The organism is Janthinobacterium sp. UMAB-56 (genome assembly GCF_900095265.1).
Lineage (GTDB): Bacteria > Pseudomonadota > Gammaproteobacteria > Burkholderiales > Burkholderiaceae_D > Janthinobacterium.
Genome location: NZ_LT607674.1, coordinates 1 through 57671, shown reverse-complemented (window position 1 = coordinate 57671; position 57671 = coordinate 1). Strand labels below are relative to the sequence as shown.

At 61.7% G+C, this 57671-nt stretch carries 38 protein-coding genes, 1 tRNA gene, 1 pseudogene and 1 riboswitch (1 of these 41 running past the window's edge); of the genes and pseudogenes, 18 read left to right on the top strand and 22 right to left on the bottom strand.

Going from position 1 to position 57671, the window contains the following annotated elements:
- Together rpsG and rpsL are read right to left on the bottom strand one after the other, a co-directional pair.
- Positions 1-171 carry the beginning of a 30S ribosomal protein S7 gene (rpsG, locus tag K0F85_RS26925; RefSeq protein ID WP_010394377.1) on the bottom strand. Its footprint begins 300 nt before the window's first position, so 171 of the gene's 471 nt are visible here — the first part of the coding sequence; the start codon lies at positions 169-171; the stop codon falls past the left edge of the window.
- 152 nt (positions 172-323) lie between these two features.
- Positions 324-707 (bottom strand): 30S ribosomal protein S12, encoded by a 384-nt coding sequence (gene rpsL / locus K0F85_RS26920; protein WP_010394376.1) that lies wholly within the window; start codon positions 705-707, stop codon positions 324-326.
- Positions 708-1132: 425 nt separating this feature from the next.
- On the opposite strand from rpsL, the gene K0F85_RS26915 reads away from it, so the two are divergent.
- Positions 1133-3058 (top strand): phosphoethanolamine transferase, encoded by a 1926-nt coding sequence (locus tag K0F85_RS26915; protein ID WP_219118900.1) that lies wholly within the window; start codon positions 1133-1135, stop codon positions 3056-3058.
- Between the two features lie 9 nt (positions 3059-3067).
- Here K0F85_RS26915 and K0F85_RS26910 read toward each other — a convergent pair whose 3' ends face one another.
- Complete coding sequence (locus tag K0F85_RS26910) at positions 3068-4654, bottom strand: DNA mismatch repair protein MutS (RefSeq protein ID WP_257638189.1); 1587 nt, start codon at positions 4652-4654, stop codon at positions 3068-3070.
- Positions 4655-4898: 244 nt separating this feature from the next.
- On the opposite strand from K0F85_RS26910, the gene K0F85_RS26905 reads away from it, so the two are divergent.
- The 8 genes from K0F85_RS26905 (at position 4899) to K0F85_RS26870 (ending at position 13840) form a co-directional block, all read left to right on the top strand.
- Entirely contained in the window at positions 4899-6164 is a 1266-nt protein-coding gene (locus tag K0F85_RS26905; protein WP_219118899.1) for an efflux RND transporter periplasmic adaptor subunit, read from the top strand.
- A gap of 44 nt (positions 6165-6208) precedes the next feature.
- Positions 6209-6925, top strand: coding sequence for an ABC transporter ATP-binding protein (locus K0F85_RS26900; RefSeq protein ID WP_219118898.1), 717 nt, complete (start codon positions 6209-6211; stop codon positions 6923-6925).
- Positions 6926-6934: 9 nt separating this feature from the next.
- Complete coding sequence (locus tag K0F85_RS26895) at positions 6935-8257, top strand: ABC transporter permease (RefSeq protein WP_219118897.1); 1323 nt, start codon at positions 6935-6937, stop codon at positions 8255-8257.
- Positions 8258-8285: 28 nt separating this feature from the next.
- On the top strand, positions 8286-9524 hold the full coding sequence (locus tag K0F85_RS26890; protein ID WP_219118896.1) for an ABC transporter permease: 1239 nt from the start codon (positions 8286-8288) through the stop codon (positions 9522-9524).
- Between the two features lie 28 nt (positions 9525-9552).
- Positions 9553-10905 (top strand): sigma-54 dependent transcriptional regulator, encoded by a 1353-nt coding sequence (locus tag K0F85_RS26885; RefSeq protein ID WP_219118895.1) that lies wholly within the window; start codon positions 9553-9555, stop codon positions 10903-10905.
- Positions 10906-10919: 14 nt separating this feature from the next.
- Positions 10920-12236 (top strand): PAS domain-containing sensor histidine kinase, encoded by a 1317-nt coding sequence (locus K0F85_RS26880; RefSeq protein ID WP_257638188.1) that lies wholly within the window; start codon positions 10920-10922, stop codon positions 12234-12236.
- Positions 12237-12476: 240 nt separating this feature from the next.
- Positions 12477-13001 carry an FxDxF family PEP-CTERM protein gene (locus K0F85_RS26875; protein WP_219118893.1) on the top strand — a complete coding sequence of 175 codons (525 nt, stop codon included), beginning with the start codon at positions 12477-12479 and terminating at the stop codon, positions 12999-13001.
- A 59-nt stretch (positions 13002-13060) separates the two neighbouring features.
- Positions 13061-13840: a spermidine synthase gene (locus tag K0F85_RS26870; RefSeq protein WP_219118892.1), complete on the top strand. Its 780-nt coding sequence runs from the start codon at positions 13061-13063 to the stop codon at positions 13838-13840.
- A 15-nt stretch (positions 13841-13855) separates the two neighbouring features.
- Here the strand turns inward: K0F85_RS26870 and K0F85_RS26865 are convergent, their stop codons facing one another.
- Positions 13856-15328 (bottom strand): PLP-dependent aminotransferase family protein, encoded by a 1473-nt coding sequence (locus K0F85_RS26865; protein WP_219118891.1) that lies wholly within the window; start codon positions 15326-15328, stop codon positions 13856-13858.
- Between the two features lie 105 nt (positions 15329-15433).
- On the opposite strand from K0F85_RS26865, the gene K0F85_RS26860 reads away from it, so the two are divergent.
- Both K0F85_RS26860 and K0F85_RS26855 read left to right on the top strand, forming a co-directional pair.
- A complete protein-coding gene (locus K0F85_RS26860; RefSeq protein ID WP_219118890.1) occupies positions 15434-16093 on the top strand; it encodes a pyridoxamine 5'-phosphate oxidase family protein in 660 nt (219 codons plus the stop codon).
- An 85-nt stretch (positions 16094-16178) separates the two neighbouring features.
- Positions 16179-17009 carry a class I SAM-dependent methyltransferase gene (locus K0F85_RS26855; RefSeq protein ID WP_257638191.1) on the top strand — a complete coding sequence of 277 codons (831 nt, stop codon included), beginning with the start codon at positions 16179-16181 and terminating at the stop codon, positions 17007-17009.
- A gap of 53 nt (positions 17010-17062) precedes the next feature.
- On the opposite strand, the gene K0F85_RS26850 is transcribed toward K0F85_RS26855, so the two are convergent.
- The 3 genes from K0F85_RS26850 to K0F85_RS26840 form a co-directional block, all read right to left on the bottom strand.
- Complete coding sequence (locus K0F85_RS26850) at positions 17063-18700, bottom strand: serine hydrolase (RefSeq protein WP_219118889.1); 1638 nt, start codon at positions 18698-18700, stop codon at positions 17063-17065.
- A gap of 22 nt (positions 18701-18722) precedes the next feature.
- Positions 18723-20582 (bottom strand): M1 family metallopeptidase, encoded by a 1860-nt coding sequence (locus K0F85_RS26845; RefSeq protein ID WP_219118888.1) that lies wholly within the window; start codon positions 20580-20582, stop codon positions 18723-18725.
- Between the two features lie 116 nt (positions 20583-20698).
- Positions 20699-23107: a M1 family aminopeptidase gene (locus K0F85_RS26840; protein WP_219118887.1), complete on the bottom strand. Its 2409-nt coding sequence runs from the start codon at positions 23105-23107 to the stop codon at positions 20699-20701.
- A gap of 145 nt (positions 23108-23252) precedes the next feature.
- A riboswitch (yybP-ykoY riboswitch) is annotated at positions 23253-23434 on the top strand.
- A gap of 9 nt (positions 23435-23443) precedes the next feature.
- Here K0F85_RS26840 and K0F85_RS26835 point away from each other — a divergent pair.
- Both K0F85_RS26835 and K0F85_RS26830 read left to right on the top strand, forming a co-directional pair.
- Positions 23444-24019, top strand: coding sequence for a TMEM165/GDT1 family protein (locus K0F85_RS26835; RefSeq protein WP_219118886.1), 576 nt, complete (start codon positions 23444-23446; stop codon positions 24017-24019).
- 126 nt (positions 24020-24145) lie between these two features.
- Positions 24146-24367 (top strand): hypothetical protein, encoded by a 222-nt coding sequence (locus K0F85_RS26830; RefSeq protein WP_219118885.1) that lies wholly within the window; start codon positions 24146-24148, stop codon positions 24365-24367.
- On the opposite strand, the gene K0F85_RS26825 is transcribed toward K0F85_RS26830, so the two are convergent.
- On the bottom strand, positions 24364-32991 hold the full coding sequence (locus K0F85_RS26825; protein ID WP_219118902.1) for a GH36-type glycosyl hydrolase domain-containing protein: 8628 nt from the start codon (positions 32989-32991) through the stop codon (positions 24364-24366). The two genes, K0F85_RS26830 and K0F85_RS26825, sit on opposite strands and share 4 nt — an antisense overlap.
- A 407-nt stretch (positions 32992-33398) precedes the next feature.
- Positions 33399-35426 carry an aminotransferase class V-fold PLP-dependent enzyme gene (locus K0F85_RS26820; RefSeq protein WP_219118884.1) on the bottom strand — a complete coding sequence of 676 codons (2028 nt, stop codon included), beginning with the start codon at positions 35424-35426 and terminating at the stop codon, positions 33399-33401.
- A 153-nt stretch (positions 35427-35579) separates the two neighbouring features.
- On the opposite strand from K0F85_RS26820, the gene K0F85_RS26815 reads away from it, so the two are divergent.
- Both K0F85_RS26815 and K0F85_RS26810 read left to right on the top strand, forming a co-directional pair.
- Positions 35580-36077, top strand: coding sequence for an Lrp/AsnC family transcriptional regulator (locus tag K0F85_RS26815; RefSeq protein ID WP_219118883.1), 498 nt, complete (start codon positions 35580-35582; stop codon positions 36075-36077).
- A gap of 157 nt (positions 36078-36234) precedes the next feature.
- A complete protein-coding gene (locus tag K0F85_RS26810) occupies positions 36235-38142 on the top strand; it encodes a methyl-accepting chemotaxis protein (RefSeq protein ID WP_219118882.1) in 1908 nt (635 codons plus the stop codon).
- On the opposite strand, the gene K0F85_RS26805 is transcribed toward K0F85_RS26810, so the two are convergent.
- Entirely contained in the window at positions 38105-38617 is a 513-nt protein-coding gene (locus tag K0F85_RS26805) for a co-chaperone YbbN (protein ID WP_219118881.1), read from the bottom strand. The two genes, K0F85_RS26810 and K0F85_RS26805, sit on opposite strands and share 38 nt — an antisense overlap.
- A 214-nt stretch (positions 38618-38831) precedes the next feature.
- Here K0F85_RS26805 and K0F85_RS26800 point away from each other — a divergent pair, with 214 nt between their 5' ends.
- From K0F85_RS26800 to K0F85_RS26790, 3 genes are all read left to right on the top strand, one after another.
- Positions 38832-39998: an HPP family protein gene (locus K0F85_RS26800; RefSeq protein WP_219118880.1), complete on the top strand. Its 1167-nt coding sequence runs from the start codon at positions 38832-38834 to the stop codon at positions 39996-39998.
- Positions 39995-41092, top strand: coding sequence for a M48 family metallopeptidase (locus tag K0F85_RS26795; RefSeq protein WP_219118879.1), 1098 nt, complete (start codon positions 39995-39997; stop codon positions 41090-41092). Before K0F85_RS26800 ends, K0F85_RS26795 begins: the two co-directional genes overlap by 4 nt.
- Before the next feature lie 136 nt (positions 41093-41228).
- Positions 41229-43040: a DUF885 family protein gene (locus tag K0F85_RS26790; RefSeq protein ID WP_219118878.1), complete on the top strand. Its 1812-nt coding sequence runs from the start codon at positions 41229-41231 to the stop codon at positions 43038-43040.
- Between the two features lie 70 nt (positions 43041-43110).
- Here the strand turns inward: K0F85_RS26790 and K0F85_RS26785 are convergent, their stop codons facing one another.
- From K0F85_RS26785 to K0F85_RS26730, 12 genes and pseudogenes are all read right to left on the bottom strand, one after another.
- Positions 43111-43953: an HDOD domain-containing protein gene (locus K0F85_RS26785; protein ID WP_219118877.1), complete on the bottom strand. Its 843-nt coding sequence runs from the start codon at positions 43951-43953 to the stop codon at positions 43111-43113.
- 76 nt (positions 43954-44029) lie between these two features.
- The gene (locus tag K0F85_RS26780; protein ID WP_219118876.1) at positions 44030-44659 is read right to left on the bottom strand and encodes a helix-turn-helix domain-containing protein; all 630 of its coding nucleotides are present in this window, start codon (positions 44657-44659) and stop codon (positions 44030-44032) included.
- A gap of 481 nt (positions 44660-45140) precedes the next feature.
- Positions 45141-49382 carry a DNA-directed RNA polymerase subunit beta' gene (gene rpoC, locus K0F85_RS26775; protein ID WP_101483555.1) on the bottom strand — a complete coding sequence of 1414 codons (4242 nt, stop codon included), beginning with the start codon at positions 49380-49382 and terminating at the stop codon, positions 45141-45143.
- A 122-nt stretch (positions 49383-49504) separates the two neighbouring features.
- Positions 49505-53611, bottom strand: coding sequence for a DNA-directed RNA polymerase subunit beta (gene rpoB, locus K0F85_RS26770; RefSeq protein WP_219118875.1), 4107 nt, complete (start codon positions 53609-53611; stop codon positions 49505-49507).
- A 244-nt stretch (positions 53612-53855) separates the two neighbouring features.
- Positions 53856-54227, bottom strand: coding sequence for a 50S ribosomal protein L7/L12 (rplL, locus tag K0F85_RS26765; protein ID WP_034753136.1), 372 nt, complete (start codon positions 54225-54227; stop codon positions 53856-53858).
- A gap of 67 nt (positions 54228-54294) precedes the next feature.
- On the bottom strand, positions 54295-54834 hold the full coding sequence (gene rplJ / locus K0F85_RS26760) for a 50S ribosomal protein L10 (RefSeq protein WP_034753621.1): 540 nt from the start codon (positions 54832-54834) through the stop codon (positions 54295-54297).
- A gap of 319 nt (positions 54835-55153) precedes the next feature.
- Complete coding sequence (rplA, locus tag K0F85_RS26755; RefSeq protein WP_034753134.1) at positions 55154-55849, bottom strand: 50S ribosomal protein L1; 696 nt, start codon at positions 55847-55849, stop codon at positions 55154-55156.
- Positions 55849-56283, bottom strand: a complete 435-nt coding sequence (gene rplK / locus K0F85_RS26750; RefSeq protein WP_034753131.1) for a 50S ribosomal protein L11 — start codon at positions 56281-56283, stop codon at positions 55849-55851. Before rplK ends, rplA begins: the two co-directional genes overlap by 1 nt.
- 114 nt (positions 56284-56397) lie before the next feature.
- Entirely contained in the window at positions 56398-57024 is a 627-nt protein-coding gene (nusG, locus tag K0F85_RS26745) for a transcription termination/antitermination protein NusG (protein ID WP_034753130.1), read from the bottom strand.
- Positions 57024-57407, bottom strand: coding sequence for a preprotein translocase subunit SecE (gene secE / locus K0F85_RS26740; RefSeq protein ID WP_010394308.1), 384 nt, complete (start codon positions 57405-57407; stop codon positions 57024-57026). Before secE ends, nusG begins: the two co-directional genes overlap by 1 nt.
- Before the next feature lie 32 nt (positions 57408-57439).
- A tRNA-Trp gene (locus K0F85_RS26735) sits at positions 57440-57515 on the bottom strand.
- A 66-nt stretch (positions 57516-57581) separates the two neighbouring features.
- Positions 57582-57671 (bottom strand): annotated as a pseudogene (locus tag K0F85_RS26730) (elongation factor Tu); the annotation flags it as partial.

Sequence of the window (57671 nt, the reverse complement as noted above, 5' to 3'; positions counted from 1 at the left end):
ATCTTTGCCCGATTTTGCTGCGATGTGCTCGAAAGCACCGTAGATGATGTTTTCTGCAACCGATTTCTTACCGGACAGCATCAGCACGTTTACAAATTTAGCGACATCAGTGTTGCCGAATTTTGGATCTGGCAAAATTTCGCGCTTGGGTACTTCACGACGACGTGGCATATCAATTCCTTTCAATCTTCAGTTGAGCGCGCGTTCTTCGCACACTCGCGGACGACCATCATAGTCTTCCACTTACTCGACCAGATGCGGTCGACTACATTCACTTAGCTAGTTGCCACTGAGCGAAACTTGGGTTTGCTGCGTACAACTTATTACTTCTTGCCTGCTTTAGCGCGCTTGGTACCGTACTTCGAACGCGATTGCTTACGGTCTTTAACGCCTTGGGTATCCAGGGCACCGCGAACCATGTGGTAACGCACACCCGGCAAATCCTTAACGCGACCGCCGCGCAGCAGCACAACACTATGCTCTTGCAGGTTATGGCCTTCACCGCCAATGTACGAAATGACTTCGAAACCATTGGTCAGACGAACTTTAGCGACTTTACGCAGAGCCGAGTTAGGCTTCTTTGGAGTCGTGGTGTAAACACGTGTGCAGACGCCACGTTTTTGCGGGCTGTTTTCCAGCGCCGGCGATTTGCTCTTCACGGTCAAAGCGACGCGTGGATTGCGAATCAATTGATTGATGGTTGGCATCGTTATAAATCCAACAAAAAACTACGATTAATAACCCGGGCAAGATGCCCGGCGACTAAAACCTCGTCCCGCTTTCATCTACTGCGCACCGGAGGCGCCCGCAGCCACTCGATAAGGAGCGGCCAAGAAATGCCAAGCAATACGTAAACGATGAGCAGAATAAAATCGAGAACTCGCTAGTTTAGACCTTGTGTTACAGGGGGTCAATCAGTTTACCGCTTTTTGCTATAAAAAAAGGCAAAAAAACGGCACTTTTGTGGCATTTTGACTAATCTTTGGCCGCAGCGCGCAGACGCCACCACCTCGCGACACTTGATGATCTGGCATTCTTTCTCTGCGGCCAAGCATCGGCCGCGCGCAGTCTTGTATGACCGTAACGTCACAAAAGGATTGATAATAGCGGACATTTTTTGCTGCCTCCCCTTATGCGCTCCTTGCTTCGCCCCGCCAATTTGTTCCTGCTCCTGACGTATGCCCTGCTGACGGCCGTGCCCTTCGTCCCCGCGCTGCTGGGGCGTGCGCTCGAGCATCCCTGGCAGATGCTCACCTTCGAGCTGCTGGCCTGGCTGGCCGTCTGGAGCGTGTTCCAGCGCCCCGCGTACTTCCACTGGCTGCTGGTGCCCGCCTTCCTGGCCCTGCCGACGGAAATCTACCTGTTCATCTTCTACGGCCAGGGTATTTCCACGCACCACCTGGGCATCATCTTCGAAACCAGCCCCAAGGAAGCGCTGGAATTCCTCGGGCAAAAAGTGTGGCTGATGGGCGCCGTCATGCTCGGCGTGATCGCCTGGTGCGCGCTCGGCTGGTTTGCGGCCACGCGCACGCGCGACCTGGACTGGCGCGGCAAGACGCGACCGGCCGCCTTCGTGCTGCTGATCCTGCTGGGCGGCTTCTGGTGGTATGGCTACGAATTCGGGTTTGAAGCCAAGGTTCTGCACAGCGCCACCGCATCGGCCAAGGCCACCCAAGCGGCGGCCAGCGGCAAGGCGGGCGCCTCCGGCTTTGGCGATGCCAGTTCGGCCGACGACGAAACGGCAGAGGAAGACGAGGAAAGCAGCAAGCCGGAGAACGCCAGCATCGCCGGTGCCGATGAAACGGGCCTGGGGTGGCCCAGCCTGCCCCACTGGGCGCGCCTGCCCTACGCCTTCGACACCGTCAGCAATTCCTGGCCCTTCGGCCTGGCCGCGCGCGGCTACGATTTCTACAAAGAGCGTAAATACCTGGCCGAACTGGGGCAGAAGAGCAGCCGCTTCCGTTTCGGCGCGCACCAGCAACATCCCGATCCCCATCCGGAAGTGGTGGTCATGGTGATCGGCGAATCGTCGCGCTACGACCGCTGGAGCCTGAACGGCTACGAACGCGACACCAATCCCCTGCTGAAACAGGAAAGCAATCTGCTGCCGCTGGCCGACGTCATCACGGCCGTTTCCGCCACGCGCCTGTCCGTGCCCGTCATCATCTCGCGCAAGCCGGCCACGCAAAGCCTCAAGGATGGGTTCTCGGAAAAATCCTTCCTCACCGCTTACAAGGAAGCGGGTTTCAAGACCTACTGGCTGTCGAACCAGATCTCGTTCGGCCAGTTCGATACGCCCGTGTCCGTGTTTGCCAAGGAAGCGGACGTGGTGCAATTCCTGAACCTGGGCGGCTTTACCAACAGTTCGAACTTCGACCAGATCCTGTTCGATCCGTTCAAGAATGCGCTGGCCGACCCGGCGCCGAAAAAGCTCATCGTGCTGCACACCCTGGGCAGCCACTGGAATTACAGCCAGCGCTATCCGAAGTCCTTCGACAAATGGCAGCCTTCGCTGTTTGGCGTCGACAAGCCCGTCTACACGGACACGGCCATCAAGCCGCAGCTGAACAACAGCTACGACAGCTCCATCCTGTACACGGACTGGTTCCTGTCAAACGTGATCGGCATACTGAAGGACGATGGCCAGCGCACCGCCCTGCGCAGCTCCCTCGTCTACGTGGCCGATCACGGCCAGACCCTGTACGACGGCACCTGCCGCCTGGCCTTCCATGGCCACAACACGCAGTTCGAATTCCACGTGCCCGCCTTCGTCTGGTACTCGCCGCAATTCCAGCAGCACTATCCTGACAAGGTGACGCAGTTGCAGCGCCATCAGAAGGCGCGCCTGTCGACGGAAAACATGTTCCACACCCTGCTCGACCTGGGCGATATCCGCTTCCCCGGCGAACAGCCCGAATGGAGCATCGCCAGCCCCCGCTTCAAGCAGCACAAGCGCTACGTCGACAGCTATGGCTGGACCAATTACGACAACGCCATCATCCGTGGCGATTGCCGCGAAGTGATCGACAAGAGCACGCCGGAAAAGCAGGACAAATAAGCGCGGCCATCAGGCCCGTTCGAGCACGCCGCCGCAATCGGCCGGTTGCGCCATGTGCGTGCTGAGCCAGTCGAAGACGCGACCGGCCTTGTCGGCGATGCCGGCGTCAAAACCACGCTGCGCCAGCAGGGCGATGCCATTCGTAGCCTGCAGCACGCCGGGCGCCAGCCGCAGCTCGCCGGCCTCATCGCGGCGCACGCACCACGGTGCCAGACAGTCGTCCAGCAGCGGCCCCAGCACCAGGTTGTGCGACGAGACGATCACCAGGTGGCGCGCGGCCAGCGTATGCAGCACGGCGGCGGCGGCCGCCACCGATTCGAGGTGGTTCGTGCCACGGAAGATTTCATCGATCAAAAACAGCGCCGGCTCCCCCTCCTCGGCCAGCGCCAGCAATTCACGCGCGCGCCGCAATTCGGCGATATACAGACTTTCGCCGCCATCGAGCGAGTCTTCATTCTGCATGCTTGAATACAGCGGCAGCATGGGCACGTGAGCGGCCTGCGCATAGCAAAAACCGAAGGCGCGCGCGCTGATCAGATTGAGTCCCACGCCGCGCAGCAAGGTACTTTTTCCGATCGCATTCTGCCCCGAAATGAAGGCGCCGCGACCATCGAGGCGCAGCGACAGGGGCATGGCACCGCCCAGCAGCGGATGCACCATGGCATTGAACGACAACTGCCGCGCATCGGCTTCCTGCGCCCAGCAAAATTGCGGGCGGCCGCGCAGGTGGCGCGCCAGGGCCAGGTCCGCCTCCAGGTCGGCCAGCAGCAGGAAACTCTGGCGCAAGAAGGCGCGTTCGCGCTGCACCACGCGCAGACTGTGAAAGTAGCGCCGGATATTGCCCAGCATGAGCCAATCGTCATACTCGCTCAGCAGGGGAATCATCTTGATCCAGCGTACTGGCGTGATCTGGCGGTTGATCACGCCGGCAGCCCGTCCACCTTTTCGCAGGTCCGCCGTGAACGGTGTATCGAGCGCACCCAGGCGGCCATGTACCAGCAATATCTGTTGCAAGGTAAAGACGCTGCGCGCCCACGGTTTGCAGCGATCGTAAAAGCACATCTGCAACGCCATCAGGAAGAGCCAGACGGGCACCACGATGGCCCACGCCAACGGCGCGACCAGCCACGCGGCCAGCAGCGCTGCCAGCAGCACCAGGGTCGGCAGCAGCAGCCAGCGGCTCCACCAAGGCGGCGCTGACGGAGGCGCGCCGCACAGCAGCGCCGCCACTTCCATGTCGGCCGTGCGCAGCGGCCGCATGGCTCGCTCGATCGCCGCCTGCTGTGCCGGCGCGGCCAGCAAGGCTGCGATACGCGCGCGCGACGCGGCGCTTGCCATGCCGCCTGCCAGGCGCTGATGCAATCGCTGCTGGCCAAGAATGCTGGTCTGATCGGCGAGCTGCATATGGTAGTCATCGAGCAGCATTTCGTCCCAGGTCTGTTTATCGAGCTGGACCGGGCCAGCTTCGACCTGCTGCAGCATGGCAATGTCGCTGCGGGCAAAGGGGTAATCGAATTGCGCCGGTTCGGGCAGACTGGCAAACTGGCGCAGCCAGGGACCCAGGCGGGCAAAAAGAGAGGGCGAAGGCGACATCATGCTCCAAAGTAGGGGGCCAGCATGGCGCCGCGCGCCAACACTGCCTGAGCAGCAGGTCAGGACGATTGCCAGAATATCAAGATCCATGCGCAAACGCCACGACGCTGCCGCGCGCGCGGACACCCCGTGGACAGCACGGACACGGCGGACAGCCGGACGCCCGTATTTTTTCCCATTAAAATCAATGACTTAAAAACTGGCACGGATCGTGCAATGAAAAACTCATCCTCCACGAGACATCACCATGATCCGCGACACTTCCTCCCAAGACGCCGTACTGTCCGCCCCGCCGGGCCAGCGCCACAAGCAACGCGCCCTGCTGCTGGCCGGCGCCGTCATCGTCATCGGTGCCGCCATCGCTGCCATTGCAGGCTGGCGCAACAGCGAGCATTCCGTCAACAGCAACCGCCTGCGCATCGCCGACGTCACGCGCGGCACTCTGATCCGCGACGCCGCCGTGAATGGCCGCGTGGTCGCCTCGATCAGCCCCACCCTGTATTCGACCACGGTGGCCACCGTCACGCTGAAGGCGAAGGCGGGCGACACCGTCAAGAAGGGTGACATCCTGGCGGTGCTGGAGTCGCCTGACCTGTCCGACGCCCTCAAGCGCGAACAATCGAGCGTGCAGCAGCTCGAAGCGGAAGTGGCGCGCCAGCAGATCCTGGCCAAGAAGCAGAAACTGCTGGCGCGGCGTGAAGCCGATACGGCCGAGATCGAGCGCCTCTCCGCGCAGCGCACGCTGGAACGCTATGAAAGCGTGGCGCAGGTCGGCATCATCGCCAAGATCGATTACCAGAAGGCCAGGGATGCCTTGAATTCGGCCGATATCCGCAGCAAGCACGCCTCCCAGGCGGCAGGCCTGGAAAGCGAGGACGTGACCCTGGCGTTGAAAACCAAGGTCAACGAACTGGAACGCCAGCGCCTGAGCCGCGACAACGCGCAACGCCGCGTCGACGAACTGACCGTGCGCGCCCCCGTCAACGGCTTCATCGGCACGCTGTCGGTGGCCAACCGCAGCGTGGTGCAAGCCAATACGGCCCTGATGACCCTGGTCGACCTGTCGCAGCTGGAAGTGGAGCTGGAAGTGCCGGAAACGTATGTGGCCGATATCGGCTTGGGCATGCGCGCGGAAATCGAAACGGGCGCCATCAAGGCAACAGGAAAACTGTCGGCGCTGTCGCCGGAAGTAGTGAAAAACCAGGTGCTGGCGCGCGTGCGTTTCGATGGCGAGCAGCCGGCCGGGCTGCGCCAGAACCAGCGCGTGGCGGCGCGCCTCCTGATCGATGAAAAACCGAATGTGCTGATGCTGGCGCGCGGCTCTTTCGTCGAAGCCGAAGGTGGCCGTTTCGCCTACGTCGTGCGCGACGGCGTGGCGACGCGCATGCCGATCAAACTGGGGGCGACCAGCGTGTCGGCAGTGGAAATCCTCGACGGCCTGAAGCTGGGCGACAAGGTGGTGGTCGCCGGCACGGAAAACTTCGCGAACGCCGAACGCGTGTCGCTCAACTAAATTCAACTAAATCTCACTCATTTCACTCTACAAGAGGCCTCTCCATGCTGCGCATGCAAAACCTGAGCAAAGTCTATCGCACCCACATGATCGAAACCCACGCGCTGCGCGGCTTCGACATCCATGTGCGGCAAGGTGAATTCGTTACCGTCACCGGGCCGTCCGGCTCGGGCAAGACGAGCTTTTTGAACATCGCCGGCCTGCTAGAGGAATTCACCGACGGCGAATACATACTCGACGGTGTTAACGTGAAGGGCATGAACGACAATGCCCGCTCGCGCCTGCGCAATGAAAAACTCGGCTTCATCTTCCAGGGCTTCAACCTGATTCCCGACCTGTCGCTGTTCGACAATGTCGACGTGCCCTTGCGCTACCGGGGCTTCAACAGTGCCGAGCGGCGCGAACGCATCGAGGACGCGCTGTCCAAGGTCGGCCTGGCCTCGCGCATGAAACACTACCCGGCAGAACTGTCGGGTGGCCAGCAGCAGCGCGTGGCGATCGCGCGCGCGCTGGCCGGCACGCCCAAGCTGCTGCTGGCCGATGAACCGACCGGCAACCTGGACACGCAGATGGCGCGTGGCGTGATGGAACTGCTGGAAGACATCAACGCACAGGGCACCACTATCCTGATGGTCACGCACGATCCGGAACTGGCGCTGCGCAGCCAGCGCAATGTGCACATCATCGACGGCCAGGTATCGGACCTGGTGCAACACGGCGCCACGTTGTCGGCCAGGCCGCAGCACCCCGTGACCGCGTAAGGAGAAAACATGTTCCGTTACTATTTCACGCTGGGCCTGCGCAGCCTGCGCCGCAACCGCGCCCTGACCGCATTGATGATACTGACACTGGCCGTCGGCGTGGCCGCCAGCGTGGCCACCGTCACCATCCTGCACGCCATGTCGGGCGACCCGCTGCCGCACAAGAGCGACCGCCTGTTCGTGCCGATGATCGACGTCGTCCCCTTAAAAAGTTATGTGCCGGGCGCCAAGCCCACCTTCGGCCAGGCGCAGCTGGCCTATACCGACGCGAAGAATTTCATGGCCAGCAACATGGGCGTGCGCCGCACCGTCATGTACGGCGTGGCCGGCCCGGTCGAGCCGGCACGCACGGATGTCGGCGCCTTCCAGGCCCAGGGCCTGGCGCCCACGCGCGATTTTTTCGCCATGTTCGAAGTCCCCTTTCTGTATGGTCAGCCATGGAGCGTAGCCGATGACGCCAGCGGCGCCGACGTCATCGTGCTGAGCCGATCGCTGGCGGAAAAACTGCTGGGTACGGTCAATCCCGTGGGACAGCGCGTGATGGTGCTGGGACAGCCATATCTGGTCAGCGGCGTGCTCGATCACTGGGATCCCGTGCCGCGTATACACCGCATCATCGGCAGCAAGGGCGCCTTCGGCACGGAAGATGAATTCTTCATTCCGTTTGCCAGCGCCATCCGCCATGAGACACGGCATGACGGCGGTATGGCCTGCAGCGGCGTCGAACGCGGCCCCGGCTTCCAGGGCACCCTGGCCTCGGACTGCACCTGGCTGCAGTTCTGGTTCGAGATGGAAAGCGCCGACCAACGTGGCGAACTGCAGGCATATCTCGACAGCTATGCTGCCGAGCAGCGCAAGCTGGGCCGCATGCCGCGCCACGCACCCAACGCGCTGTACAACGTCAAGGAATGGATGGTTTTCCTGAACGTCGTCGACAACGACAACAAGCTGGCGGCCTGGCTGGCCTTCGGCTTCCTGCTGCTATGCCTGGTCAATACCATCGGCCTGCTGCTGGCGAAATTTTCCGTACGCGCCAGTGAAGTGGGGATCCGCCGTGCGCTGGGCGCCACGCGGCGCGACATCTTTCGCCAGTTCCTGATCGAGACGGGCGTCATCGGCCTCGCCGGCGGCGTACTGGGCCTGCTGCTGGCGTATGCCGCGCTGGCCGTCGTGCGTTCGCAATCGAAGGAACTGGGCACCGTGGCGCACATGGATGTACCGATGCTGCTGCTGACGTTTGCCGTCTCCGTGCTGGCCGCCCTGCTGGCGGGTTTGCTGCCCACCTGGCGCGCTTGCCAAGTGACGCCGGCGATACAGCTCAAATCCCAATGACATTCACCGTACCGCAATGAGGTTCAACATGGAAATCCGCCCCATCCTGTCGGCACTGATGCGCAGCAAAACCGGCGCCGTACTCGTCGCCGTGCAGGTCGCCATCAGCCTGGCCATCCTGGCCAATGCCCTGCATATCGTTAACCTGCGCCAGGCGATCGCCGCCCGCCCCACCGGCGTGGCCGCTGAAAACGACATCTTTTATGTCAATATCCAGAGCATGGACAAAGGTAGCCACCAGCGCCAGCTGGCCGACCAGAAACGCCAGGCCGCCTTGCTGCGCGGCCTGCCCGGCGTGCTCTCCGTGGCGCAGACCTCGCAGGCCGTGCTGTCGCGTTCCGGCAGCAGCACCAATGTCTCCATCAAGCGTGGACAGCCCACGGCTAGCGCCACCACGTCGATGTATTTCACGCCTGACTCACTGGTCAAGACATACGGACTGAAGCTGGTGGAAGGCCGTGATTTCCATCCCGACGAGGTGCCGGAAATCGATGAAAACGTCGATGAAATCTTTCCCAAGGTGGTCATCGTGACGCTCGCCGCGGCGCAAAAGATCTGGCCTGGCGAAAGCAGCTTTGTCGGCAAGACCCTGCTCAACGGCACCGGCGACAATGACGACGAGATGCGTGTAATCGGCGTGGTGGAGCGGTTGCAGACACAGGTCGGCCAGGTCAGCGCGCAGGGCGAGCATTCGCTGATCCTGCCGGCGCGCCTGACGGGTTCGCGCGACTCGCTGCTGTACGCCGTGCGCGCCGAGCCGGGCCAGCGCGACCGCCTGATGAAGGAGGCCGAGCAAGCCATCCGCACTTCCACCAGCGAGCGCCTGCTGGTGCGCACCGATACGCTGGAAAAACACCGCACGTCACGCTACCGGGCCGACCGTGGCCTGTCATGGATGCTAATCACCGTCTCGACCCTGCTGCTGCTGGTCACCGCCAGCGGCATCGTCGGCATCGCCAGCCTGTGGGTGACGCAGCGCAGGAAGCAGATCGGCGTGCGGCGCGCATTGGGTGCCCGCCGCATCGACATCCTGCGCTATTTCCTGACCGAGAATTTCATGATCACCAGCGTCGGCGTGGCCTGCGGCGTGCTGCTAGCCCTGGGCTTGAACCAGCTGCTGGTGAGCCAGCTGGAAATGGCGCGCCTGCCACCCGGCTATCTGCTGGCCGGTGCGCTGGTATTCTGGCTGCTGGGCCTGGGCGCTGTCTATGGGCCGGCATGGCGCGCGGCCAGCATTTCTCCGGCCACTGCCACCCGCAGTACCTGAGCCGGCACCTGAGTGATATGCTGCGCGCATGCCTACCGTACTGATTATTGACGACAATGCCGCCGTGGCTATCGCGCTCGACGTGCTGTTCTCCCTGCACGAGATCGACGCCATGCGCGCCGCCTCGCCAGAAGAAGGCCTGCACCTGCTCGAACGCCACGCCATCGACCTGGTGGTGCAGGACATGAACTTCACGGCCGACACCACGTCGGGCGAGGAAGGCTGCGCGCTGTTCCACGCCATCCGCGCGCGCTACCCGGACCTGCCCGTGATCCTGCTGACGGCATGGACCCAGCTCGACGCAGCCGTCGAGCTGATCAAGTCCGGTGCGGCCGACTACCTGGCCAAGCCATGGGACGACCGGCGCCTGATCGCCAGCGTGCAGAACCTGCTGGAACTGGGACAGGCCAACCGCGCGCTGCGCCAGCGCGTGGTGGCCGAGCGGCGCCAGCGCCACGCCCTGGAACACGACTTCGACTTGCGCGGGATGGTGTGGCAAGACCCGGCCACCGAAAGAGTGGTGCACCTGGCGTGCCAGGTGGCACGGGCCGACGTGCCCGTGCTCATTTCGGGGCCGAACGGCAGCGGCAAGGAACGCATCGCCGCCATCGTGCAAGCCAATTCCCAGGTCGCCAGCGGTCCCTTCGTCGTGCTCAATTGCGGCGCGGTGCCGGTGGAGCTGATCGAGGCGGAACTGTTCGGCGCCGAGGCCGGTGCCTACACCGGCATCACGCGCGCGCGCGATGGCAAGTTCGACGCGGCCGACGGCGGCACGCTGTTCCTCGACGAAATCGGCAACCTGCCGCTGGCCGGACAAATGAAACTGCTGCGCGTACTGGAAACGGGACGCTTCGAGCGCCTCGGCTCGAACCGCGAACGGCAAGTGACAGTGCGCGTCATCAGCGCCAGCAACGCCAACCTGCCGGCGATGATCAAGGCCGGCACGTTTCGCGAAGACCTGTTCTATCGCCTGAACGTGATCGAACTGCGCCTGCCACCGCTGGCCCAGCGCCCGCTGGACATCCTGGTGCTGGCACAGCATTTCCTGGGTAGCGAAAAAATCCTCGACGCCCAGGCGCAGGCTACCCTGCTGGCCCACGGCTGGCCGGGCAATGTGCGCGAACTGAAAAATGTGATGCAGCGCGCCTGCCTGCTGACGCCTGGTCCGGTAATACGCGCGCAGGAAACGGGCTTGCCGCTGGCGGGCGTGGCATCACCGCGCGCGCCACAGGATGGTGCCTCGACGGAACCGGACCGCGACAGTGTCACAGCGGCGCTCGCGCGCGCACACGGCGTGGTGGCGCAGGCGGCGCAGGAACTGGGGCTGTCGCGCCAGGCGCTGTACCGGCGCATGGAGCGCCTGGGCATCGCGCGCGGCTGATGGCACACGGCCCCATGCGCCTCTCCCTGCTCACGCGCTGGACGGCGCTGATCGTCACCCTGCTGGTGCTGGGCATCGTCATCGCCCTGCTGCTGGTGCATTTTTTACCCGGCCAGCCGCTGCTGGTGCTGGCCGGCACCCTGCTGTGCGTGCTGCCGGTGGCCATCATTACCATCCGCGCGCAGCTGCAAGCGATGCTATCGCTGTTTCGCGCCTTGAGCGGCACGGTCGCCAGCTACCAGGACGGCGACTTCGGCTTCAGCCTGCGCTGGCCGCAGAACGATGAACTGGCCGACCTGGTGGCGGCCCACAATGCGCTGGGCGACGTGCTGCGCAAGCAGCGCCTGGACCTGGTGCAGCGCGAACTGCTGCTCGACACCATGGTACAAAACACGCCGGTGGCCATGCTGCTGGTGGCCGAGGGCAGCGCCATCGTCTACGCCAACCTGGCCGCGCGCCAGTTGCTGCACCAGGGACACCGGCTCGAAGGGCATACCCTGGCCGACATCGTGCAGCAGGCGGCGCCGGCCCTGGCCGAAGCGCTGGCGCGCCGCAACGACGGACTGTTTACCAGCGGCGAAGGGGAACAGGAAGAGGTGTATCACCTGGCGCGGCGCAGCTTCAGCCTGAACGGGCGCAAGCACGAACTGCTGCTGTTGCGCCAGCTGACCCTGGAACTGCGGCGCCAGGAAGTGCAGACCTGGAAAAAAGTCATCCGCGTCATCAGCCATGAGCTCAACAACTCGCTGGCGCCATTGGCCTCGCTGGCCCATTCCGGCGCCGAGCTGGTGCGCCGCGGCCAGACCGAACGATTGCCGCAAATCCTTGCCACCATCGAGGAGCGCACGCGCCACCTGGAAACCTTCATCCTCGGCTATGCGCGCTTTGCCAAGCTGCCCGCGCCGCGCCTGGCGCCGTGCGAATGGCCGCCCTTTCTCGACAGCCTGGCTTCGCAAGCGGCCTTCACGCTCGACGGCCCGCCACCCGCGCAGGCGGCCATGTTTGATGCGGCGCAAATGCAGCAAGCGCTGCTGAACCTGCTCAAGAATGCGCTGGAATCTGGCACACGGGCTGAGCATATCGGCTTGCACGTCAGCCAGGCGCATGGGCAGTTGCGCATCGAAGTGCGCGACCGGGGGCCAGGCATGAGCGGCGCCGTGCTGGAAAACGCGCTGGTGCCGTTTTATTCCACCAAGCGCAGCGGCACGGGACTGGGCCTGGCGCTGGCGCGCGAAATCGCCGAAGCCCATGGCGGCCGCATCACCTTGGCCAACCGCGAAGGCGGCGGCCTGGCGGTGACCCTGATTCTTCCTTTGCCCGACAGAAATTAGTTCCTCGTGTAACGATTTTTAAATCACACCATTTGCAATTATTTTTTCAGTGCGATATTAATAATTATGGTTTTTAATATTGCAACTTTATGAACGCCATGCCCGTGTGTTAGAAATAAGCTATTTAAGTTTGCATAATGATATAAAAATAGCTCATTGACAATGAATTGTCTTGGCGATAATTTATCTGAGCGGTACGGTTTTTTTGAAACATTAATCGTTTTTTCGCGGGGATAAATAATGAAACTGAAATCACTCATCGCAGCGGCGGTACTCAGTGCTGCCTCAATCGGTAGCGCCAGCGCCACCGCCTACACCGTCGACCTCGTCAACACCACGGGCAATCTGTGGACCAGCGGTTTTAACGCCGTACCCAGCCCCCTCGGCGACTTTGTCGATACCTTCACATTTACTCCCGACGCCACTTTCGGCTCGACCGCACAAGCCTTCCTGGCCAACCTGTCGGTGACTGGCGCGGACAGCTCCTCCATCCACTTCACCGGCGCCGACCTGAACGGCGTAGCACTGACTGGCTTTGGCGGCCCCACCGTCTTTGGCTATGCCCAGGGAGAAATACTGGCACCTACGAGCATCCTGTTCAACGGCTCGCTGGTCCTGACGGTGATGGGCAATACCCAGGGCGGCAGCTATGGCGGCGTCTTCAACCTGAACCTGGCTCCCGTTCCTGAACCGGAAACCTACGGCATGCTGCTGGCCGGCCTGGGCATACTCGGCTTCCTGGCACGACGCCGCAAGCAAACTTGAACTCTCCTCACAAAAGACGCTGCGGCGTCTTTTTTTCATCCGGCTGCTAAACTGCCGCCATGACGACCGACTTTACCTCCACCAGCCATACCGCTTTCAGCCATCCTGGCCATCCGCCGGCCACCACCACCGAACACCGCGGCATCCGCTATCTGCACCTGGGAACCAAATGGGTGCAGGGCGCCATGCGCCTGGACAAACCCGACGCCATCGAGCTCGAATACGTGCAGATGATGATGATGTGGATGCTGTTCAAGACGCAGCCCAAACGCATCGTGCAACTGGGCCTGGGCAGCGCCGCGCTGACCAAATTCAGCTACCGCCGCTTCCCCGACGCCACGGTCACGGCCATCGAACTCAATCCGAACGTGATCGCCATCTGCGGTGCCCAGTTCGCGCTGCCGCCGAACGACGCGCGTCTCGACGTGCGTGAAATGAATGCGCTCGATTTCGTGCTCGATCCGGCCAACCACGGCACGGTCGACGCGCTGCAAGTGGACCTGTACGACGAGGATGCGCGCGGCCCTGTGCTCGACACGCCCGAGTTCTACCAGGCTTGCCACGACTGCCTGACGGACGATGGCATCATGTGCACGAATGTCTTTGGCGACTTCCCCAACTACGACAAGAATTTGCAGGCGATGGAACTGGTCTTCGACGCCGTCGTCTGGGTGCCGGAAATGGAAGATGAAAACATCGTCGTGCTGGCCTTCAAAAAATCGCCGTCGCTCGACTTCAGCGACTTGTACGAGCGCGCCGCCATCATCAAGAAGCAGTTCAACCTGCCCGCCAAGGACTGGGTCAACGGCTTGAAGCAGTGGATGCTGGACCAGCAGTAATGCAGTAGCGCCGCATCACGCCGGCAGGAGCGCTCCCAGGCGGCGCGCCAGGCCATCCATGTTCTCGGCCGGCACCTGCGCATAACCGAGCAGGAAACCGCTCCAGCCGGCCCGCTCGCCGGTACCATGCGCGGAGAGAGGCAGCGCCACGATGCCGTCCTGCGCGGCGCTCCGGCTCAGCGCCATGTCATCCCATGCGCCATCGTGAAAACGCAACGCCAGGTGCATGCCAGCCGTGCCGCCATGGATGGCCGCACCGCCACATGCATGGCGTTGCAAGGCTGCGTTCAAGGCGTCGCGGCGCTGGCGATACAGGCGACGCATGCGCCGCACATGGCGCGCAAACAGGCCGCTGCGCAGGAAGTCGGCCAGCGCCAGCTGTTCCGCCACCCGGCCCCGCACGGCGCCCTGCGCCTGCATCTGCGCAAAGGCAGCGGCCAGCGCGGCCGGCACGACGATAAAGGCCAGGCGCAAGGCGGGGAACATGGTCTTGCTGAAGGTGCCCAGGTACACGACAGGCGCGTCGGCGACCAGTCCCTGCATGGCGGCCAGGGGCGGCCCGCCATGCCGAAATTCGCTGTCGTAATCGTCTTCGATGATCAGGGCGCCCACCGCGCGGGCGCGCTCCAGTAGCGCCATGCGGCGCGCGGGACTGAGCACGCTGCCCGTCGGATACTGGTGCGAAGGCGTGGTGTAGATCAGGCGCGGAGGGGCGTCCTGCCAGTCCATCTCCGTCGGCGCAATGCCATCCAAGTCGACCGGAATGCCCACCACCTGCAAGCCGGCGCCACGCCCCGCCGCCAGTGCGCCGCCGTAGCCCGGATGCTCGATCCACAGGGTTTCGTCCTGGTCTGCAAAGGCGCGCAAGCACACCTCCAGGCTACTTTGCGTACCGTCCGTGATGAACACTTGGCCCGCATCGCACACGACGCCGCGCGCGGCGCGCAAATGCTCGGCGATGGCCATGCGCAGCTGCGGCTCGCCGGCGGGATCGCCGTAATTGAGCTGGCGCGGGGTCAGGCTGCGCCATGCGCGGTCCAGCATGCGCCGCCACTGCGCCAGGGGGAATTCGTCAAGCGCCGGCACGCCAGGCGCAAACGCGCCCATCGCGTCGGCGGGAAACACCAGCGCAGCATTCACATCCTGCCCCGCCATGCCGCGCAAATGCCGGGCACGGCGTGACAAGCCATCCTTGTTGCCACTTGCCGGCACAGCTTCCGGCATGCTGGCGCTGCCAGCGACGACGGTGCCGCGCCGGTCCGGCAAAACAAAGCCTTCGCTGGCCAATTGCTCATAGGCGTACAGCACGGTATTGCGCGCCAGCCCCAGTTCGGCCGCCAGCACGCGCGTGGAGGCCAGCCGGGTGCCGGGCGCCAGATGCCCGCTGCGGATCGCCGCGCGCAGGCATTCATGCAGCAGGCGCTGGCGTGGCCAGCCCCGCTCGCGATGCGTGCGCTCGAATGCATTGAGTAGCAAAGCGAAATCCATGCGCCTCCCTCGTGGCTCTAAATTATTTATCAGCTCTGGATCTTTTTTCAGGGCCAGATGCCGATTATAGTGCGGCCTGCTTCTTCAACCAACCGGACTTCCGCCATGACCGCTATCGCCCTGCCCCCCAGCCCCCGTACCCGCGTGCGCCGCGTCGCCGAACTGGCCAGCTACGAGCAAACCACGCTGTACGCCGTCCTCGACGCCGCCTATCTGTGCCATATTGCATTCCAGGACGAGCACGGAAACCATTGCATTCCGACCGCCTGCTGGCGCATCGGCGGCCACTTGTACATCCATGGCTCGAACGGCAGCCGCATGCTCAAGCAGCTGCTGCGCGATACGGCCGTGTGCGTGACGGTGACCCATCTCGACGGCCTGGTACTGGCGCGCTCCGCCTTCAACCACACGATGAACTACCGCTCGGCGATGGTGTACGGGCAGTTTGAAAAAGTAAGCGATATCGGCCAGCAGCATGCGGCCATGGATGCGTTGATGGAAAAGCTGGCGCCGGGACGCTTGGCGCACGTGCGCGGCGGCAGCGCCAAGGAATACGCCGCCACCAGCGTGCTGCGCATCGCGCTCGACGAATGCGCCGTCAAGCAGCGCAAGGGTGGCCCGCTCGACGACGCGCGCGACATGGCGCATGCCGTCTGGACGGGCGAACTACCGTTTACGCACGGCCGTGGCGCGGCCGTCGCCGATGCGCTCAACACCAGCGCAATACCCGCGTATGCCGCCGCCTGGGCTACGGAATCCGCTTGACCGGCCAGCGTGCTTGCCCGATGATCGGCGTTGATGGCGATCGCCACCAATTGAGCAACCGATCCAATCACGCATGGAGCATATGATGATGAAGCGAGTATCCCTGGCCGCGGCCCTGACGGTCATGCTGGCCTGTGGCGGCAGCGGTGCGGCACTGGCCGCCGATGCGGGCGACGCGGCCCTGAAGGCGGCCATCGCCGGCAGTGCGCGCACGCCGGCCAACGCGCTGCGTGACAGCGCGCGCCACCCGTATGAAACGCTGACGTTCTTCGGCATCAAGCCGGGCATGACCGTGGTCGAACTGGCGCCTGGCGGCGGCTGGTACACGGAGATCCTGGCGCCCTACTTGCGCGAGCACGGCAAGCTGATCGCCGCCGGCAACGATCCGCAGTCAAGCAGCGAAGGCGCGCGCCGCGGCGCAGCGCGCTTCCAGCAAAAACTCGACGCCAATCCCGCGGCTTTCGGCAAGGTGGAGATCGGCGCCTTCGCGCCGCCCACCACCTACCGCATCGCGCCCAAGGGCACGGCCGACATGGTGCTCACCTTCCGCAATATCCACAACTGGATACCCATCGGCGAAGCAGGCATGCAGACCCTGTTCAAGGAAGTGTATGACAGCCTGAAACCGGGCGGCGTATTCGGCGTCGTCGAACACCGCCTGCCGGCAAACAAGGCGCAGGATGCCACGGCCAGCAGCGGCTACATGCACGAAGCGTATGTGATCAAGCTGGCCGAAGGTGCAGGTTTCAAACTGGCTGCCAGGTCGGACATCAACGCCAATCCGAAAGACACGGCAGACTACCTGGGCGGAGTCTGGACGCTGCCGCCGACCTATGCCAACAAGGATGTGGAACGGGCCAAGTACACGGCCATCGGCGAGAGCGACCGCATGACCCTGAAGTTCGTCAAGCCATAAGGTGAAAAAGGCCACCTTGCGGTGGCCTTCTGCTTCCTGCTTTACGTCCTGCTTTACTTCTTGCCTTCTTTCGCTTTCACCGGCACCAGGCTCAGGTCCTGGAAGTCGTAGCTGAAATCCGTCTCGGCCGACACAGGCGCCATCTTCACCCGGTCGATGCTGCCATCGGGATTGAGCGAGAACGTCACATAGGCGTCGGCGTTGAAATTGCGCTCTTTCCAGCGCACGATGAAGGTGTCGTGCTGCCAGTGTTCCAGCTCGCCCGTCAGGTCCGGCGTGCGCGTGAAGCTGAGGATGTGTTTTTTCCCCTCCGGCCTGATCACGACCTTGCCGTACCAGGCATCTTCATATTCGCCGTCATACGCGGCCAGCGGCAGCGATGGCTGCGACTTGGCCGCGCGCGCGCTCGACGCCTTGCCCTGCTTTTTCACTTCTTCGGCATGCCGCTCCTGCTCCACCTTGGCCACCAGCGCCAGCCAGTCGGACGGCGCCGCCTGCAGGTAATGGTCGAGGATGCGCCATTGCAGCGCCGTCATGGAACCGCCATTTTCCGCATTGGTCAGAATGGCCACGCCCAGCTTTGCTTCAGGCACCATCACCACGCGCGAATAAAATCCCTGCAGCGCGCCGCCGTGCATGGCCACTTTCATGCCCTTGTAGTCGCGCAGCTGGAAGCCCAGGCCATAGGCGCTGAAGTTCGGTTTCGTCGCGGCCAGCGTTGGTTTCGGCTCGGCAATCCTGATCGGCGTTTGCGCCGACCACATCTCGCGACCCTGCTTTTCGCTGAACAGGCGCGCGTCCTTGCCATCCTTGTCCTTCACGCCGGCGATCTTGCCGCCGTCAAGCAGCACCATCATCCACTTGGCGATATCTTCCGCATTCGTGTTGATGCCGACGGCACCCACGGCGTTCGGCACGGGCATGGACTTGACGGCGGCGATCTTGCCGTCGATCTTGCTGTGCGCACTGGCGACGTCGGGCTTGCCCGCATTTTCAGCCAGGCTGGTGGTGGTACCCGTCATGCCCAGCGGCGCCAGGATACGCTCATGCATGGCCTCGCCCCAGCTTTTCCCCGCCTTGTCGGCGATGATCTTGCCGGCCACGATATACAGCAGGTTATCGTAGGCATAGCTGTTGCGAAAGCTCGTGGCTGGACGGATGTAGCGCAGCTTCTCGATGATCTCGTCGGTGCTGAACGTGGTGGTGGGCCACCACAGCAAGTCGCCCGCACCCAGGCCCAGGCCACTGCGGTGCGTCAGCAGGTCGCGCACGGTCATGGCGCCCGTCACATAGGAATCGTGCATCTGGAAGCCGGGCAGGTGCTTGGTGACGGGATCGTCCCAGGCCAGCTTGCCATCGTCGACCAGCATGGCCAACGCGGCGGCCGTGAAGCCTTTCGAGTTCGATGCCACTTCGAACAGGGTCTGCGCATCGACGGCCGCCGGCTCGCCCAGCTTGCGTACGCCAAAACCCCTGGCGGTGACAACCTTGCCATCCTTGACGATGGCGATCGCCATGCCGGGCACGTCGAACACTTTCAGGGCGGTGGCGACGTCGCGCTCAAGATCGAAGGCAGGCGCAGGCGCCGGTGCAGCGGCGGCGACAGGGGCGGCGTCAAAGGCCAGCGCCGGCATGGCGATGCTGGAAAACGCCAGCACGATGGCGGCGGCAAGACGGTTCATGGAATGCATGGTCAGGATGTCCAAAGAAGGTTCAATGCGCTTGCGCGGCCATCAATTTATCGACGCTTTCCTGCGTCACCGGGTGGTAGCGTGCACGCGCCTGCGCATACACGTCCTTGGCCCAGGCATGGCCTTGCGGCGTCTTCATCAGCGCACCGTACAGGGGCACGACGAACTTCTGGCGCCCCACGCTCATGAGGAAGGCCTGCAAGGGCTGCCGTACATCGTAGCCGGCGTTCACGGCAGCGAGGTAGAAGCGGTACGCCACCTCATTGTTGCCGCTCTTGCCCACGCCGTAGACCTGGTCCAGTTCACGCAATTGCGCCGCGCTGGCCTTGTTATTGATGTCGTTCAGGAAGTGCATCGATTCGATGGCGACCCAATGATCCATGCCCAGGTCTTTCGTCGCCAGCTCACCCTTGAGCCAGGCATCGCGGTGCTGGTCCAGCAGCGCCAGGCGCGGCGAGACGACGCGCTGCGCGCTGGCCGGTACGCCCGTGCCATACAGCCATTCATCGAGTTCCGCTTCCGGCATCACGTCCGGATGCTGGGCCAGCAAGTTCTTGCGCAGGTAGGCGATGAACTGCTCCGTCGTCACGCTCTGGAAGGCATGCTGGTCGAACCAGCCGCGCAGGAAGGGATCGAAGACAGCACGGCCCGCGCGCTGCTCCATGGTAGCCAGGAACCAGGCGCCTTTCGGATAGATGATGCCGTCGTCCGTATACGTTTCGGCGGGATTGGCATCCGCATCGCGCGTGATCAGCGCCGTTTTCGCCGCCGGCAATGTCCTGATCGAGGCAGCCAGCTCTTCCTGGTCGACCTGCACGCCCATCTGCGCCACTTCGCTGCCATACAATTGCTCGACGATGCGCGTGGTGACGTAGGTGGTGAAGCCTTCGTTCAGCCACATGTGCTTCCAAGAGGCATTGGTGACCAGGTTGCCCGACCACGAGTGCGCCAGTTCATGCGCGATCAGATCGACCAGGCTACGGTCACCCGCGATCATGGTCGGCGTGAGGAAGGTCAGGCGCGGGTTTTCCATGCCACCGTAGGGGAACGATGGCGGCAGCACGATCATGTCGTAGCGTCCCCATGCATACGGGCCATACAGCGCCTCGGCTGCCTGTATCATCTTTTCCGTGTCGGCCAGTTCGTATTCGGCGGCCTTGATGCGTGGCGGTTCGGCATATACGGCGGAGCGGGGACCGAGCTTGCGTACTTCCAGTTCGCCGATGGCAATGGCCAAGAGGTAGGAAGGAATCGGCTGCGGCATCCTGAATTTCCAGCCGCCCTTGCCCGTCGCCTTTTCGTCATTCTCGGCGCTCATCACGACGCGCATGCCGCTCGGCGCCTCGATGCGTGCGCTGTAGGTGAAACGCACGGCCGGTGTATCCTGCGACGGCACCCACGAGCGGGCGTTGATGCTTTGCGACTGGCTGAACATGAAAGGCAGCTTGCCCGACATGGTTTGCTGTGGCGTGAGCCACTGCAGCGCGATGGCGTTGGGAGCCGTGTGATAGTAGACGCGCACTTTGCCCGGCTGGCCCGTGGTGGTGATGCGCAAGGCCTGGCCCTTCTCCGGGTCGGCCTTGTCCAGCTGGTACGGCGCCATCTGCCAGGCGCCGCGCTTGTCCTGTACCTGCACCTTGGCGATCGACAGATCGCGCGTATCGAGCACCAGGGTGCGCGCAGCAGGATCGATCCAGTTCAAGGACAGCTCGGCATAGCCGGAAAGCGTCTTTTGCTTGAAATCGGCTTTCAGGTCCAGCTGCAGGTCGCGCGTGCGCACCTGGTCGTAGCGCGCGTAGCTGAGGGGGTCGGCGTGCGCGGCCAGGGTCACCTGGCAAAGTAGCGCACAGCCCAGCGCGCGCAGGAAGGTCAAAGTTTGCATGGTCGTCTTTTGAATGATTTGCGAAAGCCCCGGTCCGTGTACGCCGGGGCGTCGCGCAGAATAGCACTTCCGGCGCAGGCCGGCAGAAAAAAAGCGCCGGACTGGCCGGCGCTGTTTCACTGTTTCTTCTCTGGCCGGGCTTCGGGCTTGGTCTCGAGCTTGGCCTCGGGCGCCTTCAACGGGACATTAAAATCCTTCATCAGGTTATGCTTGTCGCGGTCGAGTTTGAACAGTTCCAGGCGCGATGGCGTGATTTTTCTCGGCCAGGCGTTGTTGCTGGTGTCGATATCGGCCGTCTCCCAGTACGGGTCCTGCACCAGGGCCACCATCGGCTCGTCGGTGACGATCACCTTGCTGATCTTGTGCGGCGAATAGCGCCACACTTCGGCCGGCACGCGCTCGACGATCTTCCTGCCGCTTTTCAGTTCGATTTCCAGGATCAGCGGCATCACCAGGCCGCCGAGATTCGAAAAGTCGACCAGGTACAGATGCTTGCCCATGCTGTGCTGCTCAAGCAGTTTCCGCTCCCATGGCTCCAGCGTTTCCTGCTCCTCCGCATAGCTGTTGCGGTCCTTGTTGGTGACCGTGAATTCATCGTACCGGTTATAGAAATCCTTCAGCGCGGGGTCGATGTCGACCTTCTTCGGCAGCGCCTTGTTGCGCTGCTCCGAGATCGAGATGGGCTGCGCCGCCTTCTGCGCCTTCTTCCACGCTTTCTCGACGTCCGGATTCTTCGTGCTCACGCCATATTCGCTGATGCCGTCGATACTGATGTCGACCGCGTCGGTGGTATAGAACCAGCCGCGCCAGAACCAGTCCAGGTCCGTGCCGGAAGCGTCTTCCATGGTGCGGAAAAAGTCGGCCGGCGTGGGCCGCTTGAACTTCCAGCGCAAGGCGTACTGCTTGAAGGCGAAGTCGAACAGTTCGCGCCCCAGGATGGTTTCGCGCAGGATATTGAGGGCGGTGGCCGGCTTGTCGTAGGCGTTCGCCGTAAACTGCAGCAAGGATTCGGAATTGGTCATGATGGGCACCTGGTTCTGGCTGCGCATGTAGTCGACGATCTTGCGCGGCTCGCCATTCCAGGAGGGAAAATGCTCTTCCCATGCCTGCTCGGCCAGGTACTGCAGGAAGGAGTTGAGTCCCTCGTCCATCCACGTCCACTGGCGCTCGTCCGAGTTGACGATCATGGGAAAATAATTGTGGCCCACTTCGTGGATGATCACGCCGATCAGGTCATATTTGGTCGTCTTCGAATACGTGCGCTCGCCCGTCTTCTTGTCCTTCACGGGCCGCCCGCCATTGAACGAGATCATCGGATACTCCATGCCGCCCACGGCGCCGTTGACGGAAATCGCGTTCGGATACGGATAGTCGAAACTGTATTTGTTGTACTGCTCGATGGCATGCACGACGGCGCGCGTGCTGTACTGCTGCCACAGCGGATTGCCCTCGTTCGGATAATACGACATGGCCATCACGCGCTTGCCGCCGCTATCCAAACCCTGCGCATCCCAGATGAACTTGCGGCTCGATGCCCACGCCACGTCGCGCACATTGGCCGCCTTGAAGTGCCAGGTTTTCATCCCCGCAGCCCGGCCCTTTTCCGCCGCCAGCGCCTCGGCGGGCGTAATCACCAGCAGCGGCGTATTGCTGTTTTTCGCCCGCGCCAGGCGTTCGCGCTGCGCCGCGCTGAGCACACTGGCAGGATTTTGCAGTTCCCCCGTGGCGGCCACCACATGGTCGCCCGGCACCGTCAGATACAGCTCGTAGTCGCCAAACTCCAGCGTGAATTCACCGGAGCCGAGGAACTGCTTGTGCTGCCAGCCGACGGCGTCGTAATACGCGGCCATGCGCGGAAACCACTGCGCGATCTGGAAAATCGCATTCTTGTCGTCGTCAAAATATTCATAGCCGGAGCGCTCGACCAGCACCTTCTGGTCATTGATCTGATACGACCAGTCGATATTGAACGTGATGCTCTGCCCGGGCGCCAGCGCCACCGGCAAATCGATGCGCAACATGGTCTGGTTGACGACATACGGCAGCGGCTTGCCGCTGGCCGCTTTGACAGCGGTGAGTTTGAAGCCACCGTCAAATTCGCGGCCAGCATGGATGGCGCGCAAGTCCTCGAACTTCAGCGCTTCGTCTTCGCTGCCGCTCAGCCAGGCCTGGCGCGAGGGCGCACTCAATACGCGGCGCTGGTCGGCATCCTGGCGCAAGCCGTTCTGGTCCAGTTGCAGCCACAGATACGCGAGGCTGTCGGGCGAGTGGTTGTGATAGGTGATCTGTTCGCTGGCCGTGATGGCGCGGCGCGCTTCATCCAGGGTGGCGCGGATCACATAATCGGCGCGTTGCTGCCAGTAGGCGTGTCCTGGCGCGCCGGACGCCGTGCGGTAACTATTCGGCGTGGGCAGCAGTTCTTCGAGCTGGCGGAACTTGTCGTCGAAGGGTGCGGCGGCGCACAGGCCGGGCAAGGAGGCAAACAAGGGCAAACACAAAACAAGCAAGCGGACAAGAACCGGCATGGCGCATTCCATCTGGGAGTCGTGGACAGACTGCATTCTAAGTCGAGTCTGTTTGCAAAGCGCTCATTGTTGTCGAAGTTCCACACACAAGGCCGTGCCGCGCGCCGGCGGTACTGGCGCCGGTGCGGGCATTGGCGTATGATCCGCCTCGAACATTGGGGAGTAGTCGTCCAGCGGTCCTGCCGCAGGAACCTGTATCAACATGATTGGCCCGCAGGCCATGGTGCAGGTGGTTGCAAAACTTGACGAGACCATTGATCCAGGGCGGCCGCATGGGCCGGAGTCGCCCGTGGATCATTGGTTAATTCGTCCGGCCCGCGTACCTCTTGCAATCTCATGGAAGCATTCCTCATCTCCACCGGCATCGTCGGTCTCGCTGAAATCGGCGACAAAACCCAACTCCTGGCCTTTCTGCTGGCCGCCAGATTCCGCAAGCCCCTGCCCATCGTGCTGGCGATTTTCGTCGCCACCATCGCCAATCACGCGTTTGCCGCCGCCGTCGGTGCCTGGATCACCAGCATGCTGGGGCCCGAGGTGCTGCGCTGGGTACTGGGCGTCTCCTTTCTGGCGATGGCCGCCTGGACCCTGATTCCCGACAAGCTCGATGAAGACGAGACAAAGCTGGCCAGGTACGGCGTCTTCCTGACCACCCTGATCGCCTTCTTCATGGCGGAAATGGGAGATAAAACGCAGGTGGCCACGCTGGCGCTGGCGGCGCGCTACCACGACATTGTTTCCGTCGTGCTCGGTACCACCTTCGGCATGATGCTGGCCAACGTGCCGGCCGTCTACCTGGGCGACAGGATCGCCAACCGCGTCCCCTTGCGCCTCGTGCACGGCGTCGCGGCGCTGATCTTTGCCGTGCTGGGCGTGGCCACCCTGCTGGGCGCAGGCGCCGCCCTGGGATTCTGACACGTCACACTGATGCAATTACAGATAATTTCTTATTTACAATATTCATGCTCATAATTACAATGTCGACGACATGAATACCGGCGCGCTGATCCCGAACGGCCAGCGCGCCTTCTTGAGGAATGTATGCATTTGAATGAAAAGATGGCGGCACTGTGCCTGGCCGTCTGCGCAGGCCAGTTTCCCGCCGCCATGGCGACACCCTTGAAACACCAACAGACAACCATGCAGTCCGCGCCCGAAGTACGCACGCGCGACCTGCTGTTGCTGGGCGCCGGCCTGATCCTGCTGGCTGGCCGGCGCCGGCCCGAACACGATACGTGGCAAGTACATGGGTGCCAAGACTAGACCCGCAACAGCACTGCATACTCGCGGCCCTCGTCGCGCAGGGCGATGCTGTTGCCACCCTGCACTACGCCATCGAGCGACAGCCCCGCAGCCCGCCCCTGCGCCCGCTCTACCGTGATGGCATAGCTGCTGGCGCCAAAGCGGTAATGCAGCTTGAAGCTGTCCCACTCGGCCGGCATGCTCGGCGCCAGGCGCAGCACATTCGCTTCGCGCGTCAAGCCCAGCAGGGATTCGACGATCAGGCGGTACAGCCAGCCCGACGACCCCGTGTACCAGCTCCAGCCGCCGCGCCCCACGTGCGGCGCCACCGCATACACGTCGGCCGTTACCACATACGGTTCCACCTTGTAGCGCGCCACCGCCGGCGCATCAAGGCCATGGCGCACGGGATTGATCATGCGCAGCAGTTCCCACGCCTTTTCGCCCTCGCCCAGACGGGCAAACGCCATCGCCGTCCAGATGGCCGCATGCGTGTACTGGCCGCCGTTCTCGCGCACGCCCGGCACATAGCCGCGAATGTAGCCGGGATTGAGGTCGGCTTTGTCGAATGGCGGATCGAGCAGCTGGATCACGCCTGAATCGCGGCGCACCAGCCGCGCATCGACCTGGCGCATGGCGCCGGCGACACGCTCCTTGTTGGCCGCGCCCGACAGCACGCCCCAGCTTTGCGAAATCGAATCGATCTGGCATTCCTCGTTCAAGTGCGATCCCAAGGGCGTGCCGTCGTCGAAATATGCGCGCCGGTACCACTCGCCATCCCATGCATGTTCCTCGACGTTGGCCGCCAGTTTCACGGCTTCGTCGCGGCAGAACTGGGCGAACGCCGCGTCGCCGCGCAACATGGCCACTTCGGCGAAGCGCTGCAGCACTTCGTACAGGAAGAAGGCCAGCCAGACGCTCTCGCCCTTGCCATGCTCGCCCACCTTGTCCATGCCGTCGTTCCAGTCGCAGGAACCCATCAGGGGCAAGCCGTGCACGCCCAGGCGCAGGCCATGGCGGATGGCGCGCACGCAGTGTTCGTACAGGTCGGCCGACTCGCCAGAACGCACCGGCAAGTCATAGTAGGAATCTTCTTCCGGCTTGACGGCCCGTCCCTCGATGAAGGGCGCCACTTCCGACAGCGCATTGATGTCGCCCGTGGCGATCACATAGCGGCAGGCGGCCAGCGGCAGCCACAGGTAATCATCGGAGCAATGCGTGCGCACGCCCCGGTCCGATGGCGGATGCCACCAGTGCTGCACGTCGCCTTCGACAAACTGGTGCGCCGCGCACAGCAGCAAGTGCTTGCGCAGCAATTGCGGTGCAGTGTGGATCATCGCCATCGCATCTTGCAGCTGGTCGCGGAAACCGTAGGCGCCACCCGACTGGTAATAGCCGCTGCGCGCCCACAGACGGCAGGCAATGGTCTGGTACATCAGCCAGCCATTGGCGATCACATCGAGCGACGGGTCGGGCGTTTCGATGCGTACGGCGCCCAGGGTGGTTTCCCAGTGCGCGCTGACCGCGTCGAGCGCCATGCGGGCCGCTTCCTTGCCCGCATGGCGCTGCACCATGGTGCTGGCGTCGGCATTGCGGCGCCCGCCCACGCCGAGCAGGAAGACGATTTCGCGCTCCTGTCCCGGTTGCAGCTCGAACGGCACCTGGATGGCGGCACACTGGTCCAGCCCCGTGCCCGCCTTGCCGGACAGGCGCACGCGGCGCAAGGCGGCTGGCTGCGCAAGGCTGCCGTTGCGGCCGATGAATTCATTGCGGTCGCAGGTGATGGAACGGATGCTGGCGTCCGTATTGAAGAAGCCGACCCGACCCGAAAACTCCGTGTTGTAGTTATTGCGCGCAAACAGGGCGCCGCTGATCGTATCGACTTCGGTGGCCACGTGCATGCCGGACTTGGCGCGCAGGTCGGCCAACACCCATTCCACGTAACCGGTGACGGACAGGCGGCGCGGCACGCCGCTGTCGTTGCGCACCTTGATGACGGAGTACTTGACGGCCGCATCGAGCGCCACATAGGTGCACAGTTCCGTGGCGATGCCGCCCTCACTGTGTTCAAAAATGCTGTAACCGTAGCCATGACGCGTCACGTAGTCGCCGCTGCCGCGTGCCGGCAGCGACGAGGGCGACCAGAACTGGCCACTCTGCTCGTCGCGCACGTAAAACGCTTCGCCGGACAGGTCGGACACGGGGTCGTTCTGCCATGGCGTGAGGCGGAATTCATGCGCATTCTCGCTCCACGTATACGCCTGGCCGGCTTCGGACACCACCGTACCGAATTGCGCATTGGCCAGCACGTTCGACCAGGGCGCCGGCGTCTGCTTGCCTTCTGCCGTTGTGATCACATATTCGCGCCCATCGGGCGTGAAACCGCCCAGGCCATTTTCCAGGATCAGCTCGCGCTTCGGCGCCCGGTGCGGCACGCCATCATGGTTGCGGGTGGGGTCTTGCAGCAGCGGCGGCATGCGCAGCACGGGGCTGGGCGGACGCCTGACCTGCTCGGCCAGGGTACCGCGCACGTCGCTGATGATGGCGCGCGCCACCGATTGCAGCAAGATGCGGTCTTCGTTGGCGATCTGCTCGGCCAGGCGCACGAAGATGCCGCCGGGGCGGTCGATAGCCTGCGCATCGATGCCCGAAGCGATCAGGCCCATGATCTGGTCATGCAGCAGCTGGCGGTAGCCCGATTGCTCTTCGTACCAGATCACCAGATCGACCACCAGCCCCTTCAGGCGCCAGTAGGCATGCGCCTGCACCATCTGGCGCGCCAGTTCGATATTGGCCACGTCGCGTATCTGCAGCAGCACGATGGGCAGGTCGCCAGAGATGGCATACGCCCACAGGCCCGACTGGCCACGCTGGTTCTTGATCAGGATACTGGCCTCGGCGCGCAGTGCCGCATTCGGATAGATCACGGCATTGGCCAGGCGCGCATACAGCTGCGCGTCCGCTTCGCTGGCATTCAACTGGCGCAGCACCACCTGGCTGTGCGTCCACGCCAGTTCGAATACGCGGTCGGCCAGGTGGCGGTCCTGGTATTTGTCGATCAGGTGCAGCGCCGCCTCGCGCTGCTCCACCATGCCGGTGACGCTATCGACCGTCACTGCCTGGTCGGGTTCGAGCGTGATCACATAACGGATGGCCACGATGGGGTCGAGCACGGAGCCCTGGCCGCCACTGAGCGGCCCGCTGTCCTGCAGCGCCTGCGGCAGCTGCGCGGTGTTGCCACGGCCGATGAAGCGCGCGCGATCCGTCTCGAACGACACGGCATAGTGCTCGATATCATGCACGGTCATCACATGCAGCAGCAACGGCATCTGCTCGTCTTTCGAACGGGGCCGTCGCGTACATAAAATCGCATTTTCATGCGCCAGGATTTCCGTTTGCACGAACAGCTTGCTGAACGCGGGGTGGGCCGCATCGGCCGCCGCCGGCGCCATCACCACTTCGGCAAAACTGGTGATCTCGATGCGCCGCTGGCGATTCGAATTATTGCTGATGCGCGTACGCCGGATTTCGATGTCGTCCTCTGGCGAGACGACGATTTCCGTGTACAGGTCGAGGCCATGATCGGCACGGCGAAATTCCGCCCGGCCCTCGGAAAAAATCACTTCGTATTTCTGCGGCTCCACCAACGTCGGCTGGTACATGGTGGACCAGACGGCACCGTCATCGAGGTCGCGCAAATAACAGAAATTGCCCCAGTTATCGCGCGTGCTGTCCTCGCGCCAGCGCGTCACGGACAGATCTTTCCAGCGGCTGTAGCTGCCGCCAGCGTTGCTCACCATGACGTGGTAACGACCATTCGACAGCAGCTGCGTTTCGGGAACGGCGCTGTTGGCCTGCGTGAGAATGCGCATCGGCATGGCCTGTTCGGACGCGCCGCTGCGCAGCACCGCCAGTTCGGCCGTGCTTGAGTAAAACGCGCCTGCCTGCGGCGTGCGTTCCTGTAGCACCAGCAAGGCCGACTGCAGCAGCGGATCGGACTCGAAACGGCGCTGCATCGGACGGTCGTGCAGCAGATAGCTGAGGGCCAGGAAACCCATGCCCTGGTGATGCACCATGAAGGAGCGGATGACGGCGCTGCTTTGCCCGCGCGGCAGGCGCGCGGTGGTGAAGTCGACGGCCTCGAAAAAGCCGTAACGGCCCATGTAGCCGGCCGCCTGCATGCGCTGCAGGTTCTGGCACGACGCTTCCGGCAGCACCATCAAGCCCATCATGCTGGCGTAAGGCGCCACCACCAGGTCGTCGGCCAGGCCCCGCTTCAGGCCCAGTCCCGGCACGCCAAAGGCGCGGTACTGGTAATTCAGGCTGGCATCGACCGTGTTGTAGCCGGATTCGGAAATCCCCCACGGCACGTCGCGCTGGCGGCCATAATCGATCTGCGCCTCGATGACAGAGTGGTACGTCTGGTCGAGCAGGGTGTTCGGATAATTCGGCATCACCAGCAGCGGCATCAGGTACTCGAACATCGAGCCGCTCCAAGACAGCAGCACGGGCTGGCCCGCCACCATGCACAGCTGGCGGCCCAGGGCGAACCAGTGCTCCTGCGGCAGCTGGCCCTGGGCGATGGCGATGAAGCTGGCCAGGCGCACTTCAGATGCCAGCAAATCGTAGTAGCTGGGGTCCAGGCGCCGTTCGCTGACGTTGTAGCCGATGGCCAGCAGTTTTGTCGATGGGTTGTACAGGAAACCGTATTCGATCTGCGCGAAGTCGCGCGCCTGGCCCGCCGCGTGGGCGATATCGCGCATGTGGCGACCCGCCTGTTCGCGGCCTTGCGCCAGCAGCGCCGCCAGGTCGGGCGGCGTACCTTCAGTCACGTCCAGGTTCGCCAGCGCGCGCAGGGTCGGCACGCGCAGCCACGCCGCATCGACACCCGTTTGCGCCGCCCATGGCGCCAGTTGCAGCAATTCCGCCAGCGCCGCGCGGCACTGGCGCGCCAGGGCGTCTGTCCACATCGACAGTTCGCCACCTTCGCTTTGCAGGGTCAGCGACTGCAAGGCATCGGCTGCGCCATTCGCCGCGCTCAGGTAGGCATGCCATTCTGCCAGGCTGGCGGGTGCCGCCTGCGCCTGCAGCAGGTTCATGCTCTCGCGCATGGCCTGGCCTTCACCTTCGGCGGCGATGAATTCCTGCAGCACCTGCGCCGTCGTGCGGATGCCCTGCACCACCTGCGGGCCGAGAATGGGAGAGTCATACAGTTCCACCAGGCCAGGCTGCAAGGTCAGCAGATGGCCGGCCAGGTTGCCGCTGTCGACGGTCGAGATGTACATGGGCTGCAGCGCCTTCAGGGTCTGCGTGTCGTACCAGTTATAGAAGTGGCCCTGGAAGCGTTCCAGCTCGCCCATGCTGTGCAAGGTGGCGCGGCTGCGCTCGATCAACTGGCCCATCGTGAGGTAGCCGAAATCGTAGGCCGTCAGGTTGGCCAGCAAGGCCAGGCCGATATTCGTCGGCGAGGTGCGGTGCGCCACCACCAGGGTCGGATGTTCCTGCATGTTATCGGGCGGCAGCCAGTGGTCGTCCGGCCCGACGAAGGTGTCGAAATATGCCCACGTCTTGCGCGCCACGCCATGCAAAAAACGTCCCTGCTCGGCCGACAGGCGCGCCACAGCCCGCTCGATGGGGCGGCTGATCCACCAGGCGATGGCGGGGGCGGCTAGCCACAGCAGCAACACCACGGCGGCCGCCGGCAAGGCTGCGGGACGCCAGGTCAGCAAGGCTGCAAAGGCGGCCAGCGCCAGCGCGGGCGAGCACCACATGGCGCGCCAGCTGTCCGTCTGCGAGCCGGAAGAACTGTGCAGGTTGGAGGCGCGCCAGTCGAGCAAATGCTTGTGCGACACGCCCAGGCGCCACAGGGTGCGCGCGATGGCGTCCAGGCTGATCCACGCTTCGTACGGCAGGAAGACGAGGGTCAGCATGGCGTGCGAAAACTGCACGCCGCAACGCCGCTCGAAGGCAGCCAGATGCTGGCGCCACAGGGTGTCGCGCGGTTTGCGCAGCAAATCGTACAGGGCAGAAAAGATAGGCGGCAGGAAGATGACGGCCAGCACGGCCGCGCTCCAGAAGGCCACGTGTGGCAAAAAGCCCCACACCAGCAGCAGGGATATGGTCGTGGCAGGCGCCACCACGCTGCGGCGCAGGTTGTCGAACAGCTTCCAGCGCGACAGCATCGACAGGGGATTGCGTTCGCGCTTGCCGGCGCGGCCCGGCACGCGGCCCAGCAACCAGCCAACCAGCTGCCAGTCGCCACGTATCCAGCGCTGGCGGCGGCTCACGTCGGCGTCATAGCGGGCCGGGTACTCCTCGTACAGTTGCGAGTCGCTGAGCAGGCCCGCGCGGAGGTAGCAGCCTTCGAGCAAATCGTGGCTGAGGATTTTATTGTCGGGCAGGCGCTGGCCCAGCACCCGCTCGAACATGTCGAGATCGTAGATGCCCTTGCCGATGAAGGAGCCTTCATAAAACACGTCCTGGTACAGGTCGGAGACGGTACGCGTGTAGGGATCGATGCCCGGTTCGCCACCGCACAGCAGCTCGTAGCGCGAGGCATTCGCGCTGGGCAGCGCCACGGCCACGCGCGGCTGCAAAATGCCATAGCCGGCCACTACCCGCGTGCCGGCCGCGTCCAGCACGGGACGGTTCAGCGGATGCATCATCGTGGCGATGAAGTCGCGCGCAGCGTCGCGCGGCAGCTGTGTATCGGTATCGAGCGTGATCACGTATTTGATCGTGCGCAAGCCGCGCAACTCGCCTTCCACCAGCGAGAATCTGTCGCGCGCGCCGCCGCGCAAAAACGCGTGCAAGTCGGATAATTTACCGCGCTTGCGCTCCTGCCCCATCCACGCATTCTGCTGCGAATTCCACAGGCGCGGACGGTGCAGCAGCAGGAACGGCCCCATATGGCCCAGTTCTTCGCAGTCGGCCGGCTCCCCATTGCTCCTCGACTCGCCTCCTTCCACGCAGTATTTCTCGTTCAAGCCTCGAATGGTATCTTGCGCCTGGCGCAGCAGGGCGTCGTCGCCCGGCATCGTTTGCGCGGACGCGTCGACAAAATCCGTCAGCAGGCAAAAACGCAGATTCGGATCGCGGTTGGACAGGTAGCGCACTTCCAGTGCCTCGCACAGGGCCGCCACGTTGTCCTCGCTGTAGATCAGGGTCGGCACCACGACGATGCCGCGCGCATCCGATGGAATGCCGGCCTGGTAATCCATGCGCGGCAGCGGGTGCGGCGACGTCATCAGGGTCGCCAGCCAGTTCACCACGGCCACCGATAGCTGGCTGCTGCCCAGCAGCGCCAGCGCACCCAGCGCCGCCAGCGGCCAGCCCTGCACGCCGTGGCGCACCGCGCGTTCGAGCAGCAGTGCGCTGGTGGCCAGGGTCAGGAACGAGATCGCCCCCAGGTAGACGGCCAGCGGCGCCGCCCGCGCCGTATGCTGCAGCGCCTCGATGAAGGGCAGCCTGGCGCCGGCCTGCTTTTCCAGCACCAGCACACCGCGCCCCACCAGGTAAAAGCCGATGTGGCCACGGCGCGCATCATTGCCATTGCCGTGCGTGCGCGCCAGTTGCACCACCATCTCGGCGACGTCCACTTCGCTGCGCGCGCTGCGCTTGGCAATGCGCTCGATGGCGTGGCGGTAGCTGTCGCGCGTGGCGAAATCCATCAAGCCATAGGTACCGGCGGGGTCCAGACGCAAGGTTTGCTCGACCACGCTCATGGTCTCGACGAATTCCTGCCAATCCATGGTGCCCAGAAAACGCAGGCTGCCGATGCTGTTGGCGATCGACACCTGGTCGGCCGCCTGCTGCCCGATCTCGGCCTGGATCTGCTGCTCGATGGTGAGGCCCGACTCGGCCAGCTTGTGCGTCAGCCACGACAGCGCCAGGGCCAGCGACGAACTTTGTCCCTGCAGGCGGCGCGACAGTTCGGCCACGAAGGCGCTGGTCATCGGCGGATTCGAGCGCGCCATGTCGGCTACCAGCAGGATCAAGCCGCTGGGATTGCGCTCGGCGATGTCCGTCATCTGGTCGGCCCAGGTATTGGCCAGGTCGCGCTGCATGCGGTCGTCGGCCACGCGCGCGGCGACGCGGCGCAGATTCTCGATCAGGGCCAGGCGCAGCATGATGGGCACGGCCCACAGTTCGCCCAAGGTCAAACTTGCCACATCCTGGTAAGCCTCGACGAAGTGGCACAGGTTTTCCAGATCGACGCGGCCATCGCCGTGCGAGATGATTTCCAGCGCAATTTTATACACGCGCGGGCAACCCGCATCCGCGCCGGAGCTCAGCCGTGGCAACTCCTTGCTGTAGTTCTTCGGCAAATGGCGCCGCGTGGTACGGATCTGCTCTTCGATCAGGTAAAAATTATCCAGCAGCCATTCCGAAGCGGGCGTGACCTGGCGCCCGCTTTTCACGGTGGTCGTCAGCTCATTGACGGTGGCCGTGATCAGGGCCGCATTGTCAGCCAGGCGCGCCAAAAGGCGGTCGCGGCCATGGTGCCGTCCCACCGCATGACCGGCAGCCACGTGCTTGCCGTGGGAAGCCATCTGCATGGCGCTGAATAATTCGGAGCGCAGGGGCAAGGCATCGTCGCGCGCGGCGTCGAAGGTGTCCGGTGCAAGGGAACGGTCGCGGAAGATTTCTCTGACTTTGGAAATCTGTACCTTGATCTGCTGCGTGACAACTGCTGTGTACTCTTTCAACTTGGACCTCGCTAGGTGCACGCAGGCAACCAGCGGCCACCGTCACGCGGGCCCAGTCTGGAAAAACACGATCGGACACTGGCGAAGACGGAAAGCGTAGCGCCGGAGCGTTGCGACGAATCTCGGGATATGGGGAGATTTTCTGAACTTCATCGTAGGTGCGCCCTGTACGCAAGACCGTGCGCTAGCGTACATACCTGAGGTATTAGGGCCTCTTTGCGCAAGAAATCAGCGCGTTGAAGGGTAGAAAAATGCCGACAGGAAACGAACGCGAGAAAATGCGCTACGGGCACCGTGCCGATGATGGCACGGTGCAATATGTCAAGAAGAAAAGAGCTAGCCGCTCAAGCGGCGATGGCCAGCGGCTGGCGCGTCGCCTCTGCCATCGCCATGCCACCCGTGAGTTGCCATGCCGCACCATGGCCGAGGCGGCGCAGGCAGGCAGCGGCGCGCGCGCTGCGGTTGCCGCTGCGGCAGAAAAAGACCAGCGGGCGCTGCGGCTGCTGCAACCACGCTGCCACCTGTCCCGCCAGGCGGCTCAGCGGTACGCTACGCACCTCGCAGCCCTCGAATACCGTACCGGCACAGGCCGCGTGCTCATACGCTTCGCGCACATCGACGAGGATAGCGTCGGGATGCTGGCGCAGGAAGGCGGCCAAAGCGGGCGCATCGAGCTGCAGTTCGGCAGCCGGCACGCGGCCTTCCTGCAGCGTACGCGCGGTGCTGCAGAGGCTGCCGTCATCGCTGGCGGCGCACAGCACGGTGTCCGGCGTCACCAGCGCCGCCTCCAGCAAGGGCGTCAACGCCCCGGGCGCCAGGGTGCCGATAAAGGCGAAGCGCTGCCCCAGCAGATACACATGGATGTCGCCACACTCGACGCGCCGCAGGCGCTGCTGGCCCAGTGCCAGCTCACCGTCGATGTCGACGCGGCCAACCTGTTCGATCCCGAGTTCCTGCAGCAGCGCCAGCCGCGCCACGCCATGGTCGGCTGGCGGCGCCGTGTGCACGATGGCGCGCAAGGCCAGGTGCTGGCAGCGGATGAAGGCGGCCAGGCGTGGCACGAGCGCGGCGACCGGATCGATGACGACGCAACTGGCGCTGGCAGCGTCGCTGAGCAGCCAGGTGCACTGGCCATCGACGCTCAGCTGGATCACACCATCCTGCGGCGATGGCGCCAGTGCCGACGGCAGCAAGCAGCTGCTGCGCAGCGCCTCGCCGCAGCGCTCGATGCGCGTGCAGGCGGCGGCAACGGTCGCCGCGTCGATCAGGGGGCCGAACGACAGACGGATGGCCGAGCTGGCGCGCCATTGCGGCACATGCATGGCTTCCAGCACATAACTGGGGAGCGCCTTGGCGGCGGAACAGGCGCTGCCCGAACTGACGCGCACGCGCGCCGCGTCGAACAGGTCGAGCAATTCCTTCGACGACAAGCCCGGCACGGAAAAATTGAGCGTCGTCGGCAAGGACACGTCGAACGGCATATTGAAAACGATGCCGGGGAAAGCGCGTTCCAGGCTGGCCACCAGTTGCTCGCGGAAAGCGGCAAGGTCGGCGTGGCTGCGGAAGGTCTTGCCATCATCGAGCGCGGCCAGCACGGCGCCCAGGGCCGCAATGCCGGCCATGTTTTCCGTGCCGGAACGCAGGCCCGCTTCCTGGCCGCCGCCCATCATCAGGGGCGTAAACGGCGCGCCGGCGCGCACATACAGCATGCCGATGCCCTTGGGCGCATACAGCTTGTGGCCGGAAAACGGCGCGTAATCGATGCGCGTAGCGGCCAGGTTCAGCTTCAGCTTGCCCAGCGCCTGCACGCAATCGACCATCCAGTACGCATCGGCACCGCGTTCCTGCAGCAGTTGCGCGATGGCGGACAAGTCGCTGATGACGCCCGTCTCATTATTCGCCGCCATGGTGCACAGCATGGCCGCGTCGCCGATCAGCGCATCGAGCGCCTGCAGATCGTGGCGCCCCTGTGCATCGACGGGCAGCTTGCGCACTTCCAGGTTCAGGCCCAATAAACGGTTCCAGTGCGCCAGGCTTTCCGGCACGGCCTTGTGCTCGGTCGCGCCATACAGCAGCAAGCTGCCGATGCGCTTGCCTTGCGCGCGCCGTTCGCGCAGCGCGCACAGTGCCGACAGCACGGCCGTCTGTATGCCTTCGGTGGCACCGCTGTTGAACATCAAGCGGCCATCGCCCACGCCCAGCAAGCGACCGGCGTGCAGGCGTACGCCATCCATCATGGCCTTGGCCTGCAATCCCGTGGCGTGGGTGCTGCTGGGATTGCCATAGCCCTGCTCCATCGCTTGCCGGGCGGCGGCAACGGCGGCGGGCAGCACGCAAGTGGTGGCATTGCTGTCGAGGTAGATTTCTTTCATGATGGCAGTCTGAGTATTCTATAAAAAGGGTGCAGCGCAGGCGGCTGGGACATCTGGCTAGTCTACCGACCTGCCCCCGTGAAGATATGCCAAAAGACACTGCAAACACGGTAATATGCAGCATGTTCATGCTATAAAAAACGGAATAGTAAAATGAATTTACCTAACACCCCGCTCGACAAATTCGACTGCGCCATCCTGGCCGCCCTGCAGCAGGACGGCACCTTGTCGATCGCCGCCCTCAGCGAAAAGATCGGCCTGTCCAGCACACCGTGCTGGAAGCGGCTCAAGCGCCTGGAGGAAGAGGGCTATATCGAGAGCCGGGTGGCCATCGTCAACCGGCAAAAAGTGGGCTTGCCCGTGACCGTCTTCGTCAGCGTGCGCACGGGCCAGCACGATGAGAAATGGCTGCGCCGCTTCGCCGCCGCCGTCATCGTCTTGCCCGAAGTACAGGAATTTCACCGCATGAGCGGCGACATCGACTACTTGCTGAAAGTCGTCACCACCGACATCAAGGGCTACGACACCTTCTACAAAAAACTCATCAAGGCCGCGCAACTGACGGGCGTGTCATCTGCCTTTTCCATGGAGCAAATCAAGTGCAGCACGCAATTGCCGCTAGCCTTGATCGCCCACGGCTTGCCGGCCTGAGGCGTTTTCCAGCCATGCCGGGCAGACGCGGAAAATCGCGTTGCTGCAATGCAACATATATGTGCGAAAAGCAGCAATGGTGCGGCATGTCGCGAAACCGGACCGCTATACTGGGAACATGTCTGCCCCTTGCGCAGGCCATCCCCCAAGGACTTCCATGTCTCTGCTACGCCGCCTCTCCATCCAGAAAAAACTCCTGTTCAGCATGGGCTTGTGCCTGTTGCTCTTCATGACGATCTCGTCTTTCCTCAGCGTACGCATGAGCAGCGATTACGTGCGCGAGCGCGTCGTCAGCCAGGAGTTGCCGGCCCAGGTGGGCGAAATCCGCAACGACGTACTGCGCCAGATCAGCCAACCCCTGTCCGTGGTGCAAACCATGGCCAACGATGTCTTCCTGCAAGACTGGGAAGATGCTGGCTTGCCCGACAGCGGCATCGCCACCTTTCAGCGCTACGCCACCGTCGTCAAGGAAAAGAGCAAAGCCGCCGCGATCAACTGGGCTTCCGCCAGCACGGGCAAATATTTCACCACCGAAGGCTTGCTGCGCACCCTGGACAAGAACCACGCAGCCGACCAGTGGTTTTATGGCTTGCTGGCCAGCGACAAGGCTTATACGCTCGACATCGACAAAGCGGACAATTCCAACGACCTGATGCTGTACCTGAATGCGCGCGGCCAGACGGCAGGCGGCAAGCAGATCGCGGCCGGCCTGGGCCTGTCCATCAATGCGCTGGCCAACACCATCCGCAGCTACAAGATCGGCCAGACCGGCCATGTCTACCTGGCGCGCGCCAACGGCGTGGTGCTGGTGCACCGCGACACGGCCCTGGCCGACGGCAAGCATCAGCTCAAGGATTTGCCCGGCTATAGCGAGGCACTGAGCAAGAGTCTGTTGACGGGTACCAAGTATGTGTACGCCGTCTATGACGCGCCCGCAGGACGCCAGTTCGTCGCCGCCTCTTTCGTGCCGGAATTGAATTTATATGTGATAGCGGAAGTGCCGGAAGCGGAAGCACTGGGCAATGTCACGCGTTCGGCCCTGATTGCCGCCCTGATCGCAGGCCTGGTCGGCGGCGGCATCGCCTTGCTCATCATTTATGTCATCAGCCGCGCCATCGCCGCCCCCGTCGCGCGGGCGGCCGGCATGCTCAGCGAAATCGCCAGCGGCAATGGCGACCTGAGCCGCCGCATGCCAGTCGAATCGGAAGACGAGGTCGGCGCGCTGGCCACTGCCTTCAACCGTTTCGTCGCATCGCTGAACGTGACGATACGCGAAGTTCGCGATAGTACAGGGGCTATTGCCAGCGCATCGAGCCAGATCGCCTCGGGCAACCTGGACCTGTCGGCGCGTACGGAAGCCCAGGCATCGAGCCTGGAAGAAACAGCGGCTGCCATGGAAGAGCTGACGTCGACCGTGAAACAGAACGCGGATAACGCGCGCCAGGCAAACCAACTGGTGGTATCGGCTTCGAGTCACGCCGTCAAGGGCGGCGAGGTGGTGGGACAAGTGGTGCAGACGATGGGCGCGATTACGGAAAGTTCGCGCAAGATCGCCGACATTATCGGCGTGATCGACGGCATTGCCTTTCAAACCAACATCCTCGCGCTGAACGCGGCGGTCGAGGCGGCGCGCGCAGGCGAACAGGGCCGCGGCTTTGCCGTGGTGGCGACTGAGGTGCGCAACCTGGCGCAGCGTTCGGCAGCGGCGGCGAAGGAAATCAAGGACTTGATCGTCGACTCGGGCAGCAAGGTGGAAGCGGGCAGCAAGCTGGTCGACTCGGCCGGCGCCACCATGCAGGACATCGTCGTTTCCGTGCAGAGAGTGGCCGACCTGATGGGAGAAATCGCTTCGGCCAGCCAGGAGCAAAGCCAGGGCATCGCGCAAGTCAATGCCACCGTCACGCAGATGGATGACGCCACCCAGCAAAACGCGGCCCTGGTGGAAGAAGCGGCGGCGGCGGCCCAGTCCTTGCAGGATCAGGCCGGCCGGCTGGAGCAGGTGGTCAGCGTCTTCAAGCTGGAAGAAATTACATCGCCGGCGCTTTCACGCTCGCCGCTTGCTTGAAGAAATCATAAATGCCGCTCTCGCTCATGCGGCGCGCATTCGCCAGTTCGCCGCCCTTGGTGGCGTACAGCACCTGCTTGGTGTCGCTCGAGACCAGCACGGCAGCCGGGATGCCTTTCTTGAGCGGATTGCCATAGGCTTGCGCCACGTCGAGGTTATGGTCGAAGTTACCCACGTCGACCTTGACGACCTTGAACTGCTGTTGCATCAACTCGGCGTTTTTACCTTCCTTCAAGGCCTTGTCGAGCGCGCGGCAATCCTCGCACCAGTTGGCGCCAAAGATCAGCAAGACGGGCACGTGGGCCGCCTTGGCCTCGGCCAGCGCGCGGGCCACGTCGGCCTTGGCGTCGGCCGCCGCGTTGTAGGGCAAATGCGGCGTGGCGACAGGGTTGGCCGGTGTCGGGGCGGCGGCAAAGGCGGTGCCGGCAAGCAGCAGGCTGGCAAGGAAAACGGAAACGCAAAGGGAAACGCGCATGCAAGGCTCCTGAGAGAAATCGTGAGGCCGGCTGAACAGCTGCCAGCGGGCGTGATTGTCTAGAATATGCCTGCTTGTGGGAAATATCCACCATTTAATTGCACTGTGCTTATGCGGAAAACGTATAAGCGCGTCTCAGCGCCGGCAGCGAAATGGCACGCATGGGATAATATCGGGCTCACACAGAGCAACGCGGCCCGCACGCGCCCTCCCCATGACCACTTCTTTCCTGGCACGCTGGCTGCCGCAACCGAACAATGGCAGCCGCCGTGAACAATTACGCGCCTGCGCGGGCGCCATTTGCGGCTTGCTGCTGACGGGCCTGATCTGCCATTTCCTGCTGGCCCCCGACAGCGCCAGCGTCTACCTGATCGCGCCCATGGGTGCCTCGGCCGTGCTGCTGTTCTGCCTGCCGGCCAGCCCGCTGGCGCAACCGTGGTCCGTGGTGGGCGGCAATGTCGTCTCCGGCCTGGTCGGCATGGCCTGCGTCAAATGGCTGGGGCCCAGCGTGGGCGTGGCGGCGCTGGCCGCCTGCCTGGCCATCGGCGCCATGTTCGCCCTGCGCTGCCTGCATCCGCCGGGCGGCGCCGTCGCATTGACCACGGTGATCGGCGGCGCCAGCGTGCATGCGGCCGGCTTTGAATTCGTCTTCATCACGGTGCTGTTCAATTCCGCCGTGCTGGTCGCTTGCGCCGTGCTGTACAACAACCTGACGGGGCGCCGCTACCCGCACATCCAGCAACTGCTCGCGCCGCATCCGCATGCCACCAAGGATGACCTGCCCAGCAACCGCCTGGGCTTTTCGCCGGATGACCTGGACGCCGTGCTGCGCCAGCACAGCGAAGTGCTCGACATCAGCCGCGACGATTTGCAAGCCATCTTCCTGCAAACGGAAATGCGCGCCTACCAGCGCCGCTTCGGCGTCGTCACCTGCGCCGACATCATGTCGAAGGATGTGCTCAGCGTCGAATTCGGCACGCCGCTCGACGTTGCCTGGCGCACCATGCGCGCGCACCAGGTTGGCGCCCTGCCCGTGCTGAATCGGGCGCGCCGCGTCATCGGCATCATCACGCAGACGGATTTTCTGCGCCATGGCGGCCTCGACGATTATGAGGGCATGCGCCAGCGCCTGCGCGCCCTGCTGCAGCGCAGCGGCCTGTCCCACAGCGACAAGCCCGAAGTGGTGGGCCAGTTGATGACCCCGTCGCCCCATACGGCGCGCCTGGGCACGCCCATCATCGACCTGGTTCCCCTGATGGCCGACGCCGGCTATCGCCATATCCCCATCCTCGACGATGAAGAGCGCCTCGCTGGCATCATCAGCCAGTCCGACCTGATGGCAGCCCTGTACGAAAGCCGCTTTGCCGAGGTTGCAGCATGACGCCATTCCAGGCATTGCTGACCGGCCCCGAGGGCGGCTGCGCCGGCACGGCCGTCAGCGCGCATTTTTTCGGCAGCCATCTGGCCATCGACGCGCCCGGCCATCATGTCGATGTGGCGCAGCTGGTCGTCAGCGTGGGTGGTGTCGATGGGCCGGAACTGTTCCTCAACTGGCTGGACGACGAAGGACGGCAGGCGTCGCTCAAGCCGCTGACAGCGGGCGACATCGCCATCGTCTTGCAAGAAGCGCCGCCCGCGCTGCAGCCGCAGCTGCAAGGCCTGTGGGGGGAGCGCCGGCGCAACCGGCGGCAAGTGTCGGGCTGGCTGGCCGGCTTGACGGGCGCGGCCGTCGTCGCTGGCGCCCTGCTGTGGTGGCAGGGCGGCCATGCCGTCGGCGCGCTGGCGGGATGGATACCCTTGTCGACGGAAAAGCAGCTGGGCGAACTGGCCCTGTCGCAAGTGCGCGCGCAGGGCGGCATCCATGACAGTGGCGTGGCGCAGCAGACGGTGCAGGACATTGGCAGCAAGCTGACGGTCGGTTCGCGCTACCAGTACCGCTGGCTGGTCAAGCAAGACGACACGGTCAATGCGTTTGCCATGCCGGGCGGCATCATCGTCGTGCACACGGGCTTGCTGCGCCAGGCAGCCGACCCGGAAGAGCTGGCCGGCGTGCTGGCGCATGAAGTGCAACATGTGGAACAGCGCCATTCGCTGCGGCAAATGATCAGCAGCCTGGGCTGGGGCGCCCTGGTGGGCGTGAGCATCGGCGACATCAGCGCCGTGGCCGCCATGCTGGCGCACCAGGCGGGCACCCTGTATTTCAGCCGCGACATGGAGGAAGAGGCGGACCGTCTGGGTTTGCTCGCCTTGCAGCGCGCGCAGATCCATCCCGATGGCATGCTGCGCTTTTTCCAGAAGCTCGATGACAAAGACAAGGCCAGCGTGCCGGGATGGATTTCCTCGCACCCGCAGACGGCGACGCGCGCGCAGCAGATCCGCAGCCTGATCGCCGCCACGCCCTGCCACGCCTGCGTCCCATTGAGCAGCCAGCACTGGCAGGCGATGCAAGCCTTGCTCGCAGCGGCAGAGCAATAGCAACATTCCTCCCGCACAATTTATCCAAACGCAGCGGACAATGGCGTATGCTTACGCCCCGGCTGTTCCTTCGCGAGCGGCCACCCCGACCTCGCAACGCCTCCGTTCATCCCCCTCCTTACAAAGGATATCGCGCATGAAGCATCGTTTTGCCGCCGGCACCCTCGGCACCCTGGCCATTTCCCTGTTGCTCGCCCATACGCCCATGGCGCAAGCAGCCCAGCCCACCGCCAAAGCCGTGGCCGTCAGCGCGCCGCAAGCGAAGCAGCAGTTGCAAGTGCTGGCCGACCAGTACTACGATGCGCTGGCCCGTTTCGAGCCGATCAACGCCACCGAGAGCGGCGACAACCGTTTTGACGACCAGCTCGGTTCAGCCATCGTGCCTGCCGCGCGTGCAAAACAGTTCGCCCTGTACCACCAGTACCAGAAGACCCTGCGCGCCATCGCCCGTGCACGCCTGTCGCAACAGGACCAGATCAACTACGATATCCTCGACTATGAACTGAGCACGGCGCTGAGCTTCGAGCGCTTTCCCGAATACCTGCTGCCACTGAACCAGATGGACAGCATGCCCGTCACCCTGGCCAATTATGCGGGCGGCGAAGCATCGCAACCGTTGACCACCGTCAAGCAGTATGACGCTTACCTGAGCCGTATCGGCCAGTTGCCGGGCTGGATAGACCAGGCCATCGCCAATATGCAAGTCGGCATGCAAAAGGGCATCGTACTGCCGAAGGCGCTGACGGAATCGGCCCTGCCGCAATTCAAGAAGCTCGTCAGCGCCACGCCGCAGGACAGCGTCTATTTCACGCCCATCAAGAATTTGCCGGCCAGCTTTTCCGATGCGGACAAGGCGCGCCTGACGCAAACCTACACCGTCATCATCGAAGCCAAGCTGATGCCTGCGCTGCAGCGCCTGGCGACCTTCATGGAACGCGATTACCTGCCGGCCAGCCGCACGAGCAGCGGCTGGAGCGCCTTGCCCGATGGCGCCAGCTGGTACCAGGCGCGCGTGGCCAGCAGCACCACCACGGATTTGAAACCGGAGCAGATCCACGCCATCGGCTTGAAGGAAGTGGCGCGCATCCAGGAACAATACGCCATCGTGGGTCCGAAGATGGGTTACAACGGCCCGGCCGCCGGTCTGCCGGTGTGGGTCTCGGAACAGGCGAAATACCGCCCGTTCAAGACGGAGCAGGAAGTGCTCGACGTCTACCGCAAGCTGAACGTACTGCTGGACAGCAAATTGCCTGCCCTGTTCACCCTGGTGCCGAAGGCGCCACTGGACTTGCGCCTGGAACCTGAACTGAGCCGCGATACGGCCGCCGACCATTACACCGCGCCGGCCGCAGATGGCTCGCGCCCGGGCGTGTTCTGGTCCGTCGTCACGGATCCGAAACTGTATGGCGACACGGGCATGACCACCTTGTTCCTGCACGAAGGCAAGCCTGGCCACCATTTCCACCTGGCGCTGGTGCAAGAGATGGACTTGCCGAACTTCCGCCGTTTCGGCGGCAACAATGCCTTCACGGAAGGCTGGGCCCTGTATGCGGAAACCCTGGGCAAGGAAATGGGCCTGTTCGAGGACCCGGCACAGTATTTCGGCCACTTGAACGACGAGATGCTGCGTGCCGTGCGCCTGGTGGTCGATACGGGTTTGCACACCAAGGGCTGGACGCGCGAGCAGACCATCAAATACATGCGCGACACCCTCGGCTATGACGCCGTGGCGAAAAGCGAAACGGAACGCTACATGGCCTGGCCGGGCCAGGCGCTGGGCTACAAAATCGGCGCCTTGAAAATCATCGAACTGCGCCAGCGCGCGCAGCAAGCCTTGGGCAAGAAGTTCAGCCTGCCGAAGTTCCACGAAGTCGTGCTCAGCGACGGCACCCTGCCGCTGAAACTGCTGGAAGCCAAGGTTGACCGGTGGATCGCGCAGCAGAGATAAAACGCAGCGCCGGAAAGCAAAACGGCAGCCCCTGAACGGGCTGCCGTTTTTTTGCCTGCCGGCTGCGCGCCTACACCAGCAACGCCGCACTCATCGAGCGCACTTCCTCGTTTGACTCGGCCAGGATGCTTTGCAGGGTTTCGTTGTCGATAATGAAATCGATCACGGAATCGGAGGGCGTGAGCATTTCCACGTACGTCGCCTGCAAGGGCGAAGGCACGGGTGACAGTTGCTTAGCCAATAACAAAGTATCGAGCAGGGAATCGGGCGGGATCGATAGCAAGCCATCGCGCAAGCCTTCGATGGCGACACTCACGGCCAACGGGATCAGCAGCTTCTTCATGACTTCGCGGGAAATGATTTCTTCAGCGGACTCCATCCAGTGATCCGCATCGTCGTCGAGCAGGCCGGGGAACTCGTCGGCACGCGACAACAGGTAAAAACCGCCCACCTCATGCACGATGCCGGCGAACAGCGCCGTGTCGGCATCGACGTGCGTGACGCGGCGGGCCAGCACGTGCGCCAGCGCCGCCACGTGGGCCGTGTGTTCCCACAACTGGGTTGCCTTCTGGCGCAGCACGGGGTCGATGATCTTGCTGCCGAACTGGCGCACCACCATGGCCGCCACCAGCGCAAACAGATTGCGGTAACCCATGCGCATGACGGCGGCGCGCACGCTGGTCACGGGCAGCGCATCGCCGCGGCTATACACGGCAGAGTTGGCCAGCGCCACCGTGCGCGCCGCCAGCAAGGGCTCGCCCAATACCAGCTTGATCGCATGGTCGATATGGCAGTCCGGTTCAGCCAGAGCCAATTGTAATTGCAAGGCGGAATTAACACTCGTAGGGAAGATTAATTCTCCGCGCACTGCCTGGGAAACAATTAAACCGAAAGCCTGCAATTTATTTATCATACGCTCAATCCGCCTAAGAGATTTTTCCAGCCAACGATTTCATGCCTTAGAAATTGAATGCCAGCCCTGGCCTTTATCATACCGATGGCCAGTCATTCGCTGGCAATGACGAATCGGCTGATGCCAGCGCGTGCAATAACGATTCATCGCCGATGACAAACAACTTCGGCTGCTGTAATACCTGCAGCAAAAATGGCTGGCCTTCACGCAGGCGCCGGCGATAATCGGCCAGCGTATATAAATTGGGATTGATTTTTCGCCTCAGGGTTTTCTCTGCAGGGGCCAATCCCGTCAACAGATCGCCATAATTGGCTTCTTCTCCCACCAGCAGCAAATCGATGGCGCTGCCAGGCATGTCCTGGCCCTTCGCTGTGGCGCCATACACGAAGGCCAGGTGCAACTGGCCACGCAAGGGGGCCAGAGTCCCGCTGAGCACGCCGACGATGCCGAAGGTTTTCTGCACCAGGCCGCTCAACTCCGGATACACGAGGCTTTCCTTGTTGGGCCAGAAGCGCCGCACATTGCCGATCCGTTCAGAGGTAATCAGGCCGGCTTCATGCAGACGACGCAGTTCCCGCTGCGCCGATGCGCTGCCCAGGCCCGTCAGGCGCATGATCTCGTTCAAATGAAAACCTTCATTCACGCGGACAAAGAGCAAGCCCAGCAATTTCTGCTGGGCGGGAGTAAACAGGGCTTGGGCAATCATGCGCCAAATCTTAGCATGAATGAACTGGAAACTGGCGTGACGAGGGTAACAGGGCGTGACGCCACAACAACGCAACGCTGCGTCATCATCAGCAATGGGCGAGCCCATGCGAAGCCAAATGGCGATGACACAGCAGCGGGCAGCCTGCGGACACTTTTCGCACAGACTCTTTGTGAGCGCTTACTTCATATCCGCTAGCACCAAGCGCATCACCAGGCTTTGCCATCCATTCAAACATTCCCGAGGTCACAGTAACCCGGCCATATTGATACATAAATAAAACGGCAAGCATACCGGCATATAAGTTTGATTCACCATTCCGGCAATTAATAAATGCGCGATATAAATGGCGCTTTAGCCGATGCAAATGAACCACCATGATTGACGCCCTACCCCGCTATTGCTGCACATGTTTTAAATAAGTGCGCAGGCATAAAAAAACGGCACCCGAAGGTGCCGTTCTTGTCAGCTGGCAGCGTAGTTACGCTTCGTCGCCGTGGTGTTGCTGGCTCTCGATATCCTGCAAAGCTTCTGCAGCTTCGCCAGCCATCGAGGCTTTCTCGGCCAGCAGCAGCGCTTGACGCTCTTCCACTTCCCACGCTTCTTTCTCTTTGCGTGCGCGGTGGAAAGCCAGGCCCGTACCGCCAGGTATCAGGCGGCCGACGATGACGTTCTCTTTCAGGCCGCGCAGACCATCGCGCTTGCCCATGATCGCCGCTTCGGTCAGCACGCGGGTGGTTTCCTGGAACGATGCGGCCGAGATGAACGAATCGGTCGACAGCGATGCCTTGGTAATACCCAACAAGACGTTTTCGTAGGTCGCTGGAATCTTGTTCTCAACGGCCATGCGATCGTTCTCATCCAGCAGTTCCGAACGCTCTACCTGCTCGCCAACGATGTAGTTGGTGTCGCCGGCATTGACGATCTGAACACGGCGCAGCATCTGACGCACGATCACTTCGATGTGCTTGTCATTGATCTTCACGCCTTGCAGACGGTACACGTCTTGCACTTCGTCAACGATGTAACGTGCCAGCGCTTCGATACCCAGCAGGCGCAGGATGTCTTGCGGATCGGCCGGGCCGTCCACGATCATCTCGCCCTTGTTCACGACTTGGCCGTCATGCACCAGCACTTGTTTGTCCTTGGTGATCAAGAACTCATGCTTGTTGCCGTCCATGTCCGTGATTTCCAGACGCTGCTTGCCCTTGGTTTCTTTACCGAACGCAACCGTACCCGTGACTTCTGCCAGCATACCGGCATCTTTCGGCGAGCGCGCTTCGAACAGTTCCGCAACGCGTGGCAGACCACCGGTAATATCGCGCGTTTTTTGCGATTCGGTAGGAATACGTGCCAGCACTTCACCAACCGATACCTGTTGACCGTCTTTCACCATGATCAGTGCGCCGACCTGGAAGCCGATCGCCACCGAATGTTCGGTGCCGGCGATCTTGACTTCTTCGTTCGCGTCGTTGATCAGCTTGACTTGCGGACGCAGGGTCTTGGTCAGCGAACCACGACGTTTCGCATCGATCGCCACCAGGGTGGACAGACCGGTCACTTCGTCGACCTGACGGGCTACGGTGACGCCTTCTTCGACGTTCTCGAAACGCACTTGACCGGCGTATTCGGTAATGATCGGACGGGTCAGCGGATCCCACGTTGCCAGGGCCGTACCGGCCTTGATGACCATGCCGTCCTTGACGATCAGGGTCGCACCGTACGGTACTTTATGACGCTCACGCTCACGGCCATGGTCGTCGGTAATCAGCACTTCGCCGGAACGGGAAATGACGATTTGCGCGCCCTTGCCGTTCGTCACGTAACGCATGGTTGCCGTGAAGCGGATGGTACCGTTCGACTTGGCTTCCACCGACGATGCCACTGCTGCACGCGATGCCGCACCACCAATGTGGAAGGTACGCATGGTCAGCTGGGTACCAGGCTCACCAATCGACTGCGCTGCCACCACACCGACGGCTTCGCCGGCGTTGACCAGCATGCCGCGGCCCAGGTCGCGGCCATAGCACTTGGCGCACAGGCCGAAGCGCGTGTCGCAAGTCAGTGGCGTACGGACCTTGACTTCATCGATGGACAGACGCTCGATCTCTTCGACCATGTCTTCGTCCATCAGGGTGCCGGCTTCGTACAGCGTTTCCTGGGTTTCAGGATTGACGACGTCATGCACTACCACGCGGCCGAGGATACGGTCACGCAACGGTTCGATGACTTCACCACCTTCGACCAGTGCCTTCATGACGGCGCCGTTCATGGTGCCGCAATCGTCCTCGATCACCACCAAGTCTTGCGTTACGTCAACCAGACGACGCGTCAGGTAACCGGAGTTAGCCGTTTTCAGCGCCGTATCGGCCAGACCTTTACGCGCACCGTGGGTCGAAATGAAGTACTGCAAAACGTTCAGACCTTCGCGGAAGTTCGCGGTAATCGGCGTTTCGATAATCGAACCATCCGGCTTGGCCATCAGACCACGCATACCGGCCAACTGACGAATCTGGGCTGCGGAACCGCGCGCGCCGGAGTCGGCCATCATGTAAATGGCGTTGAACGATTCTTGCGTCGACTTGGTGCCATCGCGGCGGATCACGTCTTCGACTTTGAGCTGGTCCATCATGGCCTTGCCGACTTCATCCGAGGTCTTGCCCCAGATATCGACGACCTTGTTGTAACGCTCGCCGGCGGTCACGAGACCCGAGGCGTATTGCTGTTCGATCTGCTTGACTTCCGACTCGGCCGTCGCGATCAGCGTGACTTTTTGAGGCGGTACCAGCATGTCGTCGACGCAGATCGAGATACCTGCGCGTGTCGCCAGGCGGAAACCCGATTGCATCAGTTTGTCTGCGAACACCACGGTGGCGCGCAGGCCGCACTTGCGGAACGACGTGTTGATCAGCTTGGAAATTTCTTTCTTTTTCAGCGCGCGGTTCAGGACGGAGAACGGCAAGCCTTTAGGCAGAATTTCCGACAGGATCGCACGGCCGATCGTCGTTTCGTAGCGGGTAACCGTTTTCTCGAATTCGCCCGTTTCGGCGTTTTTCGGGTATTCGGTAATACGCACGGTAACGCGGGTCGTCAGTTCGACTTCCTTGTTGTCGTAGGCGCGGATCACTTCCGACACGTCAGGGAACATCATCCCTTCGTTCTTCGCGTTGATCGCTTCGCGGGTCGCGTAGTACAGACCCAACACGATATCCTGGGAAGGAACGATCGACGGTTCGCCGTTCGACGGGAACAGGATGTTGTTCGATGCCAGCATCAGGGTGCGTGCTTCCATCTGCGCTTCGATCGACAGAGGAACGTGGACCGCCATTTGGTCACCGTCAAAGTCGGCGTTGAATGCGGCGCAGACGAGCGGGTGCAACTGGATGGCCTTGCCTTCAATCAGGACTGGCTCGAAAGCCTGGATACCCAGACGGTGCAGCGTAGGTGCGCGGTTCAACATGATCGGATGTTCACGAATCACGTCTTCCAGGATGTCCCACACGACCGGCTCTTGAATCTCGACCAGCTTTTTAGCGGCCTTGATCGTGGTCGCCAGACCCATCAGTTCCAGTTTATTGAAAATGAATGGCTTGAACAGTTCCAGCGCCATCAGTTTCGGCAAGCCGCACTGATGCAGTTTCAATTGCGGGCCGACGACGATGACCGAACGACCGGAGTAATCGACGCGTTTGCCCAGCAAGTTTTGACGGAAACGGCCGCCCTTGCCCTTGATCATCTCTGCCAAGGACTTCAGCGGACGCTTGTTGGCGCCGGTCATCGCTTTGCCGCGACGGCCATTGTCCAGCAGCGAATCGACCGCTTCTTGCAGCATGCGCTTTTCGTTGCGCGTGATGATCTCTGGAGCGCGCAGCTCCATCAGGCGTTTCAGACGGTTGTTACGGTTGATGACGCGGCGATACAGATCGTTCAGATCCGAGGTCGCGAAACGGCCACCGTCCAGCGGTACCAGCGGACGCAGTTCCGGCGGCAGCACTGGCAGCACTTCCATGATCATCCAGTCAGGCTTGATGCCCGAACGTTGGAACGCTTCCAGCACTTTCAGGCGCTTGGCGTATTTCTTGATCTTGGCTTCGGATTTCGATTCCTTCAGTTCCACGCGCAGGGTTTCGGCATCGCGGTGGATGTCGATCGAGCGCAGCAGTTCACGGATACCTTCGGCGCCCATGAAGGCGGTGAAGTCGTCGCCGTACTCTTCGTACTTGGCGGCGTAGTCGTCTTCCGACATGATCTGGCATTTTTTCAGCGGGGTCATGCCTGGATCGGTCACGACGTATGCTTCAAAGTACAGCACGCGTTCGATGTCCCGCAGGGTCATGTCCAGGACCATGCCCAGACGCGACGGCAGCGACTTCAGGAACCAGATGTGCGCGGTCGGCGAGGCCAGTTCGATGTGGCCCATGCGCTCGCGGCGCACCTTGGCCAGCGTGACTTCAACGCCGCACTTTTCGCAGATCACGCCGCGGTGTTTCAGGCGCTTGTATTTGCCGCACAGGCATTCGTAATCCTTGATCGGGCCAAAGATCTTGGCGCAGAACAGGCCATCGCGCTCAGGCTTGAAGGTACGGTAGTTGATGGTTTCCGGCTTTTTGACTTCGCCGTAGGACCACGAACGGATTTTCTCAGGCGAAGCGAGACCGATCTTGATTGCATCGAAGGTCTCGTTGGTCTGTACTTGCTTGAATAGATCGAGCAGTGCTTTCATGTATCACTCCAGAGGTGATTAAATTTCTATATTCCTGAGACTACATTGCCCGGCGTGGTTTCCCAGCCGGGCTTTGTGTTTCCCAAACCAAATGACGCTTATTGGGTCAATAAGCCTGTCGTTTAGTTGCGTTCGAGGTCGATATCGATACCCAGCGAACGGATTTCCTTGACCAGCACGTTGAACGATTCCGGCATGCCGGCATCGATCACGTGGTCGCCCTTGACGAGGTTCTCGTACACTTTGGTACGGCCATTCACGTCATCGGACTTGACGGTCAACATCTCTTGCAAGACATACGACGCGCCATACGCTTCCAGTGCCCAGACTTCCATCTCACCGAAACGCTGACCACCGAACTGGGCTTTACCGCCCAGTGGCTGTTGCGTCACCAGCGAGTAAGGACCGGTCGAACGCGCATGCATCTTGTCATCCACCAAGTGATGCAGTTTCAGCATGTGCATGACGCCGACAGTGACCTTGCGTTCGAACGCTTCACCGGTGCGACCGTCATACATGGTCACCTGGTTTTTCGAAGCGGTCATGCCGAGGTTCTTGGCGATGTCGTCCGGATACGCCAGGTCCAGCATGCGGCGAATCTCTTCTTCGTTGGCGCCGTCGAACACTGGCGTGGCAAATGGAACACCTTTTTTCAGGTTTTCCGCCAGCTTCATGATCTCTTCGTCGTCGAAGTTGTCCAGCTCTTCCGCGCGGCCGTTGTCGTTGTAGATCGTCGTCAGGTACTTGCGCACTTGCTCGACCTTGGTTTGCGCCTTCAGCATTTCGCCGATGCGGATACCCAGACCCTTGGCAGCCCAGCCCAAGTGAGTCTCGAGAATCTGACCAACGTTCATCCGCGAAGGAACGCCCAGCGGGTTCAGCACAACGTCGGCTGGCGTGCCGTCGGCCATGTATGGCATGTCTTCCACAGGAACAATACGGGAAACCACACCCTTGTTACCGTGGCGACCTGCCATCTTGTCGCCCGACTGCAGGCGGCGTTTCACGGCCAGGTATACCTTGACCATTTTTTGCACGCCTGGTTGCAGCTCATCGCCTTGCGTCAGTTTCTTGCGCTTCTCTTCGAAGGCCAGATCGAACTGGTGACGCTTCTCGTTGATCGATTCCTTGATCGCTTCCAGCGCTACCGCTGCATCGTCGTCCGCAGGGCGGATGTCGAACCAGTGGTATTTGTCCAGATCGGCCAGGTATTCCTTGGTGATCTTGGCGCCTTTGGCCAGCTTTTTAGGGCCGCCGTTGACAACTTTGCCGATCAGCATTTTTTCCAGACGCTGGAAGGCATCGCCTTCCACGATACGCATCTGGTCATTCAGATCCAGACGGAAGCGTTTCAGTTCGTCATCGATAATTTGCTGGGCACGCTTGTCGCGCACGATGCCTTCACGGGTGAAGACTTGCACGTCGATCACGGTACCGATCATGCCCGAAGGCACGCGCAGCGAGGTATCTTTCACGTCCGAGGCTTTTTCGCCGAAAATCGCGCGCAGCAGCTTCTCTTCCGGGGTCAGCTGGGTTTCGCCTTTAGGCGTCACTTTACCGACCAGGGTGTCGCCGGCCTGGACTTCAGCGCCGATGTAGACGATACCGGACTCATCCAGACGTGCCAGCTGATTTTCAGCCAGGTTCGAGATGTCGCGCGTAATTTCTTCCGCGCCCAGTTTCGTGTCACGGGCAACCACCGACAACTCTTCGATGTGAATCGAGGTGTAGCGGTCGTCCTTGACGACGTTTTCCGAGATCAGGATCGAATCTTCGAAGTTCAGACCATTCCATGGCATGAAGGCCACGGTCATGTTCTGGCCCAGCGCCAATTCACCCAGGTCGGTCGATGCGCCGTCGGCGATCACGTCGCGCTTGGCAACACGGTCGCCCACTTGCACGATAGGACGCTGGTTGATGTTGGTGTTCTGGTTCGAACGGGTGTACTTGATCAGGTTATAGATGTCGACGCCCACTTCACCAGCGGTGGCTTCGTCATCGTTGACGCGAATCACGACACGGCCCGCATCGATGTAATCGACGATACCGCCACGCAAGGCTTGCACGGTGGTGCCCGAGTCGACCGCAACGGTGCGTTCGATACCGGTACCGACCAGCGCTTTTTCAGGACGCAAGCAAGGCACAGCCTGGCGTTGCATGTTGGCGCCCATCAATGCACGGTTTGCATCATCGTGTTCGAGGAACGGAATCAGCGAAGCAGCGACGGAAACGATCTGGCCAGGTGCCACGTCCATGTACTGGATGCGCTCTGGCGATACCAGGATGGTTTCGCCGGCTTCACGGGCCGAGACCAGTTCATCAGACAGCATGCCTTCGTCGTTGATGGTCGCATTCGCCTGAGCGATGATGTAGCGGCCTTCTTCGATGGCGGACAGGTAGTCGATCTGATCGGTAATCTTGGAGCCTTCTACCTTGCGGTATGGGGTTTCCAGGAAGCCGTATTCATTCAGGCGGGCATACAGAGCCAGCGAGTTGATCAGACCAATGTTCGGACCTTCCGGTGTCTCGATCGGGCAGACGCGGCCGTAGTGGGTCGGATGCACGTCGCGCACTTCAAAGCCGGCGCGTTCGCGTGTCAGACCGCCGGGTCCCAGGGCCGATACGCGGCGCTTGTGGGTAATTTCCGACAGAGGATTGGTTTGGTCCATAAACTGCGACAGCTGGGACGAACCGAAGAACTCGCGAATCGCGGCCGAAATCGGCTTCGAGTTGATCAGGTCGTGCGGCATCAGGTTGTCCGCTTCGGCTTGGCCGAGGCGTTCCTTGACGGCGCGCTCAACACGCACCAGGCCGGCGCGGAATTGATTCTCGGCCAGTTCGCCAACGCAACGTACGCGACGGTTACCCAGGTGATCGATATCGTCGACTTCGCCGCGACCATTGCGCAGTTCCACCAGGATCTTGATCACGGCCAGCACGTCTTCGTTCGACAGGGTCATGGCGCCGGTCAGTTCATCGCGGCCAATACGGCGGTTGAACTTCATGCGGCCCACGGCCGACAGGTCGTAGCGGTCCGAGTTGTAGAACAGGCCATTGAACAGCGCTTCAACGGAATCTTCCGTTGGCGGCTCGCCTGGACGCATCATGCGGTAGATCGCCACTTTCGCAGCCATCTGATCGGCGGTGTCGTCGATACGCAGGGTTTGCGAAATGTAGGCGCCCTGATCCAGGTCGTTGGTGTACAAGGTCTGGATTTCGGAAATGTTGGCATCGCGCAAACGGCCCAACAGATCTTCGGTCAGCTCATCGTTCGCGGAAGCGACGACTTCGCCGGTGTCGCCATCGACGATGTTCTTCGCCAATACGCGGCCCAGCAGGTAGTCTTCCGGTACGGAAATGTGCTTGATGCCGGCAGCTTCGATATCACGCACGTGTTTCGCGTTGATACGCTTGTCTTTCAGCACCAGGGTCTTGCCCGACTTGTCGACGATGTCGAAACGCGCCACTTCGCCGCGCAGACGCTCGGAGACGAATTCCATTTCCGCGCCTTCGGAGCGCAGGTTGAAATTATCGAAGACGAAGAAGTTCGCCAGGATTTGCTCGTGCGACATGCCGATGGCTTTGAGCAGGATCGTGACTGGCATCTTGCGGCGGCGGTCGACGCGGAAGAACAGGATGTCTTTCGGGTCGAACTCGAAGTCCAGCCAAGAACCGCGGTAAGGAATGATACGCGCGGAGAACAGCAGTTTACCGGACGAGTGGGTCTTGCCGCGGTCGTGCTCGAAGAACACGCCAGGCGAACGGTGCAACTGGGAAACGATAACCCGTTCCGTGCCGTTGATGACAAACGAACCGGTGGTCGTCATGAGCGGCAATTCGCCCATGTAGACTTCCTGTTCCTTCATCTCTTTGACGACGGGCTTGGTTGGCGATTCCTTGTCCAGGATTACCAGACGCACTTTCGCGCGCAGCGGCGACGCGAACGTCAGGCCACGTTGTTGACATTCTTTGACGTCAAAGGCAGGATCGCCCAGAACGTACGACAAGAATTCGAGACGCGCAAAACCATTGTGCGACACGATAGGGAAAATCGAAGTGAAAGCCGACTGCAGGCCATCATTCTTGCGGCCGGACGGTGCTATGTCCTCTTGCAAGAAGCTATGATAAGACTCGAGCTGGGTCGCCAGCAGGAACGGAACGTGGTGAACGTTGGCGCGCTTCGCGAATGATTTGCGAATGCGTTTCTTCTCAGTAAATGAGTAGTGCATGGACACTCCGTGAGTGACAGAAAGGATAGAAAATTCAGGTTTTGCAAGTGTTCGTTTGCACCGCTGCGTGTGACACAGACGAAACCTCAAGGCTCTGCTTTCCGGCTTGAATCGAATAAAAACTGCTGCTACAACTACATGACAAATACGATGCAGACGACAAAGGAGCCAAAGTCGGATTTCCCCCCTTGCGAGGGGAAACCTCAGACTTTGACTCGGGCGCTAACTGCCGCCGGTACAGATATTACTTGATCGAAGCGGTTGCGCCGGCTTCTACCAGTTTCTTCTGTGCTGCTTCAGCGTCAGCTTTCGACACTGCTTCTTTCACAGTTTTTGGTGCGCCATCGACCAGGTCTTTAGCTTCTTTCAAGCCCAGGCCGGTGATTTCGCGAACTGCTTTAATAACGCCAACTTTGTTTGCGCCGAAGGTGTCAAGGATGACGTTGAATTCGGTTTGTTCTTCAGCAGCTGCTGCTGGGCCTGCTGCAGGACCGGCCGAAGCCATTGCTGCTGCGGACACGCCGAATTTTTCTTCGAATGCTTTAACCAGGTCGTTCAGGTCCATTACGGACATGGCGCTAACTGCTTCCAGGATATCGTCTTTGCTAATTGCCATTTTGAAACTCCTAAATTTATTACGTTAGTTACATCAGATTGGTACTGAGAGAAAAAAGCGCGCGCAATTAAGCGGCTGCTGGGGCTTCTTCTGCTGCTGCTTCTGCAGGAGCTTCGGCGCCTTCGCCTTTTTTCGCTGCCAGGGCAGCCAGACCACGTGCAAAGCCCGAAACCGGAGCCAGCATAACGCCCAACAACTGCGAAATGAGGACTTCACGGCTAGGAATGCTCGCCAACGCGGTGACAGCAGCTGTATCCAGCGGCTTGCCTGCGTAGTTACCTGCTTTGATGACCAGTTTGTCGTTGGTTTTAGCGAAGTCAGCGATGACTTTAGCTGCTGCAACGGCATCGGCCGAGATCGAGTAGATCAACGGGCCGGTCATGGCATCTGCCAGGCTGGCGAATGCGGTACCTTCAACGGAGCGACGAGCCAGAGTGTTTTTCAACACACGCAGGTACACGCCTTGGGCACGCGCTTTAGCACGCAGTTGCGTCAAGTGACCAACCTGGATGCCACGATATTCGGCCACGACGATCGTTTGCGCATTTGCTACTTGTGCGGAAACTTCGGCGACGACGGCCTTTTTGTCATTCAGATTGAGACTCACGGTCAACCTCCTTAAATGATGTTCAGCGATCACAACCGAGTGGTTGAGCGCCTTGCATCGGTTCGAACACGGCGTCCGAAGTCAAGAAGTACTAAACTGAGCGGATGGATTCACGCAGCATGAGGACTACAAAACTTGTTCGGGTACACCATCTGCGTTGGGCACTTGCCGTTGCCGGCAAGCCTATTAACCTTCTGCATGTGCGATCGCAGTCGGCCCAACGGTCTTTGATTGTCTGTCTGCCTGGTGCGAACACCGGGCAGACAGCCCAAAGATGCGCCCACAGCGCCCGAAGGCGCGTGGGACTTGATTCTGTTACTTAAGCTGCCAGGCTAGCCTGATCAACACGGACGCCAGCGCCCATGGTCGACGACAGCGAAACTTTGCGCAGGTACACGCCTTTGCTCGATGCTGGCTTGGCTTTGTTCAGTGCGTCGATCAGTGCGACCAGATTCGACTTCAGATCCGCGTCAGCGAACGATTTACGGCCGATGGTAGCGTGGATGATACCGGATTTGTCGGTACGGTACTGAACTTGACCGGCTTTCGCGTTTTTCACGGCGGTAGCGACGTCAGGAGTAACAGTGCCAACTTTCGGGTTAGGCATCATGCCGCGTGGGCCCAGGATCTGACCCAGGGTACCAACGATACGCATGGTATCTGGCGAAGCGATAACGATGTCGAAAGGCATGTCGCCGGCTTTGATCTGCTCAGCCAGGTCTTCCATACCAACGATGTCGGCGCCCGCTGCTTTAGCAGCTTCTGCTTTTTCGCCCGACGCGAATACTGCCACGCGCACGGTTTTGCCGGTACCAGCTGGCAGCACGACGGAGCCGCGCACCACTTGGTCGGATTTCTTAGGATCGACGCCCAGTTGTACCGATACGTCGATCGATTCATTGAACTTGGCCGTTGCGCACTCTTTGATCAGAGCGACAGCGTTGTCGAAAGCGTACACTTTGGTACGGTCGACTTTGGCTTTCAAAGCCTTGATACGTTTGGATAACTTAGCCATTATACAACACCTTCCACCGTGATACCAATCGAACGAGCGGAACCAGCGATGGTGCGCACAGCAGCATCCATGTCGGCAGCGGTCAGATCAGGGGTTTTCAATTTAGCGATTTCTTCAGCTTGTGCGCGGGTCAGCGTACCGACTTTGTCGGTATGTGGCTTCGGCGAACCTTTGGTGATCGCAGCAGCTTTTTTGATCAGGTAGGTTGCTGGAGGCGTCTTCATCACGAACGTGAAGGACTTGTCCGCAAACGCGGTGATCACGACAGGAATTGGCATGCCTGGCTCCAGACCTTGGGTCTGTGCATTGAAGGCCTTGCAGAATTCCATGATGTTCAGACCACGTTGACCCAGAGCTGGACCGATTGGTGGGGATGGGTTTGCTTTACCAGCTGGCACTTGCAGCTTGATAAAACCAATGATTTTCTTTGCCATGATGGCTCCTATCTTGGATTGAGTAGTAGCGCCCCGCCGATCCTACCCTGGCGGGGCTCCTCTGACCGGATTTCGCTGAGACTGCTGCGACGCTCCTGGTGGCGCTGATACAACTTAAACTTTTTCGACCTGGCCGAATTCGAGTTCCACCGGAGTAGCGCGGCCGAAAATGGTGACCGAGACGCGCACTTTGGATTTCTCGTAATTGACTTCTTCGACATTGCCGTTGAAATCGGTGAACGGACCATCCTTGATGCGTACTTGCTCGCCCACCTCGTACAAGGTTTTTGGACGGGGCTTCTCGACACCCTCCTGCATCTGCTTCATGATGCCGTCGATTTCGCGCGCGGAGATCGGCGTCGGCTTGTTCGACTTGCCACCAATGAAACCGGTAACCTTGCTGGTGTTCTTGACCAAGTGCCAGCTCTCGTCCGTCATTTCCATTTCAACCAGCACATAGCCAGGATAGAAACGACGTTCGGTGACAGACTTCACACCATTCTTGACTTCGACCACTTCTTCGATCGGCACCAGGATCTGGCCAAACTGGTCTTGCATGCCCGCGCGCTCAATGCGCTCGGTCAGTGCGCGCATGACGCTTTTTTCCATGCCGGAATAAGCATGCACGACATACCAGCGCTTGCTGCTCACTGGCACGCTCAGCGCTGCACCAGTGTCCGCTACCGGAGCATCGCCCGGAACGGACTCGTCCGCCGCTTCATCATGCACATTTTCGCTCATTATTTTTTCCAACCCAGAATTACGTCATACAACAAAAACTCGAGCAATTTATCCGTGCCCCACAGGAAAATCGCCATGACCAGCACAAAGGCAAACACGATCGCAGTAATCTGCGTGGCTTCTTTGCGGGTGGGCCAAACGACCTTCTTGGTTTCGCGCACAGCTTCTTTGGCGAAATTGAGAAATTCACGGCCGGTCGTCGAGACATACAAGAGCGCAACAGCAATAACCAAACCAGCCACAAGCGCGCTTGCACGCACCAGAGCTGGTTGGCCTGCCAGGTAATAAAACCCGACTACTCCTGCAATCGCAGCCACTATTGCCAGCGCGACTTTTATCTTGTCACTCGACGTGCTAACGGTTTGCACGGATTGATTTGACATTTTTCTACTTTCGGTGCCCTGCACCTTGACGGTGGCAGGGACGGAGGGCATCGAACCCCCAACCTTCGGTTTTGGAGACCGACGCTCTGCCAATTGAGCTACGTCCCTACGTAAAACTTTCGAGGAGTGCTATTCTACCACCCAGGACGCCCCGGGTGTTAGCATAACATTTCCTTATGCGAGGATTTTTGCAACCACGCCGGCGCCGACGGTACGACCGCCTTCACGGATAGCGAAGCGCAGGCCTTCTTCCATCGCGATCGG

Excerpts from the sequence above, each read along its gene's own strand:
- K0F85_RS26850 (WP_219118889.1), bottom strand. The coding sequence starts at position 18,700 with ATGCATTCCATGAACCGTCTTGCCGCCGCCATCGTGCTGGCGTTTTCC.
- K0F85_RS26840 (WP_219118887.1), bottom strand. The coding sequence starts at position 23,107 with ATGCCGGTTCTTGTCCGCTTGCTTGTTTTGTGTTTGCCCTTGTTTGCC.
- K0F85_RS26915 (WP_219118900.1), top strand. The coding sequence starts at position 1,133 with ATGCGCTCCTTGCTTCGCCCCGCCAATTTGTTCCTGCTCCTGACGTAT.
- K0F85_RS26900 (WP_219118898.1), top strand. The coding sequence starts at position 6,209 with ATGCTGCGCATGCAAAACCTGAGCAAAGTCTATCGCACCCACATGATC.
- K0F85_RS26780 (WP_219118876.1), bottom strand. The coding sequence starts at position 44,659 with ATGATTGCCCAAGCCCTGTTTACTCCCGCCCAGCAGAAATTGCTGGGC.
- K0F85_RS26890 (WP_219118896.1), top strand. The coding sequence starts at position 8,286 with ATGGAAATCCGCCCCATCCTGTCGGCACTGATGCGCAGCAAAACCGGC.
- K0F85_RS26855 (WP_257638191.1), top strand. The coding sequence starts at position 16,179 with ATGATGAAGCGAGTATCCCTGGCCGCGGCCCTGACGGTCATGCTGGCC.
- K0F85_RS26870 (WP_219118892.1), top strand. The coding sequence starts at position 13,061 with ATGACGACCGACTTTACCTCCACCAGCCATACCGCTTTCAGCCATCCT.
- K0F85_RS26880 (WP_257638188.1), top strand. The coding sequence starts at position 10,920 with ATGCGCCTCTCCCTGCTCACGCGCTGGACGGCGCTGATCGTCACCCTG.
- K0F85_RS26875 (WP_219118893.1), top strand. The coding sequence starts at position 12,477 with ATGAAACTGAAATCACTCATCGCAGCGGCGGTACTCAGTGCTGCCTCA.
- rpoB (WP_219118875.1), bottom strand. The coding sequence starts at position 53,611 with ATGCACTACTCATTTACTGAGAAGAAACGCATTCGCAAATCATTCGCG.
- rplL (WP_034753136.1), bottom strand. The coding sequence starts at position 54,227 with ATGGCAATTAGCAAAGACGATATCCTGGAAGCAGTTAGCGCCATGTCC.
- K0F85_RS26785 (WP_219118877.1), bottom strand. The coding sequence starts at position 43,953 with ATGATAAATAAATTGCAGGCTTTCGGTTTAATTGTTTCCCAGGCAGTG.
- K0F85_RS26815 (WP_219118883.1), top strand. The coding sequence starts at position 35,580 with ATGAATTTACCTAACACCCCGCTCGACAAATTCGACTGCGCCATCCTG.
- K0F85_RS26835 (WP_219118886.1), top strand. The coding sequence starts at position 23,444 with ATGGAAGCATTCCTCATCTCCACCGGCATCGTCGGTCTCGCTGAAATC.
- K0F85_RS26830 (WP_219118885.1), top strand. The coding sequence starts at position 24,146 with ATGCATTTGAATGAAAAGATGGCGGCACTGTGCCTGGCCGTCTGCGCA.
- K0F85_RS26805 (WP_219118881.1), bottom strand. The coding sequence starts at position 38,617 with ATGCGCGTTTCCCTTTGCGTTTCCGTTTTCCTTGCCAGCCTGCTGCTT.
- rpsL (WP_010394376.1), bottom strand. The coding sequence starts at position 707 with ATGCCAACCATCAATCAATTGATTCGCAATCCACGCGTCGCTTTGACC.
- K0F85_RS26910 (WP_257638189.1), bottom strand. The coding sequence starts at position 4,654 with ATGATGTCGCCTTCGCCCTCTCTTTTTGCCCGCCTGGGTCCCTGGCTG.
- rpoC (WP_101483555.1), bottom strand. The coding sequence starts at position 49,382 with ATGAAAGCACTGCTCGATCTATTCAAGCAAGTACAGACCAACGAGACC.
- K0F85_RS26820 (WP_219118884.1), bottom strand. The coding sequence starts at position 35,426 with ATGAAAGAAATCTACCTCGACAGCAATGCCACCACTTGCGTGCTGCCC.
- K0F85_RS26860 (WP_219118890.1), top strand. The coding sequence starts at position 15,434 with ATGACCGCTATCGCCCTGCCCCCCAGCCCCCGTACCCGCGTGCGCCGC.
- K0F85_RS26800 (WP_219118880.1), top strand. The coding sequence starts at position 38,832 with ATGACCACTTCTTTCCTGGCACGCTGGCTGCCGCAACCGAACAATGGC.
- nusG (WP_034753130.1), bottom strand. The coding sequence starts at position 57,024 with ATGAGCGAAAATGTGCATGATGAAGCGGCGGACGAGTCCGTTCCGGGC.
- K0F85_RS26895 (WP_219118897.1), top strand. The coding sequence starts at position 6,935 with ATGTTCCGTTACTATTTCACGCTGGGCCTGCGCAGCCTGCGCCGCAAC.
- rplA (WP_034753134.1), bottom strand. The coding sequence starts at position 55,849 with ATGGCTAAGTTATCCAAACGTATCAAGGCTTTGAAAGCCAAAGTCGAC.
- K0F85_RS26795 (WP_219118879.1), top strand. The coding sequence starts at position 39,995 with ATGACGCCATTCCAGGCATTGCTGACCGGCCCCGAGGGCGGCTGCGCC.
- K0F85_RS26865 (WP_219118891.1), bottom strand. The coding sequence starts at position 15,328 with ATGGATTTCGCTTTGCTACTCAATGCATTCGAGCGCACGCATCGCGAG.
- K0F85_RS26885 (WP_219118895.1), top strand. The coding sequence starts at position 9,553 with ATGCCTACCGTACTGATTATTGACGACAATGCCGCCGTGGCTATCGCG.
- K0F85_RS26810 (WP_219118882.1), top strand. The coding sequence starts at position 36,235 with ATGTCTCTGCTACGCCGCCTCTCCATCCAGAAAAAACTCCTGTTCAGC.
- rplK (WP_034753131.1), bottom strand. The coding sequence starts at position 56,283 with ATGGCAAAGAAAATCATTGGTTTTATCAAGCTGCAAGTGCCAGCTGGT.
- K0F85_RS26905 (WP_219118899.1), top strand. The coding sequence starts at position 4,899 with ATGATCCGCGACACTTCCTCCCAAGACGCCGTACTGTCCGCCCCGCCG.
- K0F85_RS26790 (WP_219118878.1), top strand. The coding sequence starts at position 41,229 with ATGAAGCATCGTTTTGCCGCCGGCACCCTCGGCACCCTGGCCATTTCC.
- secE (WP_010394308.1), bottom strand. The coding sequence starts at position 57,407 with ATGTCAAATCAATCCGTGCAAACCGTTAGCACGTCGAGTGACAAGATA.
- K0F85_RS26845 (WP_219118888.1), bottom strand. The coding sequence starts at position 20,582 with ATGCAAACTTTGACCTTCCTGCGCGCGCTGGGCTGTGCGCTACTTTGC.